This window comes from Duganella sp. S19_KUP01_CR8, from assembly GCF_036688705.1.
GTDB lineage: Bacteria > Pseudomonadota > Gammaproteobacteria > Burkholderiales > Burkholderiaceae_D > Rugamonas.
Map to the genome: position 1 here is coordinate 1 of NZ_JAQQPR010000029.1, position 56,558 is coordinate 56,558.

Consider the following 56,558-nt stretch of genomic DNA (forward strand, 5'->3'; position numbering starts at 1 on the left):
ATTTGAGCATGAGCTCGGCTGAGGGAGCCGAGCTCATGCTCAAATGGGGGACCTGACCCCGGGTTGGCGGCTACCAGCTTGGCGGGGAGAAGCCCAGTTCGCTGGCGGGCCGGGTCCATGCCATCGGTGCGCCGTCGATCGCTACCGGCGGCTGGTAGCGCTGCGCTGCGCCCCACGCGGTCTGCTCCAGCGCCGGCGCCAGGTCCGCGTCGCTTGCAGCCGCCGGCGGCTGTGCGTCAGACGCCTCCAGCGGCGACAGATCCGTCAGCAGCAAGGCGGTGCGCGCCAGCGACAGGCGCGCCTGCGTCGCACTCCCTTCTGCCAGACGATTCAGCAAGCCTCGCACCACCGCAGCCGCCGCCAGATAGCCGGTCGCATGATCCAGCGCCTGCACCGGCAAGGGCACCGGCTTGCCAGCATCCCGCCAGTGCATGCCGCGCTGGGCGATGCCCGTGCTCATCTGCACCAGGCTGTCGAAGCCGCGCCGCCCGCTCAACGGCCCGGACCAGCCGTACGCATCCAACGCCACATCGACCAGTCCAGGATTCAGCTGCCGGCGCACCTGCTCGCCGTATCCCAGCCCCTCCAGCGCATCGGAACGATAGCCGTGCACCAGCACGTCCGCCTCCGCAAGCAACTGCTCGAACACCGCCCGGTCCGGCGCCAGCCGCAGGTCCAGCCGCGCGCAGCGCTTGCCCAGGGTCACTTCAGGTATCACGCCCGGCTCGTTCCAGCCTGGCGGGTCGATGCGTAGCACGTCCGCGCCGTAGCCGGCCAGGAAGCGTGTCGCCACCGGCCCGGCCAGCACCCGCGTCAAATCCAGCACCTTCAGTCCCGCCAAAGGCCGCGACGGCGTCGGCGCCCAGCCCGCGTTGAAGCTGCCTGCCCGCGTCGCCAACGCGATCAAGGGCTCGGCAGCCACCGCCCGCCCCTGCTCGTGCTCCGCCCATTCCGCACTGGAGCGCATCATGGCTGCACAACCGCCCTGCGCCACCACTGCCGCTTCGAGCTCGGCGCCGCGCCAGCCGGCCACCGCCCGCGCCACGGCATCGCGCTCGACCGGCGTCTTCAGCACCGCCAGCGCCGCGGCGCGGTGGTGCGGCGCGTTGGTGTGCAGGCGTATCCAGCCGTCGGCGGTCGGATAATCGCCGGCCACCGGATCCCAAAGCGGCGGCAACTTCCAGCCCACCGGATGCAAGGACCAGCTGAACCACAGCGACGCCAACCGCCGATCGACCACCACCTCGGCCGGCCGCCCGCCCTGCGCCGCGATCAGTTGCCGCACCGCCAGCGCGGCCGCGCCCACCGACGCCGCCGCCAGCTCCGTCACCGCATAGCACGATGGCAGCTCGCCCTCACCGGTGAACGTCACGCACTCCCGCGCCGACAACGACAGCACGGACGAAATAGCTTCCAACATTTTAGACATGAGCGCTCCAGGAATTGATATGCTGTCCCAGCTTAGGACCGCCCACGGAGGGCGTCAATCTTGACTTGAAGTGTCAACATAGGAAACCGAGATGGTTTGGATGACAGCGGCAGAAGCGCTGAACGTACTGCAGGTCCGCCCGCAAACGCTGTACGCCAACGTCAGCAGGGGCAAGATACGCGCCAAGTCTGACGAGGCCGATCCGCGCCGCAGCCTCTACCACCGCGACGACATCCTGCGCATGGCCAGGCGCAGCAATGGCCGCCGCAAGATCGAAGCGGTCTCCGCGCAGGCGATGCAGTGGGGCGACCCGGTGCTGCCGTCCGCCATTTCCACCGCCGCCGGCGGCCACCTGCTCTACCGCGGCCACGACGCCGTCACGCTGTCCGAAACCGCCACGCTGGAAGAGATCGCCGACTTGCTATGGGAGGCCGAACCCGGCCAGGTGCTGGCGGCCAGCACGTCGCCCGCATGCACGCAGCCAGCGATCGCGCCGCCGGCCGGCGCACTGGGTGCAGGCCTGCTGGCCCTGGCGCTGCGCAGCGCCAGCGACGCGCCTTCGATGGACCGCTCCGCCGCCGACCTGCGCGCCGAAGCCGCCAGCATCCTGGCCACGCTCACTGAAGCGATGATCGGTCCCGCACCCGCCGGCCGCGCCACCGCCCGCACCGATGCCGATGACACCGCCGACACCGACACCTGCGCCACTGCCGCCGCCGCCAGCGCACCGCCCGCCACGCCCGCCACCATCAGTCGCCGCCTCTCCCTCGCCTGGCAACGCCCGGCATCCGAAGATCTGCTGCGCCGCGCGCTGGTGCTGATGGCCGACCACGAACTGAACGCCTCCACCTTCGCCACCCGCGTCGCCATCTCGACCGGCGCCTCGCTGGCGGCAGGCGTGCTGGCCGGCTTCACCACGTTGACCGGCCCGCTGCACGGCGGCGCCTCGGCCGAATTCGCGCTACTGGCCGCCGCCGCCCGCGAACACGGCGCCGAGGCAGCCGTCGCCACCTGGCGCGCCAGCGGCCGCGCGCTACCCGGCTTCGGCCACATGCTCTACGCACAAGGCGACCCGCGCGCCCGCGCCCTGATGAAATTATTACCGGAATTGCAGCCGCACACAGACCTCGCCGCCGCGGCCGAAGCACAGGCGGGGGAATTGCCGAACATTGATTTTGCGCTGACCTTGCTGGCCGCCGCCCACGGGCTGCCGGATGACGCGCCGTTCATCCTGTTTGCGCTGGGCCGCTGCGTCGGCTGGCTGGCGCATGCACTCGAACAAGTGCAGGCCAGACGCCCGATACGCCCCAGGGCCCGCTACGTCGGGCCTAGCGCAGGAACTTGTTGATGGCGCTGGCGTTGGCCGCATCCAGGTTGAGGAACTGGTAGCCGATCTTGAAATGATCGCCGCTGAAAATGCAATAACTCACCTTGGAACGGCAGGTCAGGATCTGCGGCTTACCATCGAGGAACAGCTCGAACGTCACCTGCCCCATATGCCCCACGGCCAATTTGTGCTCGAAGGTTATCGACAAACCATTGGCGCTGATATCGATCGTGCGTCCCGGCTGCGGCGGCATGCCGTCCATCACCGCCACTACCTTGGAGCGCAGAATCTTGCGCGCGACTGACCTTTGATCAACTAACACTATCTATCCTTTGTACGGTTACCAATTATTCAGTATTAACGATTACAACACGTAACAATACAACGTTATTGGATTTCGCGCAGCTTATTGAAGGCATCGTCGATGCGATCGACCGCGATGATGGTCATGCCCTCGATCGGCTGCTTGGGTGCATTGGCGGTCGGTATCATCGCCATCGAAAAGCCCAGCTTGGCCGCCTCACGCAGACGCTCCTGCCCGCGCGGCGCCGGCCGGATCTCGCCCGCCAGGCCGACCTCGCCGAACACCACGAAGCCACGCGGCAACGGTTTGCTGCGCATCGAAGAATTAATCGCCAACAGCACCGCCAAATCGGCCGCCGGCTCGGTGATCTTGACGCCACCCACCGCGTTGATGAACACGTCCTGGTCGAAGGCGGCGATGCCCGCGTGGCGGTGCAGCACAGCCAGCAGCATCGCCAGCCTATTCTGCTCCAACCCGACCGACAGGCGGCGCGCGTTAGGCAGGTGGCTGGCGTCCACCAGCGCCTGGATTTCCACCAGCAAGGGACGCGTGCCCTCCTGCGTCACCATCACGCAGGAACCCGGCACCTGGTTGTCGTGCTGGGACAGGAACAGCGCCGACGGATTCGACACGCCCTTCAAGCCCTTCTCCGTCATCGCGAACACGCCCAGTTCGTTGACCGCGCCGAAACGATTCTTGATGGCCCGCACCAGGCGGAAGCTGGAATGGTTGTCGCCCTCGAAATACAGCACCGTATCGACGATGTGCTCCAGCACGCGCGGCCCGGCCAGCGCGCCTTCCTTGGTCACGTGGCCGACCAGGATGATGGTGATGCCGGTCTGCTTGGCCACGCGGGTCAGCTGGGCCGCGCATTCGCGCACCTGCGCCACCGAACCCGGCGCCGAACTAAGTGCGTCCGAATACACGGTCTGGATCGAATCGATCACCGCCACTTCCGGCTTCAGGTCGGCCAAGGTGCCGAGGATTTTCTCCAGCTGGATCTCCGCCTGCAGTTTCAGATCGCGGGCGTCGATGTTCAGGCGCTTGGCGCGCAGCGCGATCTGCGCGCCGGACTCCTCGCCGCTGACATACAGGACTTTTTTCAGATGCGACACATTGGCCAGCGCCTGCAACAGCAAGGTCGACTTGCCGATACCGGGATCGCCGCCGATCAGCACCACGCCGCCCGCCACCAGGCCGCCGCCCAGCACGCGGTCGAACTCCTCGATGCCGGTGCCGAAGCGCGGCACATCGATGGCGTCGATATCGGCCAGCGACAGCACCGGCGCGGTCTGCGCCAGCGACATGTGCTGCGGCTGCGAGTAACGGTTGTTGCCGCCCGCCTCGACGACGGTCTCCACCATCGTGTTCCACTGCTGGCAGGACGGGCACTGGCCGGTCCACTTGGTGGCCGTGCCACCGCAATCGCTACAGGTGTAGTTGGTTTTCGCCTTGGCCATCCGTTCAGCCTTCCACAACCGGCACGCGCTGCGCCAGTGCGCACATCAGCTCATAGCCGATGGTGCCGGCCGCCGTCGCCACGTCGTCGATCGGCATGCCGCGTCCCCACAGCGTGACCTTGCTGCCGACGCCCGCCGACGGCAGGCCCGTCAGGTCGACGGTCAGCATGTCCATCGACACCCGGCCCACCAGCGTGGTCGGCACGCCATCGACCAGCACCGGCGTACCCATCGGCGCGCTGCGCGGATAGCCGTCCGCATAGCCGCAGGCCACCACGCCGATGCGCATCGGGCCCTCGGCCTGGTAGCGGCTGCCGTAGCCGACCACGTCGCCGGCCACGATGTGCTGCACGCCGATGATCTCGCTACTCAGCGTCATCGTCGGCTCCAGGCCGAACGATTCCGCCGTGGCGCCGCCCGGCGAGCCGCCGTACAGCATGATGCCCGGACGTATCCAGTCGTTGCGCAGGGTTTGCTGGTGCATCAGCACCCCCGCCGAATTCGACAGGCTGCGCGCCCCCGCCAGCCCGGCCGTGCCCTGCTCGAAGCGGCGCACCTGCTCGGCGATCGGCAGCAGCGGATGCTCGGCGTCGTCGGCGTTGGCGAAGTGGGTGATCATGGTGATGCTGCCGACGCAGGAAATCGCGCTCAGGCGCGCATGCGCGGCGGCGTAGGCGTCCGGCATGAAGCCGAGCCGGTTCATTCCGCTGTTCATTTTCAGATGCAGATCAAATTTGATGCCGCGCGCCGTCAACTCCGCTTGCGCCGCCTCCAGCCACGCCAGTTGCTCGACACAATGCACGGCGGCCTGCAGGTTGTAGCCGGCCATGGTGTGCAGATCGGCCGGATCGAAGAAACCCTCCAACAAGAGGATGGGCTTTTTCCAGCCCAGCTCGCGCAGGCGCACGGCGTAGTCGACCTCCACCAGCGCCAGGCCGTCGGCCTCGGCGAAGCCGCGCATCGCCCGCTCCAGGCCGTGGCCGTAGCCGTTCGCCTTGAGCACCCCCCAGGCCTTGGCGCCGGGAGCATTCGCCTTGGCGCGGGCCAGGTTGTGCTTCATGGATTCAACGTGGATGGTTGCGAGGATCGGCCTAGGCATATGCAATTTGAGCGGAATATGGGAAGGCCGTATTTTACCGTGTAGCCAGATAACTGCACGGCTCAATTCTTGGGGATACGATCAAAGCATGGTATAAAGCAAGCCAGATAAGTTTTCAGGCACCCCAGAATGAATCGTGGTTTCTATACCATTATGGCAGCGCAATTTTTTTCGTCACTGGCGGATAATGCGCTGCTCTTTGTTGCGATCGACCTGCTGGTAACAATGAAGTCCCCAGCGTGGATCACACCATTGCTGAAGCTCTCATTTACGCTCTTTTACGTGCTGTTGGCGGCGTTTGTCGGCGCCTTCGCCGATTCGATGCCCAAGGGCAAGGTCATGTTCATCTCCAACCTGATCAAGGTTGGCGGATGCCTGCTGATATTCGCCCACGTCCATCCTTTATTAGCCTATGCGCTGGTCGGTTTTGGCGCCGCCGTGTATTCGCCGGCCAAATACGGCATCCTCACCGAATTACTTCCCGCAGAGAAACTCGTGGCAGCAAATGGCTGGGTCGAAGGCCTGACCGTGATGTCGATTATTTTCGGCACCGTCATGGGCGGCAAGCTGGTCGGCGGCCAGGTGTCGTCCTTCCTGCTGGGCTTTGACTTCCCGATGGTCGACACCGGCATCGACACCCCGCCCGAGGCGGCGCTGTGCGTGGTGGTGTTCATCTATATGCTGGCGGCGCTGTTCAACACCCGCATCCCGGACACCGGCTGCGTCTACGGCCACCAGGAACGCAATCCGATCAAGCTGATCACCGACTTCGCCAACTGCTACGGCCTGCTGTGGAAAGACAAGCTGGGGCAGATCTCGCTGGCCGTCACCACGCTGTTCTGGGGCGCCGCGCAGACCTTGCAATTCATCGTGCTGGAGTGGGCCAACCGCACCCTCAAGCTGACCTACGAACAATCGACCAGCCTGGTCGGCGTGGTCGCCATCGGCGTCGCGCTGGGCGCGGTGCTGTCGGCGCGCTTCATCTCGCTGCGCAAATCGCTGAACGTGATCCCGATGGGCATCGCCATGGGCGTCATCGTCATCAGCATGGTGATGGTGAAATCGGTGGCGCTGGCCTATCCGCTGCTGATCCTGGTCGGCCTGCTGGGCGGTTTCTTCCTGGTGCCGATGAACGCGCTGCTGCAACACCGCGGCCACGTGCTGATGAGCGCGGGCCACTCGATCGCGGTGCAGAACTTCAACGAAAACCTGTCCATCCTGACCATGCTGGCGGTGTACTCGCTGATGCTGCGCGGCCACCTGAACCTGGACGTCATCATCGTGCTGTTCGGCCTGTTCCTGGCTGGCACCATGTACTTCATCATGCGCAAGCATGCGGCCAACCAGCGCGAGTTCGATTCGGTCGCGCTGATCGGCGAGCTGAAACACTGACCTCCGCTTAAGAAGGCGTTTCAAAATGAGCGTGGCTAGGCGCGGCGACGAAGACAGTGCGCCTGCACGGCAAGGAGCTGCAACGACGCCACGGTCATTTTGAAACGCCTTCTAAGCCGGCAGCGCCCCGGCTTGGCGGAGCTGCGCGGCTTGCGCGCGCCAATCGTCGGGCACCACGAAGCCCCGGCGCCGCTCCACCAGCCATTCCCCCTGCTGCTCCAGCACCGCCACCATCACCGGCGCGGCCACCTGCGCCATGTGCTCGTGCAGCGCGGCCAGCAGTTCATCCTTGCTCATCGCGGTCGACTCCAGCGGCATCTTCAACGGCGCCAGCCAGTGCAGGCGCGGCATGATGGCGTAGCGCTCCCCTTGCAATGCGGCGGCCTGTTGCAGCGTGATCCAGAAGCCGTTGCAATGCGGCTGGGAGATGCCCGCCATCGGCTCCGCGCCCTCACCGCCCGGATAGAACAGCCAACCCTTGACCAGCGCCTGCGCCCGCGCCACCGGTTGCGGCAGCAAGGGCTGGGCCGCCGGATGGCTGGCCAGCGATAGTTGCTTGTCGAAGATCTTGCGCATCTTGGCGCCCAACGTGTCGGCCAGGTTGGGGCCGATCAGGCCGTTGAAATCGGCGCCGGCCTCGCTCGCATCGAGCAGGTAGAACTTGGTGGCGAATTCCAGGTGGACCAGATCGTCTCCGTCGCGCAGCAAAAAGTCGAATTCGCCGACGGTGTCGTTGCGGCTGGCGCGCACCTGCAGGCCGTGCGCGACCAGTTTGCCGTGTTCGGCGAAATAGAAGGCCATCAGCTTTTCCGCGTACAGGCCGAGGCGTGAGTAGTGACGGCTGCCCAGCGCGGCTTCCAGCGGTATCGGATCCTGCTCCAGCGCGGCCAGCCAGTCGGCCGTTTCCGGCGACATTGCGCCCAGCGTGGCGATGCGGCCGTGCCAGTGCGGCGAGGCCGGGTCCAGCAGATCGGGGGCGTCGAGCAGCCAGGCCAGCGCGCGCACGTGCGGCCGGGTCAGGTGCCCCCAGCGCTGCTCGAAGCGGGCTTGATAACTGTCCGCCGGCGTGGTTCCGGCGAGCGTCCCGCTGGCAATCGCAGGGGGCGGGCTCGCCGGGGCGGCGGCTGGCAGGCTAGTCACGGGCGGCCTTGGCGAGACACAGGTCGCCCCAGGCCTTGGCCTTGTCTTCCGGCTTGCGCAGCAGGTCGTCCGGGTGATAGGTGGCCACCACCGGCAGCTGGGCGGCGCCGTAGCGCATCACCTGGCCGCGCGCGGCCGGGCCCATCATCAGGCCCTTGGCGGCGTACTGGCCGAAGGTCATGGCCATGGTCGCGCCGGTCAGCGCCAGCTCGCGCTCCAGGAATGGACGGCAGGCCAGTAGTTCCTCACCACTTGGCGCACGGTCCGCGCCATCGGGGCCGGATGGGCGGCATTTGACCAGGTTGGTCACGTAGACATCCGCCTCAGGTTTCAGGGAGATGGCTTTCAGCATATTGTCCAGCAACTGCCCGGCCTCGCCGGCGATCGCCTGGTTTTCCTTCTCGTCCAGGCGCGACGGCGCGGCTGCGATGGCGATCCAGCTGGCGTCGGCGGCGCCACGGCCGTTGACGGCGTTGCGGCGCGTATCGCACAACGTGCAGCGGGTGCAGGTGGAAACGGCGGTCTTCAACGCGGCCCAGTCCATCGCGGCGATGGCGGCATCGCTGACCGGCTCGGCGCGGGCCGGTACCGGCGCCTCGTCGAACCAGGCGTTTGAGTCTTCGTCGGCCATGGCAAGCGGTTCTTCTGCGGTCGGCGGCTCGGGCGCGAACGATGGCGCGGGCGTCGGCGCAGCCGCAACCACGGGCATTGGCACCGGGATAGGCATCGGCGCAGGCGTCGGCATGACGACGGGCTCTGGCGACGGCGGCTGCGCTGGCGGCATTTCAGCCGCCACCGCTACCGGCTCCAGGGCCAGCTCATCCTCAACGGCCGCCTCCTGGCCGGCTGGGGGATTGCGCAACTTCCATTGCACGCCCACGCCCATTTCATCGAGGAACACGGTACTCCGGGCTATCGTCTGACTCATACACTGAACCGCATAACGATTGCGTCCTCGCGTTGCCGATTGGCGGCCGGGTAATAGCCCTTGCGCCGACCGATATGTTGAAATCCGTAGCGCTCATAAATCTCCAGCGCCCGCGTGTTCGATGGCCGTACCTCCAGCAGCACCGACTCCATGCCCAGCCCGCGCGCGCACGCCACGGCCTGGTTCAGTAGGAACCGTCCAAGGCCCTGCCCCTGCCGCTCCGCCGACACCGCCACGTTCAGCAAATGCGCTTCGTCGACGATATTCATCAGCAGGAAATAGCCCAGCAAATCTCCATGCTGGTCGCGCAACACCCACGCCTCATAGTTGCTGTTGAGGGAATCGACGAAATTGGCCATGCTCCAGGGATGCGGATAAACGCTCTCCTCCAGCGCCACCACATCGAGCAAATCGGCTTGCTGCATCGGCTCATAGTTCAGCCGCGCCAGGTCCCACATCTGCTTCATGCGCCACCTTCAGCGGCTTTGGCGGCCGCCATGTCGCGCCGTTCGGCCTGGGTGTAGGCGATCTTGTTACGCAAATACAGCGGCTGCGCCTCGGCCGCCGTCACGGTCGCGCCGGCGGCAAAAGCGATCGCCGCCAGTTGCGCGACCTGCTCCGCATGCGGCATCACCTCGGCAAAGCCGCCGCCGGCAAACGCCTCGGCATAGGCCGACAAGCCGTTGCCGCAGGCGACAGGCGCGCCCTGCGGCTGCACGCCCTCGGGTGCCGACAGCGCGGGCGGCAGCACCGCCTCGGGCGCCGCGCCGTCCGCAAAGCGGTACTGCGCCCAGTACACCTCGCCCATGCGCGCATCCAGCACCGCCAGCACGTCGCCGGCGCCATGCTGCTGATGACAGGCCAGCGCCATCGCGTCCAGCGTCACCACCGGCACCACCGGCAGGTTGCCGCCGAAAGCCAGGCCCTGGGCGATGCCGCAAGCGGTGCGCACGCCGGTGAACGAACCGGGGCCGGAGCCGAAGGCGATGGCGTCGCAGTCTTTCAAGGCGATAGCGGCTTCGGCCAGCAGCTCCTGTATCATCGGCAGCACCGATTGCGAATGGGTGCGCACGCCCGAGGACACGCGGCTGATGACGGTCTCGCCGCGCAGCAGCGCGACCGAGGCCAGTTCGGAAGAGGTTTCAATGGCAAGAATAATAGGCATGCCGTATTTTAACCTGCCGCGCTGGCAGGCGCGACCCCGCGAGGGGATGTAGAATACGCCCCTTAGGCGCAGAGGCCGCCGTTAGCCGACGAATACCATGCACAGTCTGACCCTGAATTCCGAGAATCGCGCAGAGATCGCCGCCGCCCTGGCCGGCGACCGCTGGATCGTGGCCTGCCTGTGCGCGGCCTGGTGCGGCACTTGCGAGTCCTACCGCGCCACGTTCGAGGAGCTGGCCGGACGCCATCCGGACAAGTTTTTCGTCTGGATCGACATCGAAGACCACGCCGACGTGGTGGGTGACCTCGACGTGGAGAACTTCCCCACCCTGCTGATCCAGCATCACGAACTGGTGGCCTTCTTCGGCACCATGCTGCCGGACGCCGCGCTGGCGCACCGCCTGGTGCTGGCCAAGTCAGCGCTCAGCGACGCCGAGCTGGCCGAACTGGCCGTCAGCAGCGAAGAGCGCCGCCGCTGGCAAGCCGACTGCAACCTGCGCACGCTGATGCGCAACGCGCAGGCCTGAGCGCCGGCGCCGTCAAACGCTGTCGGAAGCCACTGGCAGCGCCTCGGACTTCCAGCGCAGCATGCCACCGGCCAGATTGGCGACCTGCGTGAATCCGGCCTTGGTCAGCAGCACGCTGGCCTGGGCCGAACGCACGCCTGAGCGGCATACCGCCACCACTGGCCGCGCACGATCAAATTCGTCCACGCGGTCCATCAGCTGCGACAACGGCACCAGCCGCGCGCCTTGCAGATGCCCCAACTCGTCGATGAATTCCGGCGCCTCGCGCACATCGACGATCTGCGCCTCGGCCAGATGTTCCAGCAGCACCATCGGTTCGATCTCCCACACGCCGCTGAAGCGCAAGGTCAGCGGCGCCCAGGTCGGCGCATCGGGCGCGGGCAGGTTCCCCTCAGGCTGGCCGCAGCGCATATTGGCCGGCACCGCGATCGCAATCAGCTTGGGATGCGGCAGGTGCAGGTTGTTCATATGCCCGGCGAAGTCGCCCTCGTCCACGTCGCCGCCCAGGCGCGGATTGAAGCGGCGCTCCTCGGCCACGCTGGTCACGGTAATGCCGCGATAGTCGTGGGCGGGATACAGCAAGCAGGTCTCGGGCAGCGACAGGATCTGCTCGCGCACCGAGGCAAACAACTGCTGCGGACTGCCCTGCTGGAAATCGGTGCGGCCGCAGCCGCGTATCAGCAAGCTGTCGCCGGTGAAGGCCATGCTCTCGTCGTCCAGCACAAAGGTCAGGCAGCCGTTGGTGTGGCCGGGCGTGGCCCGCACCGTCAGATGGCGGCTACCGAAATCGATACGGTCGCCATGCCGCAGCGGACGGTCGGCCAGCTCGGCGCCCGCCGCTTCCGCCAGCGCGATGCGGCTGCCGCAGCTTTGATGCAGGCGCCAGGCGGCCGTCACGTGGTCCGCATGGACGTGCGTATCCAGCGTCGCCAGCAGGCGCAGACCCAGCTCCTTCAACAACGCCAGGTCGCGCGGCGCCTGCTCGTAGACCGGATCGATCAGCAACGCCTCGCCGCCGTCGCCCAGCAGATAGGTGTAAGTGGAAGAAGTCGGATCGAAAAGCTGGCGGAAAATCATGATGGCTACATTCTAAAATATCAAACAAGCCTAAGCTTAGTCTGCTTGCCCGGTGCTGCGCAAGTGGTGCGGGTCAACCTGCTTGCCAGGAATCCGGTTGCAGCTCCTTGATTCGTTGCTCGGTGTGTTTCGTCATGCAATCGTGATAGCTTTCAGCGCCGCCAGTGCCCCCTGATAAAGGCTCTGCCTGGCCGCGCAGTCGGCGTCGCGAAACTCCACCCATTTTCGTTGCGACACAACGAGCAGCTTCTTCATGGCCGCGCCGTTGTCGTAGGACGCCAGCTGTTTGAGTACGGTTTGATACGCCGCATTCAGTTGCAGATCCTTCTTTTCAAATTTCTGCAAGGCGCACAGATTCACCTCGGGCGTGCCGCGCGGGGTGTCACATGGATCGTGGCCTTGGGCAAACGCGCAGGCAGGGAGCAAAGCGCCAAGAGCAGCTATTAAAATACGACGCATCAACGGCCTCCTGTTTAACTGCCACCCAGTGCGGCAGGATGCAGGAGGATAGCATTTCGCGTCGTCAGAAGGTGCGCGGATTGTCACACCACTTCAATGCCGGCGCGCTTCAATTCTCTAGCAAGAAACGGGTAGCCGGCCACCCGCCTCATCCCTATGCTGAAGCCTCTCTATCACTTCAGCAAAAGGAAAATTCCATGCATCAGCTATCAGGAAAAGTGGCGATCGTCACCGGCGCAAGTTCAGGCATTGGATACGAGACGGCCAGGTTATTTGCGCGTGAAGGTGCCAGGGTGGTCGTGACTGCGCGCCGCCAGGCCGAACTCAACGCGCTGGTCGCAGACATCGAACGGGATGGCGGCGAGGCGATCGCCGTCGCCGGAGACATCCGGGACGAGCAGCTCGCGCGCGCACTGGTGGAAACGGCGGTCGGCCGCTTCGGTGGACTCGATATCGCCTTCAACAACGCCGGCACAACGGGCGACGCCGCGCCAGTGTCCGACACTTCCATCGACTCCTGGCAGGCCACGCTCGACATCAACCTGACCAGCGCCTTCCTCGGCGCGAAATATCAGTTGCCGGCCATGATCAAACGCGGCGGAGGCTCCATCATCTTTACCTCGACCGTCGTCGGCAGCACGATCGGCTTCCCTGGCATGGGCGCGTATGCCGCCAGCAAGGCCGGCTTGATCGGCCTGATGCAGGTCATCGCCGTCGAGTATGGAGCCCACGGCATACGCGCCAACGCGCTGCTACCCGGCGGCACCGACACGCCGATGGGCCGCGCCACCGCCAACACGCCCGAAGCACGCGCCTTCGTCGAAGGCCTGCACGCGCTCAAACGCTTGGCACTGCCGGAGGAGATCGCCCGCTCGGCGCTCTACCTGGCCTCCGACGCATCGAGCTTCACCACGGGATCGAACCTGAGGGTGGATGGCGGCTCGTCTGTCAACCGGACGTGAGTTGCACCGCCGAGTGATTACGTCAACACTCCTCATGTGTATGCATTTAGGTTAGAGTGTTGCAACCACCAATTGAATCCGCAGCCAAAAGCAGACGCACAGAAAGGCGCAACATGCATAAGAAGTTCTCTTTCATGACTACCGCTTTTCGAATCCTTGCTGCTGGAGCGATTGGTGGTGTGGCATATCTGATTGTTTGTTCTGCATTACGATCAACTGGCGGCCCAACACTTGGCCGTTTAGATGATTACGAAAATTATTTTGCTATCGGCACGGCCGTGGTTATCACGGTTGTGGTGTTCTGGAGGCTTACGAAAGGGGCATGGAGCAAAGAGCAACTGGGCGATTTGCTAAATATCGACGACTCCGCTTACTAACAGCGAAGCTGTTTCGGACTATTTGTGTGCATACGGATTTTCGTGGAGCGGCAACTCATACGTGACGTGTCAACTCAAATCCGAGCCCCACGCTTCAGCAGTGGCCTGATTGCCAGCTAGGATATCTGCACAGCCGAGTGATTGCGCGGCGTGGCGTCTTCGTGAAACAGGTCAGCCAGGTACTCGCACAGCTCATGCTCCGCAAGCTCGCCCGGCACGACGAAATCCGCAGGGCGGCGCTTGCCTTCGGCGCCGAAGTAGAACGCCCGCCACGCACCCTGCCCGCCGCTGACGGCGATCAGCCGGCCGAACACTTTGAAGCGCAGCTCCTTCACAGCGTCAGCGGCAGGCTGCGCAGGCGCTTGCCGGTCAGTTTGAACACCGCGTTGGCCACCGCCGGCGCAATCGGCGGCGTGGCCGGTTCGCCCATGCCTTCGGGATGCTCGGCGCTCGGCATGATGATGGTCTCCACCTCGGGCGCCTGGTTCATGCGTACCACCGGATAGTCATGGAAGTTGGTCTGTTCGACCTTGCCGTCCTTGATCGTCACCGCGCCAAACAGGGCAGCCGACAGCCCGAACACCACCGCCGATTCCACCTGCTGCGCGATGATATTGGGATTGACGGCGATGCCGCAATCGACCGCGCACACCACCCGGTGCACGCGAATCTCCGCGCCCTCGACCGACACCTCCGCCACCTGCGCGACGATGGTGCCGAACGACTGGTGCAGCGCCACGCCATGCGCGCGCCCCGCCGGCGCGACGCCGGCCTTGGCCACCGCCGCATCCAGCACCGCCAGATGGCGCGGATGCCGCTTCAGCAAGCCGCGCCGGAACGCCACGCTGTCCTTGCCCGCCGCATGCGCCAGTTCGTCGATAAAGCTCTCTTTGAAAAACGCGTTGTGCGAATGCCCGACCGAACGCCAATACCCCAGCGGCACCGGACTATCGACGATCACATGGCGGACACGCTGGTTGGCGAACTCGTACTGCATATCGAACTCGCCTTCGGCCGTGGTCTTGTCCGGCCCAGCGGCCGGCAAGCCCAGGTTACGCTTGAAGAATTGGTGCGACACCGAACCGCTGGCCGACTTGTTGTCGTAGCCCAGCACATTGCCCGCCGCATCCAGGCTGGCGCTGAAGCGCGCCAGCGCCGCCGGGCGATACACGTCGTGCGTGGTATCGTCCTCGCGCGACCAGATCATCTGCACCGGCAAGCCGCGCGTCTCCTTGGCCAGCGCCACCACCTGCGCCACCATGTCCACGTCCAGCCGCCGTCCGAAGCCGCCGCCCAGCAGGGTCACCACCAGCACCACTTTGTCCGCCGGGACGCCGGCCACCTTCGCCGCCGTCTCCACCGCAAAACCGGGCGACTGCGTCGGCGCCCACAGGTACACAAAGCCGTCCTTGACCTGCGCCGTGCAGTTGACCGGCTCCATCGCCGCATGCGCCAGATAGGGCGCGCGATATTCCGCCGCCAGGGTTTTGGCGACGCCGGCAACCTTGCCCTCCACCGCGTCCATGTCGCCATCCTTGTAGTAGGCATGGCCCGATTCCGCATCCAGCCTGGCCGCGAACTCCGCGTAGATGGCGGCGCTCGACATACTGCCCCGCTCGTCGGTGGACCACTGCACCGGCAAGGCCAGCGCGGCCTGCCTGGCCTGCCACCAGGTCTTGGCCACCACCGCCACGCCGGCGCCGGCGCCGGTCCTGGCCGGCAGCGCGCTGGAAAAGTCGACCACCCGCATCACGCCCGGCATCTTCATCACCGCATCCGCGTTGACGCTGGCGACCGTGCCGCCGATCACCGGCGACATGCGCACCGCCGCATACACCATGCCCTCGGGACGCACGTCGAGGCCGAACACCGCCGTGCCGTTCACCTTGGACGGCGTGTCGCGGCGCGGCTGGGCGCGGCCGATCAGCTTGAAATCCTTGGGCGACTTCAGGCGAATCTCGCCCGGCGACGCGGTGGCGGCGGCAACCGCCAGCGCGCCATAGGCCAGGCGCCGGCCGTCGGCATGGATGACGGCGCCGTCTTCGGTGCGGCAGTCCTGCACGCGCGCATTCCACTGCTTGGCGGCGGCGGCGACCAGCATCGCGCGCGCGGCGGCTCCGGCTTCGCGCATCGGCTGCCACGCATCCTTGACGCTGGAGGAGCCGCCGGTGATGACCAGCCCCAGCTCGCGCGCCACCTTGCCGACGGTCCAGCTGACCACCGCTTTCAGGTCGCCGTTGTCGTCCGGGTGGAACGGCAGGCCATCCTTGAGCATCGCGATATTGCCGTAGATTTTATCGGCCGGCGCCTGCACCAGCCGTACCGCCGACAGCGGCACGTCCATCTCTTCCGCGACCAGCATCGGCAAGGCGGTATGCACGCCCTGCCCCATCTCGCTGCGCGCCATGGCCACACTGACGGTGCCGTCGGGCGCCACGGCGACCCAGCCATTGAGCGCGATCGAAGCGCCCAGCTGCATCGGATGCGAAGCGTGCAGGCGCTGCCTCGGCGGCAGCACTCCCCAGCCCACCACCAGCGCGCCGACCGCGGCCACGCCGCCTAAAATAAAACGCCTGCGGGTTTTTTTTAACGATGGCACTGGGGTGTCCCTTGTTTATGGTTGATGCCAGCGTGTCAGCAAGTCCTGCGCTGCCACCGGCTTGCTGTAGAAGTAGCCCTGCGCCAGACGGCAGCCGTGGCGCAGCAGGAAGGCCGCCTGTTCCTCGGTCTCCACGCCCTCCGCGATCACCGACAGGTTCATGCTCTTGCCCAGCTGGATAATCGCGATGGCGATCGCCTCGTCGTTGACGTCGGTCGAGATGTCCTTGATGAAGGAACGGTCGATCTTCAAGGTCTGCACCGGCAGCTGCTTCAGGTAGGCCAGCGACGAATAGCCGGTGCCGAAATCGTCGATCGCCAGGCCCACGCCGATCGAATGCAGGTCGTTGATGAAGACCATGGCGTCGCCGGTGTTCATGATCACAGACTCCGTCACCTCCAGCTGCAGGCGGTCCGGCGCCAGCCCGGTTTCGTGCAGGATGTCGGCCACCATGTTGACGATGCTGCCGCGCTCGAACTGCTTGGCCGACAGGTTGACCGCCATCTTCGGCACGTGCAGGCCGGCCTCCTGCCAGCGCATCATCTGGCGGCAGGCCTCTTCCAGCACCCACTTGCCCAGCTGGTTGATGAAGCCCGTATCCTCGGCCAGCGGGATGAAGCGGATCGGCGGGATCAGGCCCAGTTCCGGATGGTTCCAGCGCACCAGCGCCTCCACCCCGATCAGGCGGCCGGTATCGATTTCCACCTGCGGCTGATAGTTGAGGAAGATCTCGTCCTTCTCGATCGAGCGGCGCAGGAAGGTCTCCAGCCGCAGGCGCTCGACGCCCTCGCCCGTCATCGACGGCGTGTAGAAGCTGTAGCCGTTGCGGCCGCGCGCCTTGGCCTGGTACATCGCCACGTCGGCATTCCGTATCAGCATGTTCAGGTCGACCGCGTCCTCCGGGAACACGCTGATGCCGACGCTGCAGGTGACGAACAGCTCGTGGCCGGCCACCATGAACGGCTGCTCGAACATCTGCACCAGCTTCTCGGCGACCTGGCTGGCGCCGAACTGGTTCTCGATATTCTCCAGCAGCACGATAAATTCGTCGCCGCCCAGGCGCGCCAGCGTATCGCCCTCGCGCAGGCGCTCGTGCAGGGCCTTGGCGACCTGCTTGAGCAGCTCGTCGCCGATGTGGTGGCCCAGCGTGTCGTTGACGTTCTTGAAGCGATCCAGGTCGATGAACAGCAGCGCCAGCTGCTCGCCGTCGCGCGCGGCGCGCAGCAGGGCGTGCTGCAGGCGGTCGTGGAACAGCAGGCGGTTCGGCAGCGCGGTCAGCGGATCGTGGTGCGCCAGGTGGTCCAGCTTTTCCTGCGATTCCTTGGCCTTGGTGATGTCGCTGAACACGCCGACGTAGTGCGTGGCCTCGCCACGGGTGTCGCGCACCGCGCTCACCGTCAGCCATTCCAGATACAGCTCGCCGTTCTTGCGCCGGTTCCAGATCTCGCCGCGCCAGAAGCCTTTTTCCACCTGCTCCTGCCACATGGCGTCATAGAATTCCGCGTCGTGGCGGCCGGAGCGTGTCAGCGTGTGGTCGTGGCCCAGCGCCTCCTGCTCGGTGTAGCCGGTGATCTGCGTGAAGGCCGGATTGACCGCGACGATGGTGCCTTGGGCGTCGAGCACCACCACGCCGTCGGCGATGTGCTCGATCACGGTGGCGGACAGGCGCAGCTTCTCTTCCGCTTCCTTGCGCGCGGTGATGTCGGCATACACCCAGATGCTGCCCTCGTTGGCGCGCTTGTTGTCCAGCGCGTAGCCGCTGACCATGCACCAGAACAGGCTGCCGTCCTTGCGGCGGTAGTGGCGCTCTTCGTTGAAGTAGTCGCCTTCCGACAGCGACGGATACTGGCGCGCGCCGGCCGATTCGAAATCGAAGGAGTTGGGGAACACGATGGCGGTCGAGGCGCCGGTCATGGCGCCAGGCTCGTAGCCGAACAGCTCCTCGCAGCGGCGGTTGACCGAGACGATCTGGCGGTTACGCACGAACATCACGCCGAACATCACATTGTCCAGGATCGCGCTCTGCTCGGCCAGCAGCGCCTCGATGCGCATCTCGTTGTGCTTGCGCTGGCTGATGTCGGAGATGATGCCGTCCACCCAGGGCGCGTTGCCGTCGCCGTCGTGCGGCTGCGGCTGGCCGTTCTCGGCCACCCAGCGCTCGGTGCCGGCGGCGTCCAGGATGCGGTATTCGACCTCGTAGGGCTGGGCCCCGCGGATCGCCTCGGACACCGCGCGGCGCTGCTTCTTGCGGTCTTCCGGCGCGATCAGGTTGGTCCACGAATGGGTGGTGCTGCGCATGAACTGCGCGGCCGAGTAGCCGGAGATCTCCTCGATGGCGTCGGAGACGAAATCGATCGGGCCGTCGGGACGGAAGCGGAACACCGCGCCCGGCACCTGCGTGACGATGGTGCGGAAGCGCTCCTCGCGCTGGCCGATGTCCTCGAACAGGCGCTTGATCGCCACCCGCATCTGCTCCAACTGGCCGGCCAGGCGGCCCAGCTCGTCGTTGCCGACCAGGTCCAGCCGGGTTTCGAAATCGCCGTGCGACAGGCGGTCGGAGAAGCGCATCAGCTTGCGCAGCGGCTTGATCAGGCGGGAATTGAGGAACAGCACGATCAGCAGCAGCGACACCATCAGCTGCCCGGCCAGCACAAACACATAGGACAGCTGCTTCTCGCGCAGCTCCTGCTGGCTGCGGGCGTCGTCCATCTCGACCGTGATGCGGCCGATGCGCTCGCCGCGCACCAGGATCTCGCGCTCGGCGCGGAACACATTGCCGGTCGCCCGGCGCGGCGAATGCACGCTCATGAACTGGGTGTCGGCCTGGCCGACCACCTCCACCTGCAGCACCGACTGGTCGCGCATCACCGATTCGACCAGCGAATGGGCCGACTCGGCATTCATGTTCCACAGCGATTCCTGCATGCCCAGCGCCAGGATGTCGGCGTTGCGCTGCAGCGAATCCTTCAGCGTGGCGCGCGCCGACTGCTGCTCGTGCACGCCGATCAGCAGATAGCTGCCGATGATGGCAGGGATCACCAGGCCGCCAAACACCACCAGCAACAGCGCACCATAGATCGATAGACCGTACAGGGCGCTGAGCCGGGTACGCATCCGCTGGTAGAGGGTGCCCGTGGTGCTAGTCATGCACCGGTACGTTGTAGTGATAAGTTTGCATCATCTGTTTAAAATTGGTTAGTCGCGCAAACTTTAAGCTTACTAACTGGAATTATGCACGGAAATGCATCGAAAAGTCATGGGCCAAGCAAAAAACCCACAGGCAGGCTATCATCGCGGCTCAATTCAACAGAGGGCCTTGCCATGACCACTTTCTCCATGTATTCCGCCTCCATTCCCGTGTTCAAGCAAATTCTGAACAGCCTGCTGGTCATCCTCGACAAGGCTGAAACCCACGCCGCCGAGAAAAAGATCGAGCCTAACGCGCTGCTGCAGTTCCGCCTGTTCCCGGACATGCTGCCATTCACCCGCCAGATCCAGATCGCCTGCGACTTCTCGAAAGGCGCCGCAGCCCGCCTGGGCGGCCTGGAAGTGCCGTCGTACGAAGACACCGAAACCAGCTTCGCCGAACTGAAAGAGCGCATCGTCAAGACCCTGGCCTACATCGACAGCGTGCCGGCCAGCGCCATCGAAGGCAGCGAGACCCGCGAAATCACCACCGGCAGCGGCGAGAAGACCAAGCACTTCACCGGCCAGAGCTATCTGTTCCACTACGCGCTGCCGCACTTCTTCTTCCACGCCACCACGGCTTACGACATCCTGCGCCACAACGGCCTGGACATCGGCAAGAAGAACTTCATCGGCACTTATTAATACCCACCCCGGGCCACACCGGGGTCAGACCCCGTACGGGGTCTGACCCCATGCTTGCGGGGTTTACGTATTCCGGCGCGGGTAGCCCTGCGCCAGGATGCGCTGCCACACCAGCTCCTTCTGCTCGGCGTTCATCGACACCCAGTGCGCCACCTCGACCACCGACCTGCCGCAACCGCGGCAGATCTCGTCGAAGGTGGTCGAGCACACCGCCACGCAGGGCGTATCCGGCCGTACCGGCAGGTCGGCCATCATTTCACCTGCATCAGCTTGTCCCAGCCGTCATGGCCCAGGGCGCGCAGCGTCTCGATGTTCTTCTCGAAGATGTCGCCCGCTTCCGGGAAAGCCTCGACCGCGCGTTCCACGCTGTCCTCGCGCAGCAGGTGCAGCGTCGGGTACGGCGCGCGGTTGGTGTAATTCTCGATATCGTTCTTGTGGGTGTCGGCGAATTGGTAGTCCGGATGGAAGCTGGCCACCTGCAGGATGCCGTCCAGCTCCAGGTCTTCCAGCGCGGCGTCGGCCACGTCCAGGAACTCGTTGTAGTCTTCGAAGTCGGCCAGCACGTTCGGGTGGATGATCATGGTCGTGTCGACCTTTTCCGGCGAAGTCTCGGCCAGGTGTTCCAGCTCGTCTATCAGCGTTGCCAGCAATTCTTCCGGCGTGGCGGCCTCGCAGACCACGTAGCGGATCTGCTTTTTCACATGCACGGCCTTGGCAAACGGACACAGGTTCAGGCCGATCACGGCCTTCTCCATCCAGTTGACGGTCTCGGCGATGACGGCGTCGTGATCGATGGCGGGCTTACTCATAGTTCAATTCCTTGGTGACTGCTCAAAAGCAGAATTGTACGCACTCTTGGCGCGAACTCATACTTCAGCCATTTTGCAGCGATCTCCGGCTTATTTACATAGAATTATTGCTTAAAAGAATTAGTCATCGACCTGACATATTTCTTGACTCGCAAACCCGACCTTCGTACACTCCACGTTTATTCATAGTCCGCTCGATGTTGTTCGTCGATAACAATGGAAAACTATGCAAGCACGTATTTCTAAATCCGCCGCCTTGGCGACCCTGCTGGCCCTGATGGCGCCGACGATCAGCCAGGCCTACGATGAAGCCCCGGGCCTGCCGCCGGCGGCGTCCCTGCCGCTGTCCGCCCTGCCCAACGCCCTTCCCAAGTCGTCCGCTCCCCTCGATGTCTCCTCCCTGAAAGCCAACAAGCCGGCCAAAGCAGCCGAGGATGATGCTTTCCGCGAAAAAGACGTCTGGGGCCGCATCCGCAGCGGCTACGCCATTCCGGACATCAGCAACGAGCTGGTGGCCAAGCACGTCAACTGGTATGCCGCCCGTCCCGACTACATCGGTCGCACCACGGCGCGCGCCTCGCGCTACCTGTTCCACGTCGTCACCGAGCTGGAAAAGCGCGGCATGCCGACCGAACTGGCGCTGCTGCCCTTCATCGAATCCGCGTTCAACCCGCAAGCCCTGTCCAGCGCCAACGCCGCCGGCATGTGGCAGTTCGTGCCGGGCACCGGCCGCGACTACAACCTCAAGCAGGACGCCTTCAAGGACGAGCGCCGCGGCGTGTTGGCCTCGACCGACGCCGCACTGAGCTACCTGCAGCGGCTGTACGACATGTTCGGCGACTGGCAACTGGCGCTGGCCGCCTACAACTGGGGCGAAGGCTCGGTGCAGAAGGCCATCAAGCGCAACCAGGCCGCCGGCAAGCCGACCGACTTCGAAAGCCTGGCCGAGCTGATGCCGGCCGAAACCCGCAACTACGTGCCCAAGCTGCAGGCGGTGAAGAACATCATCGCCAATCCGGCCCAGTACGGCCTGAACCTGCCGGCCATCGACAACACGCCCTACTTCACCGCCGTCGACAAGACCAGCGACATCGACCTGACCATCGCCGCCCACCTGGCCGAGCTGTCGGTCGACGAGTTCAAGGCGCTGAACCCGCAGTTCAAGCGTCCGGTCATCACCGGCGACGAGCAGACCAAGATCCTGCTGCCCAAGGAAAACGCCGACAAGTTCCACCTTAACCTGGCGCAATGGGGCAAGGACCTGTCGACCTGGACCACGCACAAGATCACCACCGCCCGCGAAAGCATCGGCACGCTGGCCTCGCGCTTCCACACCACGCCGGAAGTGATACGCCAGGCCAACAACATCCCGCAGAAAAGCCTGTTGAAAGCCGGCTCCACCATCCTGGTGCCGAAGATTTCGACCTCGGCCAGCGTCGACATCTCGCCTGAAGTGGAACGCAACGCCACCGTCGCCTTCGAAGCCGAGCGCGAGCGCACCACCAGCAAGGCCGGCTACAAACTGGCCAAGGGCGGCAAGACCGCCAAGTCCAGCCCGGTGGCGCTGGTCAAGGCGCGCGTCTCGCGTGACGCCGTCAAGGGCAAACACCACAAAAACCGCGATTAAGCGAGGCCCGGCCCCGGTTTGAGCGCATGCCGCCGGGGCTGCGGCTGCGATCAAAGGTTGCAGTCGCGGCCTACTCGCCCTACAATCTTGGTCTTGCAGCGGCCGGCAACGCGCCTCTCACACACACACAACCCCACTGACGTCGCCAGCCAGCCCACCAGGGCAAGCCACGGCGCGCAGTTGCAATCGGAGTCACTATGGCGTTCTTGCAAGGCAAAAAAATCCTCATCACTGGTTTGCTGTCGAACCGTTCCATCGCTTACGGTATCGCCAAGGCCTGCCATCGCGAAGGCGCCGAACTGGCGTTCACCTACGTCGGCGAACGCTTCAAGGACCGCATCACCGAATTCGCCGCCGAATTCGACAGCAAGCTGGTCTACGACTGCGACGTCGGCAGCGACGAGCAGATCGCCGCCCTGTTCGCCGACCTGGGCCAGAGCTGGTCGCAGCTGGACGGCCTGGTGCACGCGATCGGCTTCGCGCCGCGCGAAGCGATCGCCGGCGAGTTCCTGGACGGCCTGACCCGCGAGAACTTCCGCATCGCCCACGACATCTCGGCCTACAGCTTCCCGGCCATGGCCAAGGCCGCGCTGCCGCTGCTGAAGGAAGGCTCGTCGCTGCTGACCTTGTCGTACCTGGGTGCGGTGCGCGCCATCCCTTACTACAACACCATGGGCCTGGCCAAGGCATCGCTGGAAGCGTCGGTACGCTACCTGGCGGAAAACCTGGGCAAGCTGGGCATCCGCGCCAACGGCATCTCGGCCGGCCCGATCAAGACCCTGGCCGCGTCCGGCATCAAGGACTTCGGCAAGCTGCTGGGCTTTGCCTCGTCGCACGCGCCGCTGCGCCGCAACGTCACCATCGAAGAAGTGGGCAACACCGCCGCCTTCATGCTGTCCGACCTGGCATCCGGCATCACCGGCGAGATCACCTACGTCGACGGCGGCTTCTCGCACGTCATGGGCCTGAACGCGGAAGACTACACCTAAGCCGCGTCCCACTACCCCCAAGCAAAACGCCCTGCATGCAGGGCGTTTTTCATTCGGGGGTCCAAATGTCAAACTTGACCCCCGTGATTTTCAGCTGCGGCGGCGACGCAGCCAGGCGGCCATGCCCAGCAGGCCGGCGCCCAGCATCAGCGCCGACGATGGCTCCGGTACCGCAGCCGTTACGCTGACATTGTCCAGGCCGATGTACCACACGGCCTGGCCGCCGGCGAACGAGACGTCGGTGGTCGCGCTGCTGGCCACGAAGGACATCGTCACATGGTCCCAGGAGCTGGGCAGGTTGGAGGTCGAGGTCCAGACCTGCTGGCCCACCACATTGCCGGCCGTGACGAACAGGCTGTCGTTGCTGCCGAAGTTGTAGTTGCTCGAATTGCCGATGTCGAAGCTCAGCGTATAGGACGCGCCCGCCGTGGTGGCGATGGTCTGCTTGACGCCGCCGCCGGTGGCGCTCTGGTCGTGCCAGCCGGTCAGGTCGAGGAAGTTATTGCCCTGCGACGCGTTGATCGAATACGGATTGCCCAGGCCGATCCAGGCGATGTCATTGCCGCCGATGACGGTCCAGCCAGCCAACGTAGCGCCGTCGCCGCTCAGCAGCTGCTGCGCCCCAGGATCGCTGTGGTTGACGACGATGGCGCCGGCTTCAAAGCTGCCGTTGGTGATCAGCTCGGCCGCACCAGCGTGCGCGGTCAGCGCCAGCGCAGCGGCCAGCAAGGTCGATTTCAGTTTCATGATTTTCCCCTGAGATGATTGGTTACGTTGCGGCCCGCAACTGCCAGGCGACTTCCAACCTGAACAGTATAAATTGCAATTTACACATCATCAAGTGTTGCATGCGAATTGTGCAGCCGCACGCACACTGTCATTTTGCAAGCCGGGCGCGACTAATTCGACCAGTCATACACACTCACGGCAAATCCTTCAGGCCGGCGGCGATCTTGTCGCAATCGGCCATCGCCGGCGCTTCTTGCATGGACAGGCCCAGCTTGCCCGTATGCCAGGCTTGCATCGCCTTTTGCTCCTCGTCCACCAGCCTGCTCATGACGGCCGCATCGGCGCGGCTGGTGCGCGCCAGCATCAGCGTGGCGCCCTGGTTCAGGCCCGCCTGACGCGCGCCGCTCCAGGCCTGCAAGGCATCCTGATAGGTCTTGGCGTGTTCGGTGTAGCGGCTGGCGCACATGCCGGTGACCAGCTTCAGGGCGTCCCGCCGTATCATCTGCCGCAAGGCGCCCTGCTCGGCGGCACTGAGCGGCGCTGACGGCGTTTCCGGCGCGGCGGCGGCCGGCTCGACGGCCACACGGTTGGCGGGCGGATCGGCGATCACCTCGTCGACCTTGGCCAGGAAAGCCTGCACGCCCGCCGGCCGGCCACTCACATCGCCCAGCAGCTTGCCCTTGTTGAACACATACTGCATCGGCACGCCATACACCGGCATCAGCTTGCCGAAATCGGGGATCTGGCGCCACGGCGACCACTGCACGCGCACGTAGGCCAGCGCCGGCCGGTGTGGCGCGGCGGCGGCCTGGTCGAAAATCTTGTCGGCGCCCTTGCAGTAGCCGCAGCCCGGATCGGGCGAGGTCAGCTGCACCACCACATACTCATGGCCGGCGACGTACGCCGCCAGTTGATCCGGCTTCAACTCCTCCACCGGCGCCGCCGCAGCCTGCGCCGCCGCGCACATGAGCGCCATCCATCCCCATCGAATTTGCATCATCCGCTCCACTCAAATACACAAAGTTATCACGAAAGTAACTGCGGCACTGCACAATAGACTGGGATTGACCTATACAGACCAGGGTAACTGCTGTATAGTGTCGCCTGTGCGCTGCAGTGAGCGCGCTGCAACAAGAGCAGCGCCGATTGATCAGCCAGGTATTACTAGCAGCTTCGCAAGCCTTAGCGCATCACCCTGATGTCGCTATTAAAGCCCTCCCGCCTTTGGTGTCGCACCTGACACCGTCCCGGCGCAAAGCTTTTGTGCCGAAATTTCTTTCGATTTTGATTGAGTCATTTCGTTTTGGTAGGCGTAGCTATTTCGCGTTCGGCTTTTGCACGAACGCCGGTTTTTTACGAAAGAACAGCATGACATTTGAAGCACTTGGTCTCAACACGTCCCTCATTAAAGCCCTGACCGACGCCGGCTACACCGCGCCGACTCCAGTACAGCAGCAGGCTATCCCTGCCGCTATCGCAGGCAAGGACTTGTTGGTTTCCTCGCAAACCGGTTCCGGCAAGACTGCAGCGTTCATGCTGCCGTCGCTGCACCGTTTGTCCGAGATCGACCCGGCAGCTGCCGGCAAGACTCCGAATCAAGAAATGCAAGCCGCCCGTGCCCGTGGCGAGCGCCCACGTTTTAAAGCTGCACAGCCAAAAATGCTGGTGTTGACCCCAACCCGCGAACTGGCCCTGCAAGTCACCTCCAATACCGACAAGTACAGCGTCAACCTGCGTCGTCTGAAAGCCGTGTCGATCCTGGGCGGTATGCCTTACCCAAAACAGATGCAACTGCTGGCCAAGAATCCTGAGATTCTGGTGGCAACCCCAGGCCGTCTGATCGACCACATGGAATCGGGCAAGATCGACTTCTCGCAACTGGAAATCCTGGTGCTGGACGAAGCCGACCGTATGCTGGACATGGGCTTCATCGACGACATCGAAAAAATCGTCGAAGCGACTCCATCGACCCGCCAGACCATGCTGTTCTCGGCCACGCTGGACGGCGTCGTCGGCAACATGGCGCGCCGCATCACCAAGGATCCGCAAGTGATCCAGATCCTGAGCGCCGCCAACAAGCACGAAAACATCACCCAGCGCGTTCACTTCGTCGACGACCTGTCGCACAAGAATCGCCTGCTGGACCACCTGCTGCGCGACGACTCGCTGGACCAGGCCGTGGTCTTCACCGCCACCAAGCGTGACGCCGACACCATCGCCGACCGTCTGAACATCGCCGGTTTCTCGGCCGCCGCACTGCATGGCGACATGCACCAGGGCGCCCGTAACCGCACACTGGACAGCCTGCGCCGCGGCCAGGTCAAGATCCTGATCGCCACCGACGTTGCCGCTCGCGGTATCGACGTGCCGACCATCACCCACGTGTTCAACTACGACCTGCCGAAGTTCCCGGAAGACTACGTCCACCGCATCGGCCGTACCGGCCGTGCTGGCCGCAATGGCCTGGCGATCTCGCTGGTGAACCACGCTGAAGGCATGAACGTCAAGCGTATCGAACGCTTCACCAAGCAGCTGATTCCGGTCAACGTCATCGAAGGCTACGAGCCTAAGAAGACTGCTTCGGCAGCCCGTTCGTCCCCGCGTCCAGGCGGCTGGAAACCAGGCGACAACCGTGGCGGCGCCAAGCCATCCGGCCAGCGCACCTTCAGCAAGCCAGGTGCACCGCGCAAAGAAGGCAGCACCACCGGCGGCGGCTACAAGGGCAGCAACCCACGCAGCACCGACGGCGCACGCCGCAGCTACGGCGACCGTTAATCGGTAGTCCGCTGAATTAAAAAGCCCCCGTTGGCCTGATCGCGATCAGTGCCAACGGGGGCTTTTTGCATTGGGCTTATCGCTGGCGCTGTGCCAGTTCGGCGACGACTTGTTCAAGCTTCGTCGTTCCCGCCCATTCGACCACGTTCGGATCGCTCTTGATGTCGATATGCGGGCCATTGAGGCCACAGGTCATTTCGGTGAAGCCAGCCAGGGCAGCCCTTGAGAAATCGGCGTCCGCCAGCGCGTTGGGCCACTCTGCTTCCGGCAGGACCGCCACCTCGACAGGCTTGCGGAGCGCGGCTGAAATAATGGCGGCGACATCACTTGGGGCGTAGTCCTGCGGCCCCGAGAGCGTGACGACGCGGTTCTCCATCCTTTCTTCCTGCAGCAACGCTGCTGCGGCGCCGCCGACATCGACAGTCGCCACCATCGGGATGGCGCGCTGTGATGGCGCCAGGAACGTCGGCAGCGTGCCGCTGCGCATCGCATACCCGACCAGCGGCGCCCAGTTCTCCATGAAATAAGCCGCGCGCAGGAAGGTAGTGGGTACGCCGGTTTCGCCCAGGCGCTGTTCGAACATGCGGTTCATCCCTATCCATCCGGTTCCGCTTTCACGGTCGGCGCCCACCGAGGACAGCGCCACCAGTCTTGGCACATCCGCCGCCAGCGCAGCGCGCGCCGTGATATCGGCAATCAACCCTGCCCTCTCGAACAGGTCTTCGCGGTGGTAGTGCTGCGGACTGACGACATAGGCACCCTGGACCTGACTGAGCGCCTTGGTCATCGAGGCCAGGTCGGTCAGGTCGGCCACGGCAACTTCTGCGCCGCGTTCGGCCCATGGCCGGCCTTGGGCCGGATCGCGCACCACAACGCGCACCGGCTGGCCGGAGCACAACAGCGCATCGGCGGCGGCGGCGCCGGTACGGCCGGTCACGCCGAACACAAGGTAAGGAAGGGGGAAGGAAGCAGTCATACGGAAATCTCCTATTCAGATGAACCCGAATGGTGCATGATGGCTCGACATTCACCAATGACATGGAAGTCATAGCCAATATGCACCAAGTGGATTTATCGACGCTCGACCTCAACCTGTTAAAACTGTTCGAAGCGCTGGTTCGGGAGCGTAGCGTCACCCAGGCGGGCCTGCGCCTGGGACTGAGCCAACCGGCCGCCAGCCGCGCGCTGGCGCGGCTGCGCACGATGCTGGGTGACCGCCTGGTGGTGCGCGGCAAGCTCGGCCTGGAACTGACGCCGCGCGGCGAAGCGCTGGCAGGTCCCGTGACCAAGTTGCTGGACGATGCCAGGGGCATCATCTCGCCTGCCGTCTTCGATCCCGCCTCGGCAACGGGACGCATCACGATCGCCGCTCACGATCATTTGAGCCTGATGGTCCTTGCTGGGTTGATGGCCCGCTTCGAACGCCACGCGCCCGCGCTCAGTCTGCACATCGCCCAGCCTGTCGGGGACAACGTGCGGCTGATCGAGCAAGGGGGCGCAGATCTGGCATTGGGCATATTCAAGGCGCTGCCCGGCAGTTTCCATCGGCGCGGCCTATACGCCGATAATCTGGTGTGCGTGGCGCGCTCCGATCATCCCGGTCTGGCGGACGGACTCAGTCTGAAGCGTTATGTGGGCCTACGTCACATTGCCGTGACCATTTCCGGCGTGGGCGAGAGCGCGGTCGACGTGGCGCTGTCGGCACTGGGGCTCACCCGCCACGTCGCGCTGCGGGTTCCCCACTTTCTTGCGGGTGCGATGCTGGTGGCGGACAGCGACATGATACTCACGCTGCCTGGCCGTCTGGCGCGCCTGCTGGCGAAAACGCTGCCGCTAGCGCTGCTGGATCTGCCGCTACAAGTGGAGCCCCTGTCGCCAGCCATGATCTGGCACGAACGCTTCCACCGCGACCCTGCCCATGTCTGGGTCAGGCAACAGCTGGTCGACGTCGTCGCGTCGTTCAACACGGTCGCGTAACTGCACGCTCCCTACTTCCTGGCCGTGATCCGCAAGATCCGGCGGAAGGTGGGGCATTCCATGTGGCTGGCGGCCTTGCACACGGCCGCATGCCGCAGGCCGTCGCGCATGGTGGTGAGTTTCTTGATGGTGCGGTCCAGCTCGTCCGCCTTGGCGGTCAGCAGGTGGCGGTCGATGCGCAGGTCGCCGTCGGCGCCGAACATGCCAGCGATCTCGTCGAGCGTAAAGCCGGAGGCGCGCCCCAGCGCGATCAGCGCCAGGCGCTCCACCACGCCCGCGTCGAACAGGCGGCGCAAGCCGCGCCTGCCGATCGGGGCGATCAATCCCTTTTCCTCGTAAAATCGCAGCGTGGATGCCGGCATGCCCGATATCCGCGCCACTTCGGCTATGTCCAGACTCGCCATCGCTTGACCTCAAGTTGACTTGAAGTGGCACAGTAGCACTTTCACTTTTTGAAAACAAGCGAGAGGACAGATCATGGATGCATCACTATGGAACGGCGTGGCCGGTAACACCTGGGTCGCCGCGCAGGACATGCTCGACCGGATGTACCAGCCCATCGAGGACTTGATCGTCGATGCGATCCCCGCCGAAGCGCGCCGGGTACTGGACGTCGGCTGCGGCACCGGCAGCATCGTCCACGCCATCGCGCGCCGGCTCGGCCCGGACGGCCACTGCACCGGCATCGACGTCTCCGCGCCGATGCTGGCCGCCGCCGCAGCCAGGGGCCAGCAAGCCAACATCAGCTACATCCTCGACGACGCGCAACAGCACGTCTTCGATTCCGCCACCTTCGACGCCATCGTCTCCCGCTTCGGCCTGATGTTCTTCGACGATCCCGTGGCCGCCTTCGGCAACCTGCGGCAGGCGGCGCGCGATCAAGCCACCTTGCACGCCATCGTCTGGCGCAGTCCCGAGGAAAATCCCTTCATGACCGCCGCCGAACGCAGCGCGGCCCACCTGCTGCCCAACCTGCCACGCCGCCAATCCGACGAGCCCGGCCAGTTCGGCCTGGCCAACCGGCAGCGCCTGCACGGCATCCTCGAACAAAGCGGCTGGCGCGATATCGACATCCAGCCGCTGGACGTGGTGTGCAGCTTCCCCGAAAACCGGCTATACCAATACCTGACCCAGCTCGGTCCGGTCGGCCGCGCGCTGCAAACGGCGGACGAGCACACCCGCCAGCAAGTGGCGCAAGCCGTGCGCGCCGGTTTCGAGCCTTACGTGCATGGCGACCAGGTCCGTTTCACTGCGGCGCTGTGGAGCGTCAGCGCCAGCGCGGGCTGAGCACCACCTACGGCGGCACGCCGTGAGCGCGGACCGTCATTTCGGACCGCACGACATGCGGCGTTTTCCCAGTCCATCCCTGGAATGCCCTGGCAAAGGAATTGGCGTCCTCAAATCCCAGCAAGAAGGAAATCTCCGCGCTCGACATCGCCGTGTTGCGCAGGTAGTGATGTGCCAGCGAATCGCGCAAGGTGTCCAGCGTCTGCTGGAACGTCGTGCCCTCGTCTTGCAGCCTGCGTTGCAGCGTCCGGCTGCTGACCGCGAGTTTCCGGCACACCGCCTGCATGGAAACCTCGCCCGCCGGCAGGGCCTCAAGCAACGTGCCGCGCACCCGCTCGACCATGCCGGCCGTCCGCTCCAGATCGGCAAGCCGCTGACGCAACGACGGCTCGAAGAACAGCCACATCTTGTGGTTCTCGGTCAGGAAAGGACGCTCCATATCCTCGGCGGCAAACACCAGCGTCGCCAACGGCGCGTCGGTCACGGCAACGCCAAAGTAAGACTGGTAGCGCGCTCCATCCGTGTCGACGCCCGGCATGGCCGGCCAGCCTACCCGCAACGGTCGCACATGGCTGCGTGTCGCCAACCGCGCCAGTTGCACAAAGAACACCAGCTTGAACGCCAGGAACACACTGGGTGCCGGCATGGCGCGGTCCAGGAAATCGATGGAGACGGTGGCATGCAGCGCCGTGCGCTCGATCCGGATTGCCATCGGCGCGATCAGCTTCACATACTTGGCCAGCCGCCCAAGCGCGCTGCCCAGGTTGGCGCTGCACAGCGCGGCGAACAACTCCGGGTCGAACCAGTCGGAAGACATCACCTGGGCGATACGCAGGGGTGCCGGCAAGTCAGGATCCAACGACACAGCCTCCGCCTCGATAGCCGTCCACAGCTTGAAGAAATCTACCGAATCCAGCCGAACATTCTGGCGTGCGAACAAGTCTCCCGGCAACTGCGCGCGGCTCAACACCGGCAAGGTCGCCAGGCCGGCATCCTGCATCAGCAAGCGCCAGCCCGGCCATACCGCATAGTCCAACATCGCGCCGCGCCGGCCCGGCGGAGCAGCATTGTTTTTGATATCCATCGCCCCAGTCTATTACGCCGATCGCGCCACAGCAATAGCGGATCGCGCCAACCCGCGCCCCCTCATCTTGGCGCGTTTCGCAGTCAGGTTGGCGCCTTCCGCGAGTGACTATCCAACGCCACGCAGGCACAGTACAACCCATGCCACTTTTTGGGAAAACCATCGAAATGAATAAGACAATCTTAATCACGGGCGCATCGTCGGGTTTCGGACTGATGCTTGCTCATCACCTTCACCAGCAAGGCCACAAGGTAATCGGCACCAGCCGCGAACCAGAAAAGCACGCGGGCCAACTGCCGTTCAAATTGCTGCGACTGGATATCGATGACGAGCTATCCATCCAATCATTTGCCACGACCTTGTTTCAACACGTCAAACAGCTGGATGTTCTGGTCAACAACGCGGGCTATATGGTCACCGGTCTGGCGGAAGAAACGCCGCTCGAACTGGGCCGGCATCAGTTTGAAACCAACTTCTGGGGCACGGTGAAGGTCACGAACGCCCTGCTGCCCTACTTCCGGGCGCAAAAACAAGGGAAAATCATCACCGTCAGTTCCATCGTCGGCCTGATCGGACCGCCTAACCTGTCCTTCTACACCGCGTCCAAGCACGCGGTCCAAGGCTACTTCAAGTCACTGCGATTCGAGCTGAACCAGTTCAACATCAAGGTCAGCATGGTGGAGCCGGTTTGGTTCAAGACCAATCTTGGCCACAATGCTGTCTCCGCGGGCAAAGGCGGCATCGCCGACTACGACAGTTACCGCAGGCAGGCCAACGCCGCCACCCAAAAAGGTCTGGACGAAGCGCAGGCTCCCGACGCGGTGGTCCACACCATCACCCGGCTGATCGGCGCCAAGGAGCCCAGGTTCAGCAATCCAGTGGGGAAAATGACCGGCATGATACTTTTCCTGCAAAGCTATGCACCCAAGATGTTCGAAGGCTCGATCCTGAAAAGCGTGGCGACGGCATGAAGTACTACCTGTGCAAATTTATTCCACCGCGCGCGAACTTCCTGACGACGATGTCCGCCGATGAACAGCAATGGATGAAGCAACACGGCGCCTACTTGAACCAGCTTCTGGCCCAGGGCGTCATCGTGGCCCACGGCCCCGTGCTGGATCCGTCGGGCGCCTATGGCGTGGCGCTATATCAGATCGCCGACGAAGATGATATCGCCGCGCTGACAGCGACAGATCCCATCGTAAAGAATGGTGTCGGACACTACGAGCACCATCCGATGCCGCATCTGACATCAAAGTAAGGGGCTGCACTTTTGCGGCGCGCGCCTTTCCTGTATAACATGCCTTCAGGCCTTATCAGGAGTAGCAGTGCGTGCCTTTCCCCATCGTCACCTCGCCGCCGGCATCTGCCTGGCCGCCGCCGTCCACTGATGCGCAGCGGCGCAGACGGCGGCCGCGCTGCTGGACCAGGCCCGCAGCGCGGTCGGCGGCGACGCCTGGCTGGCCGTGCGGACGCAGCACACGGACTTCGTCCGCAGCTACGCCGATCACGACGAGGCCGGCAACAGCGATATCGATTATGCAAGCGGCCGCTACGCGCAGCGCATTCCCTCCTCCGCCATCGCCCGGCTGACGTCGCGCTCCGACGGCAGCAGCTTCTGGCGCCAGCGCCTGGGCCGGCTGGAAAAGCTGGAAGGCGCGGCCGCCGATCCGGCGCAGCACCTGGGCCGCCAGTCCTACGCCTGGTGGTTCGCGCGCGGCAAGGAGCAACAGTTGCAGCTGCTGGCGCCGCGCCACCACAACGGCATCGCCTACGACGTGGTGCACATCGTGCTGGCGGACGGCAGCGCCTTCGACTACTGGATCAACCCGGCCACGCACCGCGTCGAGCGCCGCCAGGAGCTGGTCGACGGCAGGACCCGCACCGTCGACTACCGCGACTTCCGCCGCGTCGGCAACGTCACCCTGCCCTACGAGGAACGCGAGCGCGACGCCGACGACAGCAAGGACCTGGAAGTGCTGCGCATCGCCGCCATCGTGCTGAACCGCCCCGCCGCGCAGATGGATTTCTCGCTGCCGCCGCCGGCAGCCATGCAAGGCTTTACCTCCACGCGGGCGGCGGTGACGGTGCCGTTCGAGCACTGCCACGGCCACATCTGCATCATGCTCAGCCTGAACGGACAAGGGCCGTTCCGCTTCGTGCTCGACACCGGCGCCCGCAACGTCATGAGCGACAAGCTCTACAAGCTGCTGCAACTGCCGGCCGAAGGGCGCGGCACCCTGTCCGGCGTGGGCGAGCATGCCGAGCGCGGCGCGCTGACCACGGTGCGGCAAATCGCCCTCGGCGGCCTGACGCTGGCGCACCAGCCCTTCTTCACCAGCCCCACGCTGGACGAGCTGCCGATCGACGGCGCCATCGGCTACGAATGGCTGTGGAGCACGCCCACCTTGATCGACTACGCCCAGCAGCAGCTGACCTTCTACGACCCGGCCACTTTTGTCTACCAGGGCGCCGGCAGCGCCATCCCCTTCTCCTTCCGCGACAAGACGCCGCAGATCGAAGGCGTGCTGGACGGCCTGCCCGGCCAGTTCACCATCGACACCGGCAGCGACGACACGCTCACCCTCGGCAAGTCCTTCGTCGACCGCTTCGGCCTGATCGACAAATACCAGGCCGGCGGAGAGTTGCGCGTCAGCCGCGGCATCGGCGGCCATGCACGCACGCTGGCCACGCGCGGCAAGCTGTTCGAAATCGGCGGCGTGCGCATCGCCAACCCGGCGCTGGAGCTGTCGCGCCAGCCGCAGGGCGCGCTCGGCGCCGACCTGGCCGGCAACATCAGCAACGGCATCCTGCAACAGTTCAGCGTGCTGTTCGACTACCAGCGCGGCAAGGTCTACATGACACCGAATAAAATAGTCGATTGATCATAAAAATTGCAAATCGCCACAATATGCTCAGTCGTGAGCCGTCTACAACGCCATGACACCACCGAATTCAACCACCGAACAGGATATCGCTGCCACCGTACTGCGGGAGCGGTCGCGTCTCGGGAGTTTTATCCGGCGCCGCGTCAGCGATCCCACCGATGCGGACGACATCCTGCAGGATGTCTTCTACGAATTCGTCCAGGCCTACCGCCTGCCGGAGCCGATCGAGCAAGTCAGCGCCTGGCTGTTCCGGGTGGCGCGCAACCGCATCATCGACCGCTTCCGCAAGAAGAAGGAAGTACGGCTCGACGACATGGCCGGCGAGGATGGCGAAGACTGCCGCCTCGACCTGCTGCTGCCGTCGGCCGACGGCAGTCCGGAAGACGCCTACGCGCGCTCCGTGCTGCTGGAGGAACTGCAAACGGCGCTGGAAGAATTGCCGGCCAACCAGCGCGAAGTGTTCATCGCGCACGAACTGGACGGCGCCAGCTTCAAAGAAATGGCCGCGCAAAGCGGCTTGTCCATCAACACCCTGTTGGCCCGCAAGCGCTACGCCGTCCTGTATCTGCGCACGCGCTTGCAAACCCTGTACGACAACGAATGAAATGAAAGAAAGGAGTGACTGAAATGAAAAGGAAACTGCTGTTCCTGCCGCTGATCCTCGTGGGGGTGGCCGCGCTGGCCTGGGTGGTGATGATGTTATGGAACTGGGTCATGCCCGGCGTGTTCGCCGGCAGCCTGCAACTCGACTACTGGCGCGCGCTCGGCCTGCTGGTACTATGCCGCATCCTGTTCGGCGGCTTCCGCGGACGCCACGGCGGCCACGGCCACTACGGCCGCGAACGCTGGCAGCGCTGGCAGGCGATGACGCCCGAAGAGCGCGCCCAATTCCACAAAGACCGCGGCGCCTACTGCCGCCCCAACAAAGAATCAATCCATGACTAAACCCGCACCGGCTAAACCCGTAGCTACGCCGTTCACCGGCTATCAGAAAACCGTGGTGGCGATGCTGGCCTTCCTGCAGTTCGCCGTCATCCTCGATTTCATGCTGATGTCGCCGCTCGGCGCGGTGATCATGCCGGCCCTGAACATCAGCCCCCGGCAGTTCGGCCTGGTGGTGTCGGCCTATGCCTTCAGCGCCGGCGCGTCCGGCCTGCTGACGGCCGGTTTCGCCGACCGCTTCGACCGCAAGAAGCTGCTGCTGTTCTTCTACAGCGGCTTCATCCTCGGCACCCTGTGGTGCGGCCTGGCGCAAAGCTATGAATCGCTGCTGGCCGCGCGCATCGTCACCGGCCTGTTCGGCGGCGTGATCGGCTCCATCGTGCTGGCCATCGCCAGCGACCTGTTCCTGCCGCAACAGCGCGGCCGCGTCATGGGCTTCATCCAGACCGCGTTTGCCGCCAGCCAGGTGCTGGGCATCCCGGCCGGCATCTATCTGTCGAGCCACTGGAACTGGCACATCCCCTTCGTCGCCATGGCCGCCTTCGGCCTGGCCGGCGGCCTGCTGGTGGCGTGGCAGCTGCAACCGGTCAACGCCCACCTCGGCAAGCCGCAGGAGCACAGCGCCTGGATGCACCTGTTCCACACCGTCACCGAGCGGCGCTACCTGCTGGCCTTCGCCACCACCGCGCTGCTGACCACCGGCGGCTTCATGCTGATGCCGTTCAGCAGCGCCTACATCGTCAACAACCTGGGCATCGACCTGTTCCACCTGCCGACGGTCTACCTGGTCACCGGCCTGTGCACCATCTTCATCGGCCCGATGATCGGCAAGCTGGCGGACGCGGTCGGCAAGTTCCGCGTGTTCATGTTCGGCACCACGGTGACCATCACCATGGTGCTGATCTATACCCACCTGGGCCCGACCTCGCTGCCCGTGTTCATCGTCATCAACACCGTGCTGTTCATCGGCATCTTCTCGCGGATGATACCGTTCCAGGCCATGATGGCGGGCGTGCCGGCGCAGACCCAGCGCGGCTCGTTCAACGCCATCAGCGCCTCGATCCAGCAACTGTCGGGCGGGGTGGCGTCGGTGCTGGCCGGCCATATCGTCACCCAGGCCGCGTCCGGCAAGCTGGAACATTTCGATGTGGTGGGTTTCGTCGTGGTCGGCACCTCGCTGATCGGCCTGGCCTTGCTGTGGCGGTTGAACCGCAACACGACGGCGGCGGCCATGCCGCAGGCCGCCGCCATGACAAAATAGCCCCAAATCTTAAAATACCTCAACATAGTTGCCACACAGAACTATTTTGAGCATATAATTGCGCTGAGACATCATCCCAACCAACCTGGAACCATTCGAAAGGGAATCAGCGCATGAACGCAAGGAATATGGACGCAGCCTGCTTACGCGCACTGCGCCGTCGCGGCCACTCGGACGCGAGCATCACCGCCATGAGTCCGGAAGAGGCATTTTGTGAATACTGTGCGTATCACGGCATCATGAACCTGCTGCCGACGACCTTGCAGATGCTGGACCGATTGCGCGGCGAACCGCAGCCGCAATAAAAACCACACCCCGGTCACAGACGGCCCGGTCGATTATTCGGCCGGGCCGTTTCGCATTCAGCACTATGCCGATTTCGATATCAAAGGCCTCGATAACCTCATTGAACGGCTATGACTCCGCCCCGTATAATTTTTTCATAATTACAACGGAGACGCCATGAACGCGCCAAATCCAAACTGGTTCCTGCGCGCGCGGCTAAAGACCCGCCAGCTGCTGCTGCTGATCGCGCTGGACGACGAAGGCACGCTGATGCGCGCCGCCGAAGTGCTGTGCATGACCCAGCCGGCCGCCTCCAAGCAGCTCAAGGAACTCGAGGACATGCTCGGCATCGCGCTGTTCGAACGCCTGCCGCGCGGCATGGAACCCACCATCTACGGCGAAAGCATGATACGCCACGCCCGCATGGCGCTCACCAGCCTGGCGCGCGCGCATGAGGACATCGTCGCGCTCAGGGCCGGCCTGGCCGGCCAGGTCGACGTCGGCAGCATCATGACGCCGGCCATGCGGCTGCTGCCCTGCGCCATCACACGCGTGAAAAAACTGGCGCCGCTGCTGCGCATCGGCGTGCAGGTCGAATCGAGCATGGTGCTGCTCGAACGCCTACAACGCGGCAACTTCGATTTCCTGCTGGCGCGCATGACCGGCCTGTCCGACAACGCCGACCTGCAATACGAGGAACTGGCGGCCGAACCGGTGGTGGTGGTGGCGCGCATCAGCCACCCGCTGGCCGCGCGCGAGCGGCTCTCGCTGCACGAGCTGGCGTCGGCGCCGTGGATCATGCCGCCGCGCGGCAGCATCCTGCGTCAGCGCTTCGACCAGCAGTTCCACAACGCCGGCCTGGAGCCGCCGGGCGACGTGGTCGACACCAGCGAGATCGTGCTGATCACCAGCATGCTGCAAATGAGCGACGCGCTGAACGTGATGTCGGCCGACGTCGCGCTGCGCTACCAGGAACTGGGCCTGCTGACGGTGCTGCCGATCGAACTGGCCTGCCAGATGGACCCCTACGGCATCATCCGCCGGCGCGACCGCCTACTGTCGCCGGGCGCCGAGCTGCTGCTGCAGGCGATACGCCGCCAGGCCTCGACCAGCCTTGCCGTATTCGATATGGCAAACGCATAAAAGGTGAATGGACTGCTATGGCCTCGCGCCCTTAGCATGCCAAAAACACCTATATGGAGACTGCCTTGAAACTCTTATCCTTTGCGCGCCGCCTCGGCGCACTGTTCCTGATCGCGCCGCTGGCCAGCCAGGCCGCCAACCTGCTGGAACTGAATTCGCCCGACCGCCAACTGCGCGTCACCATCGACACCGGCGAGCAGCTGACGCTGGCGATCAGCCACCGCGACACCCAGCTGGTGCTGCCCACCACCATCGGCCTGAAGCTGAGCGGCATCGGCACCCTGGGCGACCATCCGCGCCTGACCAAGCAACAGCGCACCAGCATCGATACCACGGTGCGCCCCGTGGTGGCGCAGAAATCGCGCCAGGTGCGCGACCACTACAACGCCCTGCGGCTGGACTTCGCCGGCGGCTACACGCTGGAGGTGCGCGCCTACGACGAAGGCATTGCCTACCGCTTCCGCACCGAGCTGCCCGGCCAGGTGACGGTGGAGGACGAACTGGCGGGCGTCCATGTGCGGCCGCAGGACACGCTGTACTGGCCGCAGGAAAAGTCCATGCAGTCGCATAACGAGCACTATTACCAGCCGCTGGCCATCGGCGAGGCGGCGGGCAAACTGGTTGGCGTGCCGGCGCTGGTGCGCAGCGGCGGCGCGCATCTGGTGCTGACCGAATCCGGCCTGCGCGACTACCCCGGCATGTACCTGCACGGCGAGGCGGACGGCCTGCGCGCCGTCTTCCCGAAAGTGGCGCTGGCCGACACCGCGCGCGACGACCGCAACGTGCCGGTGACGCAGGAAGCGCCCTACATCGCGCGCACCGCCGGCACCCGCGCCTACCCATGGCGCATCCTGGGCATCGCCGCCGACGCCGGCGGCCTGCTGCTGAACCAGATGCCCTACCTGCTGGCCGATGCCCAGGAGCTGAAGCAAACCGACTGGATCAAGCCGGGCAAGGTGGCGTGGGACTGGTACAACGGCAACCACCTGTACAACGTGCCGTTCAAGGCCGGCATCGACACGCGCACCTATCGCCACTACATCGACTTCGCGGCGGAGAACGGCCTCGAATACATCATCATGGACGAAGGCTGGTATGAGCTGGGCGACCTGCTGGCGGTCAAGCCGGCCATCGACATGCCGACGCTGATGGCGCATGCGAAGGAACGCGGTGTCGGCATCATCCTGTGGGTGTCGTGGAAAACGCTGGATACCCAGATGACGGCGGCCTTAGACCAATTTGCACGCTGGGGCGCGGCCGGCATCAAGGTCGACTTCATGCAGCGCGCCGACCAGTGGATGGTCAACTACTACGAACGCGTGGCGCGTGAAGCGGCGGCGCGCAAGCTGCTGGTGGACTTCCACGGCAGCTTCAAGCCCAGCGGCCTGCAGCGCACCTGGCCGAACGTGCTCACCTTCGAAGGCGTGAAGGGACTGGAAAACGACAAGTGGACCGACAAGCAGACCCCGGAGCACGACGTCACCGTGCCCTTCATCCGCATGTTCGCCGGACCGATGGACTACACCCCCGGCGCCATGAGCAACGCCCACCGCAAGGACTTCGTGGCCAGCTTCGATCGCCCCATGAGCCAGGGCACGCGCGCGCACCAGCTGGCGATGTACGTGATCTATGAAAGCCCTTTGCAGATGCTGGCCGACAGCCCGTCGCAATACCGCGCCAATCCTTCGTCGCTGGCCTTCATCCGCCAGGTGCCGGTGGAGTGGGATGAAAGCCGCGTGCTGCACGCGGACCTGGGCCGCTACGTGGCCATGGCGCGCCGCCACGGCGACACCTGGTACGTGGGCGCCATGACCGGCGCCGACGGCCGCGAACTGGCGCTCGACCTGTCCTTCCTGGGCGAAGGCGGCTACCAGATGAGCAGCATGGAAGACGGCCCGAACGCGGCGATCTTCGCCACCGACGTGCAGGCCGGCAGCGCCAGCGTGACCCGCGCCAGCCGCCTCACCATGCGCCTGGCGCCAGGCGGCGGCTGGGCCGCCACCATCCGCCCAGCCAAGACTGCGCAATAGACACCCCGTCATTCCCGCGCAGGCGGGAATCCATAGGTCGCATGATTGGAGGCGGTGCATGGATTCCCGCTTTCGCGGGAATGACGGAATCTCGGATTCCCATAAGGAGAACAACATGCAGAAAACACTACGCGCGCTGGCCACGACGCTGTTGACGGCCAGCCTCGCGCAAGCCGCGCCGCCAACCTTCACGCCGCGCTGGCAGATCGACGGCAACGCGATCCGCTGGCAAGTCGGCGACACCCATCGCGACCAGCTGGAAATGAGCGGCCGCCAGGTATCGGCGGTGATCGACTACGGCAGCCAGGCCGACGGCACGCTGCTGCTGACACGCACCGTGGTGTGGCCGATGCTGCGCACCATCCCGGACGACACGCACGCCAGCCTGATACGCAAGTTCGGCCCCGAGGCCACGCCCGCCATCATGATCGACGGCGTGCAGGCCGCCGCCGAGCGTCTGCAACAGGTGCGCTTCGACGGCCGCCTCGGCCTGCAATCCCAGCTGGCGCCTGGCCTGCTTCTGACCCGCATGCTGACGCCGTCGCCGGACGAGCCGGCGCTGGTGGAGCGGCTGGAGCTGGTCAACAACGGCAAGACCGCGCGCCGCTACAGCTTCGCCGCACTGGACTACAGCGAGACCACGCCCGCCGACCGCGGCACGCACGGCGCCTACGTGATCGCCGTGCAATCGCCGAGGCGCGAAGGTACGCTGGCGCCGGGCGCGCGCGTGCGCGTGGACGTGATCATCAGCGGCCGCCTGGAAAACGAGATGGTGTACGTGGACGGCGACGAAGCCTTGCAGGCACGCGCCCGCAAGGTGGCGCAGTGGCGCGGTGATCTGGTGCTCGAAACGCCGGACCCGGTGCTCGACGCCATGTTCGCCTTCTCCAAAGTGCGCGCCGCCGAAAGCGTGTTCGCCACGCGCGGCGGCCTGCTGCATGGACCGGGCGGCACCCGCTACTACGCCGCCGTCTGGGCCAACGACCAGGCGGAATACGTCAATCCCTTCTTCCCCTACCTGGGCGACCGCGCCGCCGTGCAGAGCGCGCTCACCAGCTTCGGCCTGTTCGCGCGCTACATGAATCCGGACTACAAGCCGCTGCCCTCCTCCATCATCGCCGAGGGTCGCGGCTACTGGAACGGCGCCGGCGACCGTGGCGACTGCGCCATGATTTCCTACGGCGCCAGCCAGTTCGCGCTGGCGCAGGGCGACGCCGGCGCCGCGCGCCAGCTGCTGCCGTTGATCGACTGGTGCCTGGAATTCACCCGCCGCCAGCGCGACGCCGAAGGCATCGTCCATTCCGACAGCGACGAACTGGAAGGCCGCTTCCCGGCCGGCAAAGCCAACCTGTCGACCAACGTGCTGGCCTACGGTGGCCTGACCGGCGCCGCGCGCTTGAACGCGGCGCTGGGCGACCAGCCGCGCGCAGCCGCGCTCCAGCAGGAGGCGCAGAAGCAGCGCGCAGCCATCGAACACTACTTCGGCGCCAGCATGGGCGGTTACGACACCTACCGCTACTACGCCGGCAACGACAAGCTGCGCGCGTGGATCGCGCTGCCGCTGGCGTTCGGCATCACGGAGCGCCAGCGCGGCACCATCGACGCGCTGTTGTCGCCGCAGCTGTGGTCTGAAAACGGCGTGCTGACCGAAGCCGGCGACAAGACCTTCTGGGACCGCGCCACGCTGTACACGCTGCGCGGCCTGCTGAAGGCGGGTGAACTGGAACGCAGCATGCCCTACCTGCGCTACTACTCCGGCCGCCGCCTGCTGGGCGAGCACGTGCCGTATGCGGTGGAGGCCTGGCCGGAAGGCCAGCAACGCCACCTGTCGGCGGAAAGCGGCCTGTATGCGCGCGTGATGACGGAAGGCCTGTTCGGCATCGAGCCTACCGGTTTGCGCAGCTTCAGTTTCGCGCCGCGCCTGCCCAAGGGTTGGCCGCGCATGGCCTTGCGGCGCATACGCGCGTTCGGCGCCGGCGACCAGGGCGAAGGTCTCGACCTGGTCACCACGCGCCTGCGGCCAGGCCAGCAAACGCAGCGCGTGCTGGTGCGTTTGAACGGCAAGACCGTGCTGGATATAGCCTGGGACGGCAAGGCGCCGTTGCAGGTGACGCTGCCCGATTCGCTCCCCAATTGATGCATATCGTTTTCAGCAATGGTAGTGGTTAAACATTCATTAGATTGCAATCCCCGCCTTGCCTAGTATGTCTCCATCGGCTGCCTGCGGCAGCCGATCATCATAATAACGATCAGGAGACATCATGAAGAAAACCACCCACCGTGCCCGGATGACACTCGTCGCCCACGCTCTCGCATTGGCATTCGGCGGCGCCCTTTTATCAGGCGGATTGGTCGCACCAGCCTACGCACAATCGAACGCCACCGGCACCATCTTCGGCCAGATAGCCAATGCCAAGGGCGCCAGCGTGGTGCTGGAGAACACGGCCACCGGCGCGCGCCGCACCGTCTATCCCGACGCCAGCGGACGCTATCAGGCCACCTCCATGCAGCCCGGAATTTACAAGGTCATGCTGATGCGAGGCGACGAGATCGAACGCACGCTGGAAGTGGAAGTCTTGATCGGCCAAGGTGTCGAAGCCTCGTTCGACGCCGTGCAAGCGATCACCGTGTCGAGCCGTCGCCGTAGCATCGACGTCAGCAACACCAACAACGGCGCCGTGTTCACCGCGCGCGAACTGGCGGCGCTGCCGGTGGCGCAAAGCCTGTCGGGCATCATCCAGCTGGCGCCCGGCACCTCGCGCGGCAATCCGCGCATCGGCGGCGATAGCTTCGGCGGCGCCGGCGTGTCGGAGAACTCGTACTACATCAACGGCTTCCCGGTCACCAATGTGTACAAGCAGATCGGCTCGACCACACTACCCTTCTTCGCCATCGCGCAGGCGCAGATCCTGCAAGGCGGCTACGGCGCCGAATTCGGCCGCTCCACCGGCGGCGTGGTCAACATCACCACCAAGAGCGGCACCAACCACTGGGACGCCGGCGCGGTGCTGCAGTACACGCCCAACTGGCTGCGCGCAAAACCGGAGGACACCTACTATCCGCAGACCGGCGCCAACCCGTCCACCGACGGCAAGCTGCTGACCTACCGCGGCGCCAACAACGCCACCGACGTTTTCGGCAGCGTCTATGTCGGCGGGCCGCTGATCAAGGACAAGCTGTTCGTGTTCGCCAACCTGGAACAGGACCGCTTCAGCACCGGCTACATCAGCAAGGACTCCGATTCGACCAACAAGACCAACGGCTGGACCGAGCGCCAGACCCGCACGCCGCGCTACCTGCTCAAGCTGGACTACAACATCAACGACGACCATCGTCTTGAATTCACCCAGATCCACGACGAGAACAAGAAGACCCAGCAGAACTACGGCTTCAGCTACGCCACACTACAGCGCAACAATACGCGCGCCGACGGCGTGACGGGCGACGGCGCCATCACCAACGACTCGATCCTGAAATACACCGGCTACCTGACCGACCGCCTGACCGTGACCGCGCTGGCCGGCCGCTTCAAATCGACCTATCCGCAAAGCGTGGAAGGCTATGTGCCGGGCGTGTACCAGATCAACGCCCCGGTGCGCGCGCAGGTGCCGGGGCTGACCTACAACAATCCGCAGACCATAGGCGGCACCATCCAGGTGGCCAACGCGGAAGACAAGCAATCCACGCTGCGCCTGGACGTCGAGTACAAGCTGGGCGACCACGCGCTGCGCGCCGGCATCGACCGCAACGACGTTTCGTCGATCAACGGTTCCTCGCTGGCCGGTGGCGGCAGCTGGAATTACTTCCGCGCGGCCGATCCGAATTCGACGGTGCCGGGTGGCCGCTCGCCTGCATCCGGCGGCGGCTACGGCGCGCAGGGCTACTATGTGAACGAATACCACCAGAGCGATGCGGCCTCGCCGCAGACCGACCAGAGCGCGCAGTACCTGCAGGATCGCTGGCAGATCACCAACACGCTGCTGCTGGACCTGGGACTGCGCAACGAACAGTTCACCAACAAGAACAGCTTCGGCGTGCCGTATGCCGAGCAGCGCCACATGCTGGCGCCGCGCCTGGGCGCATCATGGGACGTACGCGGCGACAGCAGCATGAAGCTGTTCGCCAACGCCGGCCGCTATCACCTGCAGATTCCGACCAGCGTGGCGTTGCGCCTGGCCGGCAATCCGGTACACATCGACCACTACTTCACCTACACCGGCGTCGATCCCAAGACCGGCGTGCCGACCGGCCTGACCGAAATCAGCCCGCAGGTCTCGGGCGGCAACGAGTGGGGCCAGGCCAAGGATCCGCACCAGGTGGCGGCCAGCAGCCTGGGCGCCACCTACCAGGATGAACTGGCGCTGGGCATCGAAGCCGCACTGACGCCCACCTATACCGCCGGCGCCAAGTTCACCTACCGCACGCTGCGCAACACCATCGAAGACTGGTGCGACCAGCGTCCGGTGGATGCCTGGGCCAAGCGCAACAAGGTCGACGCCAGCAAGTACCTCATGCCCTGCCTGCTGATCAATCCGGGCCGCGACAATACGCTGGAGCTGGACCTGCGCCGCGACGGCAAGCTGGTGACCATCCCGCTGACGGCCGACGACATCGGCCTGCCGAAAGTGCAGCGCATCTACACCGCGTTGGACTTCTTCATCGAGCATCCGTTGCGCGACGGCTGGTACGGCAAGGTCAACTACACCTTGTCGCGCAGCCGGGGCAATATGGAAGGCCAGGTGGCGTCCGACATCGGCCAGGCCGACCTGGCGGCCACCACCGCCTTCGACTATCCGGAGCTGATGACCGGCGCCAACGGCCTGCTGCCCAACAACCACACGCAAGTGCTGAAGGCGTATGGCTACTATGAGCTGACCCCGGAATGGCGCGTAGGCGGCAACCTCAACATCGCCACCGGCGCGCCGAAGTCCTGCATCGGCAACCTGCCCAAGGCGCTGGACGTCAACAACAACCCGGCCGGCTGGTACGGCTCCGCCACCTTCTATTGCGACGAGAAGCTGGCGCCGCGCGGCACCGCCGGCACGCTGCCGACCGACGTGCGACTGGCGCTGAACGTGACCTACATGCCGCGTTGGCTCAAGGGCCTGAGCATGAAGGCGGATGTCTTCAACCTGCTGAACAAGCAGACCGACCTGGCCACGCAACCGGGCTACAACTCGGGCCCTGGGTCGATCAGTTCGTACTACAACCAGGTGCTGGGACGCGCGCCAGAACGCCAGGTACGCTTCACGGCGGAATACAACCACCGGTTCTGATCGAGCAAAAAAAAACCACCCGCACCGAACGCGATCTTGAGCGCGTTCAGGCAGGTGGTTTTCTCTTTATTCGGATGGATTAACGATAGAAGGCTTCGACTTTGCCCTTCAGCTTGATCAGCATCGGGTTACCGAAACGGTCCAGGCTCTTGCCGGCCGGGACCTTGATCCAGCCTTCGCTGATGCAGTACTCATCGACGTCCAGGCGTTCTTTATCGTTAAAACGGATGCCCACATCGTGTTCAAACACGGCGGCAACGTGGAATTTGCTGCGCGGGTCGATCGACAGGCGATCGGGCAGCGGAGGGAGTTGAGTAGTATCGTTCATCCCGCCATTATATCAGCTGGTTTTGAAGATCAGCTGCGCAACCCGCTGCAATTTCGGATACACCATCGGCACCGTCAGCATGGTGCTACCTATCGCCATCAGCAACAGCGCGGTGAAGGTCTCGCTGGTGATGATCTGCTTGTCGAGCAAAATGTTGACAAAAATGATCATGATCAGCGCCTTGGTCTGCAACAGCCAGCCGATGATGGACGCCTCGCCCGGCCCCCATTTGAGGATCTTGCCGGCGATGTGGATGCCGGCCAGCTTGCCGCTGACCGAGGCGATCAGCATCACCGCCGCGACGATGAACACCGCCGAGCCGCCCACCGCCCAGTTGGTGCGCAGACCGGTGCTGAGGAAAAATACCGGCATGATCGCCATCAGCACGTTGGCGCGCATGAAATCCATCTTCTCCTGGTTGAACCAGTCCGCATCCATCACCGCGCCGGCCAGGAAGGCGCCGACCATGAAGTGCAGGCCGGCCCAGTCGGCGGCGAACGCGCATGCGGCCAGCCAGATGAAGGAGATGTACCAGCGGTCGCGCTCTTCGAGGCGCACCATCATCATGCGGAACAGCTTGGTCGCCACGGCAAACACCACCAGGAAGCCCAGCTGGCGGCCGACCCGGTCCCAGTCCAGCAGGATCACCGCCAGCACACCCCAGATGGCGATATCGTCCAGGCTGGCGTAGCGCAGGATGCGCTGGCCGATCGGCTGGCGCAGGATCTCCAGCTTTTCCATCAGCAGGATCAGGATGGGCAGCGCGGTCACCGCGCACGCCATGCCGATGCCCAGCACGAACTGCCAGCTCTGCGCTTTCGGGCCCATCCAGCCGGCGTAGCCGACCAGCCCCAGCGCGGCGGCGCAGCCGAACACCAGCGGCGTGCCCAGCGCCAGGCCGGCGGTGATGGTGCTTTCGCGGCGGTGCTCCCAGGCCTTTTTCAGGTCCAGCTCGATGCCGGCGATCATCACGAAGATCATCACCGCCCACCAGGCGATGCCGTTCAGCGACTGCACCACCTGCGGGTTGAAGACGAAACTGTAGTACTCCGGATAGGCGCGCCCCATGATGCCCGGCCCCAGCAGGATGCCGGTGATGATCTGCACCACCACCAGCGGCGCGTAGTAGTCGGTGTTGCCGAAGCGCCAGATCAGGTACGGCACGCTGAAAATGATCAGCATGGCGATCAGGAATATCTCAGTGGTTCCCATGTGCATATAAGTCTCCGCTATTTCTTGTGTATTAAGCAGCAGCCATTCTAGTCGCGATCTGTAACAAAATTACAGATATTTTCGTATTGCGACAGGAGGTGTTTATGTTCTGTCGCTTAATAAACAAAAAAGTACTTGCGTACGCAAGCATTTGCGATATACTTGCCTACTCAAGCATTTATCAAGAATTATTTAACAACAGGAGTTCGCATGAGCGAGATCAACAACGACACCCCGGCCGACGTCAGTCCAAGCTTGGAATTTGCACTGCGGCTGGCGCGGGCACAGGCCGCGCTGGTGCGCCGGCTCGACCAGGTGCTGGGCGGCTACCACGGCATCAGCTTCGGCGACTTCATGTTGCTGCACTACCTGAACCGCGCCCCCGGCGGCCGCCTGCGCCGGGTCGACCTGGCCGAGCGCCAAGGCCTGACCGCGTCCGGCGTCACCCGCACCCTGCTGCCGCTGGAGAAAATCGGCCTGGTCGAACGCCAGCAGGATCCGCGCGACGCCCGCGTGGCCTACGCCGCCATCACCGACACCGGCCGAGAACTGCTGAACAACGCCGTCGTGGTGGCGGAGCAGATCAGCAAGGACCTGCTGCGCAACTGCCCCACCGCGCATTTCGATGAGCTGAGCACCGCGCTTGGCCTGATCGCCGGCATGAACGCCACCAACTCCTGACAGGGATAGAAAAGAGAGCCATCATGGACGATCCAAAAAAACTGCAACGCGCGGCATTGAAGCGCGACCCGAACTTCAAGTGGCTGCTGCGCGGCGGCGTGATCTCCATGCTGGGCGACCAGCTGACCATGATCGCCCTGCCCTGGCTGGTGCTCAAGCTCACCGGCGACACACTGGCGCTGGGCTTCGTCATCGCGCTGATGAGCATTCCGCGCGCCGTCTTCATCCTGATCGGCGGCGCCGTGGTGGACCGCTACTCACCCAAGCGCGTCCTCATGCTGAGCAAGTACGCCAACGCCGTGCTGCTTGGCCTATTGACCTTGCTGGTGCTGCACAACCAGCCGACGCTGACCTTCGCGCTGAGCGAGTCGCTGTCGCTGACCATCGACCTGAACGCGCACCTGACGCTGATGATCATCTACGTGCTGGCCTTCTGTATCGGCCTGGCGCAGGCTTTCGGCATCCCGTCCGGCACCTCGATCATGCCGCAGGCGATCGCCGCCGAGCATCTGCAGGCGGCCAACGGCGTGCTGATGGGATTGCGCCAGGTGTCGATGCTGATCGGCCCCCTGATGGCGGCCGGCCTGCTGGCAATGTCCGGCGACAGCGGCGGCGTGGTGGCCGATGCGCGCGGCCTGGCGTTTGCCTTCGGCTTCGACTGCGTCAGCTTCTTGGTCTCGGCGTGGACCCTGTCCAAGGTCGGCCAGCTGAAGGCGCCGGCGCAGGCGGAAGCGCCGCAATCGGTGCTGCGCTCCGTCGGCGCCGGCCTGATGATGGTGTGGAACGACGTGCCGCTGCGCCTGTGCTTCATCTACTGGGGCACGGTATCGCTGTTCATCGGCGGCTCGATGCAGGTGGCGATCCCGGTGCTGGCCAGCGAGAAGCTGCACGGCGCCTCCGCCCTCGGCATCCTGATGGGCGCCAACGGCGCCGGCATGCTGTTCGGGATGGCCGGCGCCGCGGTGCTGGGCGCGCGCCTGCGCTTCGCCAGCTTCGGCACCGTGCTGCTGGTGGCGGACGCCATCGCCGGTTTCCTGGTGATGCCGCTCGGCGCCGTGCAAGCCCCGTGGCAGGCGTGCGCGCTGATGCTGACGCTCGGCCTGCTGTCCGGCTACATGCAGATCAACGTCTTCACCTGGATCCAGCGCCGCGTGCCGCCGCACATGATGGGCCGCGCCATGAGCATCTTCATGTTCATCTTCATGGGACTGGCGCCGTTGTCGGCCGCCGTCACCGGCTGGGTGCTGACGATGATCTCGCTGTCGCAATTGTTCCTCGGCGGTGGCATCATACTGGTGGTGTTCGCGACACTGGCGTATCTGCTCACGCCTATCCGCAGCATCAGCAGCGACAATCCCGCTAACACCCCGCAACCGCAGTAAAAGGAAACGTGCATGGAAACCAAATGGCTGGAAGACTTCATCTCGCTGGTCGAGACCAATAATTTCAGCCGCTCGGCGGCGCTGCGGCACGTGACGCAGCCCGCCTTCTCCCGCCGCATCCAGTCGCTGGAAAACTGGCTGGGCACGGACCTGATCGACCGTACTTCCTATCCGACCCGATTGACGCCGGCCGGCATCGTGTTCTACGAGCAGGCGCTGGAGATGCTGGCGCAGATCAACGGCGCGCGCGACATGCTGCGCTCCAAGCGCGCCGCCGCGCAAACCAGCATCGACCTGGCGGTGCCACACACGCTGTCGCTGACTTTCGTGCCGAAATGGCTGACCGCATTGGAGCAGGACTTCGCGCCGATCAGCAGCCGCCTGATGGCGCTCAACGTGCACGACGCCGTGATGCAACTGGTCGAAGGCGGCTGCGACCTGCTGCTGTGCTACCACCATCCGCGCCAGCCGGTGCAGCTCGACCCGGGCCGCTACGACATGCTGGTGATGGGCCGCGAATCGCTGTGCGCCTACGCCCGCTGCGACAAGAACAAGGCGCCGGAATTCACGCTGCCCGGCACCAAGAAGGAGCCGCTGCCGTTTTTGTCGTACACGAATAACGCCTATCTGGGCCGCATGGTGGAACTGATCCTGACCGACGCCAAGACCCCGCTGCACCTGGACCCGCACTACGAAACCGACATGGCCGAGGGCCTGAAGATGATGGCGCTGGAAGGCCGCGGCGTGGCCTTCCTGCCCGAATCGGCGGTCACGCGGGAGCTCAAGCAAAAGCAGCTGGCGCGCGCCGACGGCGGCGCCTCGGAGTGGGAGATCGAAATGGAAATCCGCCTGTACCGCGAGCGCCCGTCGGCGCACCGGCGCGGCAAGGCTATCGTCGAACGGCTGTGGGAATTCCTCGAACAGCAGCAAAAAGATAGCGGCCGCAAACGCCGTATTCCAGCCTCAGAACGATAGCCACGTCATTCCCGCGAAGGCGGGAATCCATGCTGAGTATGGATTCTCGCCTTCGCGGAAACGACGGCGGCGCATAACTATGCATTTTTTGCATAGCCGAATGCGCATACAGCATTGGCCCGTTTTCAGTCTCCCATCCTATGATTCGCTCCACTTGAAGTGCGCCACGAGCGGCCTTCAGCCACGAATTCAAACGGAGACTTGAGCATGACCACTGTACAAGCACACGCACTGCCTTCCTACCTCAATCCAGAAGACCTGGGCCCTTGGGGCGTCTACCTGCAGCAGATCGACCGCGTCACCCCGCACCTGGGCAGCCTGTCGCGCTGGGTCGAAACCCTGAAGCGTCCGAAGCGCATCCTGACCGTCGACGTGCCGATCGAGCGCGATGATGGCTCGATCGCCCACTACGAAGGCTACCGCGTCCAGCACAATATGTCGCGTGGTCCAGGCAAAGGCGGCGTGCGCTTCCACCAGGACGTGACCCTGTCCGAAGTGATGGCCCTGTCGGCATGGATGACCGTGAAAAACGCGGCAGTGAACGTGCCATACGGCGGCGCCAAAGGCGGCATCCGCGTCGATCCGAAAACCCTGTCCCGTGGCGAACTGCAGCGCCTGACCCGCCGCTACACCAGCGAAATCTCGCTGATCATCGGACCAAACAAGGACATCCCGGCACCGGACGTCAACACCAACGAACAGGTGATGGCATGGATGATGGACTCCTACGCCATGATCGAAGGTAACCTGTCGACCGGCGTCGTCACCGGCAAGCCTATCTCGCTGGGCGGCTCGCTGGGCCGCCGCGAAGCGACCGGCCGTGGCGTGTTCGTGGTGGGCCGCGAAGCCGCCGCCAAGCGCGGTGTGGCGATCGAAGGCGCTCGTGTGGCGATCCAGGGTTTCGGTAACGTCGGCGGCGTGGCAGCGACCATGTTCGCGGAAGCCGGCTCCAAGATCATCGCCGTGCAGGATCACACCGGCACCGTCGTCAATCAAGGCGGCCTGGATGTGGCACGTCTGCACCTGCACGTCGCCGAATGCGGCAGCGTGACCGGTTTCGCTGGCGCCGAAGCCTTCCTGGACCGCGACGCGTTCTGGGGCATCGAGTCGGACATCCTGATTCCGGCCGCGCTGGAACAGCAGATCACCGCCGCCAACGCGCCGACGATCCGCACCAAGATCATCCTGGAAGGCGCCAACGGCCCGACCACTCCGGAAGCGGACGACATCCTGACCGACAAGGACGTGCTGATCGTGCCGGACGTGCTGGCCAACGCCGGCGGCGTGACCGTGTCGTACTTTGAATGGGTACAGGATTTCTCCAGCTTCTTCTGGAGCGAGGACGAAATCAATGCCCGCCTGACCCGCATCATGCAGGACGCCTTCAACGCCGTATGGTCGGTGTCGCAGGAGAAGAAGGTCACGCTGCGCACCGCCACCTTCATCCTGGCGTGCACCCGCGTGCTGCAGGCCCGCGAAGTACGCGGCCTGTATCCATGATGTACTGATCCCCAGCAGTTTGCGCCTGTACCAGCTTCGGCTAGTGCAGGCGTTTTTCGCATTCAGAGCCAATAAAATAACGAGGACACCCATGAGCACCATCGAACAAAAAGCGCTGGCCTACCACCGCGCCGGCAGCGCCGGCAAGATCGCCATCGAAGTGACCAAGAGCGTCGCCACCCAGGAAGACCTGGCGCTGGCGTATTCGCCGGGCGTGGCCGCGCCGTGCGTGGAAATCCAGCGCGATCCGGCCAAGGCCTACGAGTACACGGCCAAGGGCAACCTGGTCGGCGTGATCACCAACGGCACCGCGGTGCTCGGCCTCGGCAACATCGGCGCGCTGGCCGGCAAGCCTGTGATGGAAGGCAAAGTGGTGCTGTTCAAAAAATTCGCCGGCATCGACGCCTTCGACATCGAGATCGACGAAACCGATCCCGATAAGCTGATCGACATCGTCGCCGCGCTGCACCCGACCTTCGGCGGCATCAACCTGGAAGACATCAAGGCGCCGGAATGCTTCTACATCGAGCGCAAGCTGCGCGAGCGTCTGTCGATCCCGGTGTTCCATGACGATCAGCACGGCACCGCCATCGTGGTCGGCGCCGGCATGCTGAACGCGATCGAGATGACCGGCCGCGATATCGCCACCGTGAAGATCGTCTGCTCCGGCGCCGGCGCGGCAGCCATCGCCTGCCTGGAACTGCTGGTGGACCTGGGCGCGGAACGTCGCAATATCTTCGTCTGCGACAGCAAGGGAATGCTGACCACCGCCCGCAATCTGGACGGCGAAAAAGCCGCCTGGGCGCAGGACACCAGCGCCAGCAAGCTGTCCGACGTAATGGACGGCGCGGATGTATTCCTCGGCGTGTCCGGTCCCGGCGTGCTGTCGCCGCTGGACATCGAGCGCATGAAACCGCAGCCTATCGTCTTCACGCTGGCCAATCCGGAGCCTGAGCTGCGTCCGGAACTGGTGCGCGAAGTGGCGCCGGACGCCATCATCGCCACCGGCCGTTCGGACTATCCGAACCAGATCAACAACGCGCTGTGCTTCCCTTACCTGTTCCGCGCGGCGCTGGACTGCGGCGCCTCGACCATCAACCAGGAAATGAAGCGCGCCTGCGTGGTGGCGCTGGCCGACATGGCGCGCAGCGACGCCCGCTTCGGCAAGGATTATGTGGTGCCGGGCCTGCTGGATCCGCGTTTGCTGAGCGGCGTCACGCCGAAGATCGCCACCGCGGCCTGGCGCAGCGGCGTCGCCCGCAAGGAGCTGATCGAGATGGAATACGCCGACGACCTGCGCGACCTGGCGGAATCGCTGATCTAAACGCCGCTCAATTGCGGGTCACGCGTACCGCCTCCAGGTGGTTCTCATCGCCGAACAGCAGCGTGGCGTGATCCGCAAACAGCATTTGCCGCATCACCGGATAGCTGCCCAGCACCGAGCCTGTGCCGGTCATCTTGATGCGGAAGATCAGTTCCTTTTGCGACGACAGGGCCGCCGTGCCGACGCCGTAGTCGGCCAGCACCATCACATCACCCACCGGATCGCCGGGGCTGTAGGCGCCGACCGCCACATCGGCCAGCAGCAGGCTGCCCTTGTACACGCGCGCATCCACTTCGGCCATCCGCCCGTTGCCCGGCCAGTGGCTGGACAAGGTTTCCTTGCCAAGGTCGATGCGGTCGGCGGGCAGCACCGCGACGCCGTTCTTGTCGATCGCCACGCCCATCACGCCACCGGGGCTGGTCAACGTAGCCTTGCCGTTCCATAGCACACCCAGTTTGCCGTTGGTATCGAGGACGATCGGATATGGCTGCGCGCCGCTGGTACCCAGCGAACGCAGGACCGGCGCACCCAGTCCTTTCGGCCACATGGCCACCATCGCGCCGCCGCCCTCCAGCCATGCAGCCAGCACCGCGCTGCCCGACGCCGCGATATGCGGATGCACCGCCTGCGTCGAAATCTGCAGCGGAGGCGTCAACTGCCGGCCGTTGAAATCGAACTTGCACAGCTTGAGTATGTACTGCGTCTTCTCGGTGATCGGCAGCAGCGAGAAGGTGGTGGCCAGCCAGAATCCGTTGCCGTCCACTGCACCGCTGCTTTCAGCCGATGCCAGCTCGGTGGTGGATGTGGCGGCGACGGCCGGATACAGTTCCAGCGGCTCGCCGACCAGCTTAGCCTGCGCGTCGAAGTGCAGCAGCCTGGTGCCGGGTCCCGACTGCACCATGACGAAACCATCCGGCGAAGCCAGCATCTGCCACTCGCCGGTATAGCCGGCGGCCAAAGTGAAGCCGTAGTCGGTGCTGGAAACCAGCGTGCCGTTCTGGTCCAGCACACTCAACCGCGTGCGCGGGTGGACCTTGTTGCCGTTGACGGTGATGCTGGAATCGGAGAAGGAGCGCACCACGATATGATCGCCGACGACCATCGCATCGCCCATGCCGGCCAACGCCGCGCCGCCTGGCAATTTGACCGCCTGCGCCACGCCGGCAATGGCAATGGTGCCGGTGGTGTCCGGCGTGGTGCCGATGACGGTGGTGGCGGCGGTGGTGTCCGCGGTGGGACTGGAAGAACCTGAGCCGCCGCCGCAGGCGTTCAACGCGGCGGCCAGCGCCAACAAGGCCAGGTGGCGGGGGAAGGCTGGAAAACTCATACTGGCTCGCAGTGCACGGTTTGAAAGCGAAAAGTATATAGAAAAACAACCCCTTCCCTTTACCATCCACGCCACAACGGCATGGCCCCGCGAGCCAGCGGGATGACCCGGCAAGCCTTTATTTTCTAATGACTTCGCCGCCCTTCATGACGAAGGTCACCTTGGTCAGTTCCGTCGCGTTTTCCGACGGATCGCCCTTGACGGCGATGATGTCGGCGAACTTGCCGGCGGCGAGCGAACCGACGCGGTCCTTCCAGCCCAGCAGGTCGGCCGCGTTGATGGTGGCCGCCTGGATCGCCTGCATCGACGTCATGCCGTACTTGATCATGTAGGCGAACTGTTTGGCGTTGTCGCCGTGCGGATAGACGCCGGAGTCGCTGCCGAACGCCATCTTGGCGCCGCCGTTGAAGGCCTTGCGGAAGTTGTCGCGCTGGAGCTGGCCGATCACCTTTTCCTTGGCGATCGATTCCGGCAGCATGCCGGCCTTCTCGCCTTCCTGCAGGATGAAGTCGTCGTTGTAGATGTCCATCACCAGGTAGGTGCCCTTCTCGCGCGCCAGCTTGATGCCCTCGTCGTCGATCAGGCTTGCGTGCTCGATCGAATCGACACCGGCCAGGATCGCATCGCGGATGCTGCTGGTGCCGTGCGCGTGCGCGGCCACCTTGCGGCCCAGTTTATGCGCCTCGCCGACGATGGCCTGCATCTCTTCCAGCGTGTACTGCTGCGCGCCCGGCTCGTCGCCCTTGGACAGTACGCCGCCCGATGCACAGATCTTGATCACGTCGGCGCCGTACTTGGCCATCTCGCGCACCTTGGCGCGCGCCTCCCACGGGCCGTCGGCCACGCCGCGGCCGGTGAACTTCATATCCGGCGGCAGCAGATTCTCGTCGCAATGGCCGCCCTGGATGCCGATGGCGTAACCGGCGGTGCGCATGCGCGGGCCGACGAAATCGCCGTCGTTGATGGCGTCGCGCAGGGCCACGTCGCCGAAGCCGCCGGCGCCGACGTTGCGCACGGTGGTGAAGCCCGCCTCCAGCGTCTTGCGCGCGGCGCGCACGCCGTACAGCGCCGCGCGGGTGTCGGACACGCCCAGCGCGTTATAGCCGCCCAGGTAAGGGTCGCCGGTCAAATGGGTATGCATGTCGATCAGGCCTGGCAGCACCGTCTGCGACGACAGGTCGATCAGCTGCGCGCCGGCGGGCACCTTGGCCGACGCGCTCGGGCCGACCGAGGTAATGCGCTCGCCGGTGATGATGATGGTCTGGTCCTTGAGCACCGTGCCGGCGACCACGTCGACCAGCTTACCGGCGCGTATCGCCACCACTTTGGCGCCGTCGGCAAACGACGGCGCGGCCGCGCCCAGGGTGCCAAGGACGGTGGCGGAAATCAGGAGATGCTTGAGTTTCATTGGGTGCGCCTTTTTCTTCGAAAAGAAAAGAATAGCAGAGCGCACGCAAAAAAGCCTTCTTATTGTTGAACTATCCCGGCCAGGCGCAGGTGCGGAATCCGGCATAGAAATCGTCGCGCTCGGGCAGGAAGAAATTGCGGAATTTGATCGAGTCGAAACGCAGCGGCGTCGCGAACGAGGCGCCGCGCAAGGTCTGGTGCGTAGTGAACCACGGCTCGGAATATTCGCGATAAAGGTCGGCCTTGAAGCCGGGGTAAGGCTCGAACGGCGACGCCGTCCACTCCCACAGCTGGCCCCAGCGGAACGCCGGATGGCCCGACAAGGCAGCGTACTCCCACTCCGTCTCGGTCGGCAGGCGGCGTCCGGCCCAGGCGCAGTAAGCCTGCGCTTCATACAGGTTCACATGGCGCACCGGTTCGGCGCCGGCCAGCGTGGTTGGCTGGCCGAAGCGCACGGTGCGCCATTGGGCGCCGTCGCGCTGCCAATAACGCGGCGCCGAACGCTCCTGGCGCATCAGCCAGTCGGCGCCGGCGCTGCTCCAGAACTGGCGGTTGTCGTAACCGCCGTCGGCGACGAAATCGGCATACTGCGCATTGGTCACCAGGGTGCTGTCGATGGTGAACGCCGCCACGCGGAAGCTGTGCGCCTCGCGCTCGTTGTCGAACACGAAGCCCTGCCCTTCGGCGCTGCCCAATTGGATGGTCCCGCCGGGGAAGCCGATCTCCGACGGCGCGAACAGCGGCTGCTCGTTGTGCGCAGCCTGCGCCGGCGCGGCCAGGCCCAGGGTCTGCAAGGTGTAGAGCAGCGCTTCGCCGTGCATGTCCTCGTGCGCCAGCGCCAGCCGGTAGGGATACAACGCCGCGTCGTCATTCGGTTCGCGCGACAGCTTGTCGAGCACGCGGTCCAGCACTTCGCGGCAGTAGGTCTTCAACGCGCCGGTGCTGGGCAGGTCCAGCGTCCAGCGGGCGCGGTGCGGCACCGTCGCCGAATCGAACCAGTCGTCGCCTTTGCTCAGCAGGCAGTTGCCGTGGGCGTCGGCCGGATGGCTGGAGGCGGCTTCGCGCAGGATGAACCATTCGGCGAACCAGGCGATGTGGCCCAGCTCCCACAAGGGCGGATTGACGATGCGCAGCTGCGGCACCCGCGCCGGCGAGTCCATGCCGGCGGCGGCGAAGCAGTCGAACAGCGACAGCGTATAATCCCGCGCATGCCGCAGCGCCAGCGCCAACTGCTGTGGCGTCGCG

53 protein-coding genes (1 of these 53 running past the window's edge) are annotated in these 56,558 nt (G+C 64.6%); 27 read left to right on the forward strand and 26 right to left on the reverse strand.

Annotation, left to right across the window (positions count from 1 at the left end; all coding sequences use genetic code 11):
- Positions 1–70: 70 nt before the first annotated feature.
- Positions 71–1,420 carry a CoA transferase gene (locus V6M89_RS24275; RefSeq protein WP_332855686.1) on the reverse strand — a complete coding sequence of 450 codons (1,350 nt, stop codon included), beginning with the start codon at positions 1,418–1,420 and terminating at the stop codon, positions 71–73.
- A gap of 100 nt (positions 1,421–1,520) precedes the next feature.
- Here V6M89_RS24275 and V6M89_RS24280 point away from each other — a divergent pair, with 100 nt between their 5' ends.
- The gene (locus V6M89_RS24280; protein ID WP_332855608.1) at positions 1,521–2,777 is read left to right on the forward strand and encodes a citrate synthase; all 1,257 of its coding nucleotides are present in this window, start codon (positions 1,521–1,523) and stop codon (positions 2,775–2,777) included.
- Here V6M89_RS24280 and V6M89_RS24285 read toward each other — a convergent pair.
- The 3 genes from V6M89_RS24285 to alr form a co-directional block, all read right to left on the reverse strand.
- Positions 2,758–3,078 carry a PilZ domain-containing protein gene (locus tag V6M89_RS24285; RefSeq protein WP_332855609.1) on the reverse strand — a complete coding sequence of 107 codons (321 nt, stop codon included), beginning with the start codon at positions 3,076–3,078 and terminating at the stop codon, positions 2,758–2,760. The two genes, V6M89_RS24280 and V6M89_RS24285, sit on opposite strands and share 20 nt — an antisense overlap.
- A gap of 65 nt (positions 3,079–3,143) precedes the next feature.
- Positions 3,144–4,520 carry a DNA repair protein RadA gene (radA, locus tag V6M89_RS24290; protein ID WP_332855610.1) on the reverse strand — a complete coding sequence of 459 codons (1,377 nt, stop codon included), beginning with the start codon at positions 4,518–4,520 and terminating at the stop codon, positions 3,144–3,146.
- A 4-nt stretch (positions 4,521–4,524) separates the two neighbouring features.
- On the reverse strand, positions 4,525–5,619 hold the full coding sequence (gene alr / locus V6M89_RS24295; RefSeq protein WP_332855611.1) for an alanine racemase: 1,095 nt from the start codon (positions 5,617–5,619) through the stop codon (positions 4,525–4,527).
- Between the two features lie 129 nt (positions 5,620–5,748).
- On the opposite strand from alr, the gene lplT reads away from it, so the two are divergent.
- Positions 5,749–7,011, forward strand: coding sequence for a lysophospholipid transporter LplT (lplT, locus tag V6M89_RS24300; RefSeq protein WP_332855612.1), 1,263 nt, complete (start codon positions 5,749–5,751; stop codon positions 7,009–7,011).
- Between the two features lie 111 nt (positions 7,012–7,122).
- On the opposite strand, the gene V6M89_RS24305 is transcribed toward lplT, so the two are convergent.
- Genes V6M89_RS24305 through tsaB form a run of 4 tightly spaced genes read right to left on the reverse strand, consistent with a single transcriptional unit; the run spans position 7,123 to position 10,244 of the window.
- Entirely contained in the window at positions 7,123–8,151 is a 1,029-nt protein-coding gene (locus V6M89_RS24305; protein WP_442881996.1) for a DUF1853 family protein, read from the reverse strand.
- Positions 8,144–9,079 carry a uracil-DNA glycosylase gene (locus V6M89_RS24310; RefSeq protein ID WP_332855613.1) on the reverse strand — a complete coding sequence of 312 codons (936 nt, stop codon included), beginning with the start codon at positions 9,077–9,079 and terminating at the stop codon, positions 8,144–8,146. Before V6M89_RS24310 ends, V6M89_RS24305 begins: the two co-directional genes overlap by 8 nt.
- The gene (gene rimI / locus V6M89_RS24315; protein WP_332855614.1) at positions 9,076–9,546 is read right to left on the reverse strand and encodes a ribosomal protein S18-alanine N-acetyltransferase; all 471 of its coding nucleotides are present in this window, start codon (positions 9,544–9,546) and stop codon (positions 9,076–9,078) included. The genes V6M89_RS24310 and rimI overlap by 4 nt, the downstream gene beginning before the upstream one ends.
- Positions 9,543–10,244: a tRNA (adenosine(37)-N6)-threonylcarbamoyltransferase complex dimerization subunit type 1 TsaB gene (gene tsaB, locus V6M89_RS24320; RefSeq protein WP_332855615.1), complete on the reverse strand. Its 702-nt coding sequence runs from the start codon at positions 10,242–10,244 to the stop codon at positions 9,543–9,545. Before tsaB ends, rimI begins: the two co-directional genes overlap by 4 nt.
- 97 nt (positions 10,245–10,341) lie before the next feature.
- Between tsaB and V6M89_RS24325 the strand changes: the two genes are divergently transcribed.
- Positions 10,342–10,770 (forward strand): thioredoxin family protein, encoded by a 429-nt coding sequence (locus tag V6M89_RS24325; RefSeq protein ID WP_332855616.1) that lies wholly within the window; start codon positions 10,342–10,344, stop codon positions 10,768–10,770.
- Between the two features lie 12 nt (positions 10,771–10,782).
- Here V6M89_RS24325 and V6M89_RS24330 read toward each other — a convergent pair whose 3' ends face one another.
- The gene (locus V6M89_RS24330) at positions 10,783–11,847 is read right to left on the reverse strand and encodes an MBL fold metallo-hydrolase (protein WP_332855617.1); all 1,065 of its coding nucleotides are present in this window, start codon (positions 11,845–11,847) and stop codon (positions 10,783–10,785) included.
- Positions 11,848–11,979: 132 nt separating this feature from the next.
- A complete protein-coding gene (locus V6M89_RS24335) occupies positions 11,980–12,306 on the reverse strand; it encodes a lysozyme inhibitor LprI family protein (RefSeq protein ID WP_332855618.1) in 327 nt (108 codons plus the stop codon).
- Between the two features lie 197 nt (positions 12,307–12,503).
- Here V6M89_RS24335 and V6M89_RS24340 point away from each other — a divergent pair, with 197 nt between their 5' ends.
- Positions 12,504–13,268: an SDR family oxidoreductase gene (locus V6M89_RS24340; protein WP_332855619.1), complete on the forward strand. Its 765-nt coding sequence runs from the start codon at positions 12,504–12,506 to the stop codon at positions 13,266–13,268.
- 113 nt (positions 13,269–13,381) lie between these two features.
- Positions 13,382–13,645, forward strand: coding sequence for a hypothetical protein (locus V6M89_RS24345; RefSeq protein WP_332855620.1), 264 nt, complete (start codon positions 13,382–13,384; stop codon positions 13,643–13,645).
- 116 nt (positions 13,646–13,761) lie between these two features.
- Here the strand turns inward: V6M89_RS24345 and V6M89_RS24350 are convergent, their stop codons facing one another.
- Genes V6M89_RS24350 through V6M89_RS24360 form a run of 3 tightly spaced genes read right to left on the reverse strand, consistent with a single transcriptional unit; the run spans position 13,762 to position 19,391 of the window.
- Positions 13,762–13,980 (reverse strand): DUF7661 family protein, encoded by a 219-nt coding sequence (locus V6M89_RS24350; protein ID WP_332855621.1) that lies wholly within the window; start codon positions 13,978–13,980, stop codon positions 13,762–13,764.
- Positions 13,977–16,199: a xanthine dehydrogenase family protein molybdopterin-binding subunit gene (locus tag V6M89_RS24355; RefSeq protein WP_332855688.1), complete on the reverse strand. Its 2,223-nt coding sequence runs from the start codon at positions 16,197–16,199 to the stop codon at positions 13,977–13,979. The genes V6M89_RS24350 and V6M89_RS24355 overlap by 4 nt, the downstream gene beginning before the upstream one ends.
- 60 nt (positions 16,200–16,259) lie before the next feature.
- A complete protein-coding gene (locus V6M89_RS24360; protein WP_332855622.1) occupies positions 16,260–19,391 on the reverse strand; it encodes an EAL domain-containing protein in 3,132 nt (1,043 codons plus the stop codon).
- A gap of 174 nt (positions 19,392–19,565) precedes the next feature.
- Here V6M89_RS24360 and V6M89_RS24365 point away from each other — a divergent pair, with 174 nt between their 5' ends.
- On the forward strand, positions 19,566–20,075 hold the full coding sequence (locus V6M89_RS24365) for a DUF1993 domain-containing protein (protein WP_020706036.1): 510 nt from the start codon (positions 19,566–19,568) through the stop codon (positions 20,073–20,075).
- Between the two features lie 63 nt (positions 20,076–20,138).
- Here the strand turns inward: V6M89_RS24365 and V6M89_RS24370 are convergent, their stop codons facing one another.
- Positions 20,139–20,327, reverse strand: coding sequence for a DUF1289 domain-containing protein (locus tag V6M89_RS24370; protein WP_116989744.1), 189 nt, complete (start codon positions 20,325–20,327; stop codon positions 20,139–20,141).
- Positions 20,327–20,884 carry a DUF1415 domain-containing protein gene (locus V6M89_RS24375; protein ID WP_332855623.1) on the reverse strand — a complete coding sequence of 186 codons (558 nt, stop codon included), beginning with the start codon at positions 20,882–20,884 and terminating at the stop codon, positions 20,327–20,329. Before V6M89_RS24375 ends, V6M89_RS24370 begins: the two co-directional genes overlap by 1 nt.
- Before the next feature lie 226 nt (positions 20,885–21,110).
- Between V6M89_RS24375 and V6M89_RS24380 the strand changes: the two genes are divergently transcribed.
- Both V6M89_RS24380 and fabI read left to right on the forward strand, forming a co-directional pair.
- The gene (locus tag V6M89_RS24380) at positions 21,111–22,511 is read left to right on the forward strand and encodes a transglycosylase SLT domain-containing protein (RefSeq protein WP_332855624.1); all 1,401 of its coding nucleotides are present in this window, start codon (positions 21,111–21,113) and stop codon (positions 22,509–22,511) included.
- 197 nt (positions 22,512–22,708) lie between these two features.
- On the forward strand, positions 22,709–23,500 hold the full coding sequence (gene fabI, locus V6M89_RS24385) for an enoyl-ACP reductase FabI (protein ID WP_332855625.1): 792 nt from the start codon (positions 22,709–22,711) through the stop codon (positions 23,498–23,500).
- Between the two features lie 90 nt (positions 23,501–23,590).
- On the opposite strand, the gene V6M89_RS24390 is transcribed toward fabI, so the two are convergent.
- Positions 23,591–24,247, reverse strand: a complete 657-nt coding sequence (locus V6M89_RS24390) for a DUF642 domain-containing protein (RefSeq protein WP_332855626.1) — start codon at positions 24,245–24,247, stop codon at positions 23,591–23,593.
- Positions 24,248–24,422: 175 nt separating this feature from the next.
- Positions 24,423–25,229, reverse strand: a complete 807-nt coding sequence (locus V6M89_RS24395) for a thioredoxin family protein (RefSeq protein ID WP_332855627.1) — start codon at positions 25,227–25,229, stop codon at positions 24,423–24,425.
- Positions 25,230–25,597: 368 nt separating this feature from the next.
- Here V6M89_RS24395 and V6M89_RS24400 point away from each other — a divergent pair, with 368 nt between their 5' ends.
- Positions 25,598–27,004, forward strand: coding sequence for a DEAD/DEAH box helicase (locus V6M89_RS24400; RefSeq protein WP_332855628.1), 1,407 nt, complete (start codon positions 25,598–25,600; stop codon positions 27,002–27,004).
- A 76-nt stretch (positions 27,005–27,080) separates the two neighbouring features.
- On the opposite strand, the gene V6M89_RS24405 is transcribed toward V6M89_RS24400, so the two are convergent.
- Positions 27,081–27,980, reverse strand: a complete 900-nt coding sequence (locus tag V6M89_RS24405; RefSeq protein ID WP_332855629.1) for an NmrA family NAD(P)-binding protein — start codon at positions 27,978–27,980, stop codon at positions 27,081–27,083.
- Positions 27,981–28,009: 29 nt separating this feature from the next.
- Between V6M89_RS24405 and V6M89_RS24410 the strand changes: the two genes are divergently transcribed.
- Entirely contained in the window at positions 28,010–28,981 is a 972-nt protein-coding gene (locus V6M89_RS24410) for a LysR family transcriptional regulator (protein WP_332855630.1), read from the forward strand.
- 11 nt (positions 28,982–28,992) lie between these two features.
- On the opposite strand, the gene V6M89_RS24415 is transcribed toward V6M89_RS24410, so the two are convergent.
- A complete protein-coding gene (locus V6M89_RS24415; protein WP_332855631.1) occupies positions 28,993–29,385 on the reverse strand; it encodes a helix-turn-helix domain-containing protein in 393 nt (130 codons plus the stop codon).
- Between the two features lie 73 nt (positions 29,386–29,458).
- Between V6M89_RS24415 and V6M89_RS24420 the strand changes: the two genes are divergently transcribed.
- A complete protein-coding gene (locus V6M89_RS24420; RefSeq protein ID WP_332855632.1) occupies positions 29,459–30,268 on the forward strand; it encodes a class I SAM-dependent methyltransferase in 810 nt (269 codons plus the stop codon).
- A gap of 7 nt (positions 30,269–30,275) precedes the next feature.
- Here the strand turns inward: V6M89_RS24420 and V6M89_RS24425 are convergent, their stop codons facing one another.
- On the reverse strand, positions 30,276–31,352 hold the full coding sequence (locus V6M89_RS24425; protein WP_332855633.1) for a helix-turn-helix domain-containing protein: 1,077 nt from the start codon (positions 31,350–31,352) through the stop codon (positions 30,276–30,278).
- Between the two features lie 167 nt (positions 31,353–31,519).
- Between V6M89_RS24425 and V6M89_RS24430 the strand changes: the two genes are divergently transcribed.
- On the forward strand, positions 31,520–32,323 hold the full coding sequence (locus V6M89_RS24430) for an SDR family NAD(P)-dependent oxidoreductase (protein WP_332855634.1): 804 nt from the start codon (positions 31,520–31,522) through the stop codon (positions 32,321–32,323).
- Positions 32,320–32,613, forward strand: a complete 294-nt coding sequence (locus tag V6M89_RS24435; protein ID WP_332855635.1) for a YciI family protein — start codon at positions 32,320–32,322, stop codon at positions 32,611–32,613. Before V6M89_RS24430 ends, V6M89_RS24435 begins: the two co-directional genes overlap by 4 nt.
- A 55-nt stretch (positions 32,614–32,668) precedes the next feature.
- Here the strand turns inward: V6M89_RS24435 and V6M89_RS24440 are convergent, their stop codons facing one another.
- The gene (locus V6M89_RS24440) at positions 32,669–32,833 is read right to left on the reverse strand and encodes a hypothetical protein (protein WP_332855636.1); all 165 of its coding nucleotides are present in this window, start codon (positions 32,831–32,833) and stop codon (positions 32,669–32,671) included.
- On the opposite strand from V6M89_RS24440, the gene V6M89_RS24445 reads away from it, so the two are divergent.
- The 9 genes from V6M89_RS24445 to V6M89_RS24485 all read left to right on the forward strand — a co-directional run bounded on the left by V6M89_RS24445 (position 32,819) and on the right by V6M89_RS24485 (position 45,177).
- Positions 32,819–34,237 carry a pepsin/retropepsin-like aspartic protease family protein gene (locus tag V6M89_RS24445; RefSeq protein WP_332855637.1) on the forward strand — a complete coding sequence of 473 codons (1,419 nt, stop codon included), beginning with the start codon at positions 32,819–32,821 and terminating at the stop codon, positions 34,235–34,237. The two genes, V6M89_RS24440 and V6M89_RS24445, sit on opposite strands and share 15 nt — an antisense overlap.
- A gap of 55 nt (positions 34,238–34,292) precedes the next feature.
- Positions 34,293–34,844 carry an RNA polymerase sigma factor gene (locus V6M89_RS24450; protein ID WP_332855638.1) on the forward strand — a complete coding sequence of 184 codons (552 nt, stop codon included), beginning with the start codon at positions 34,293–34,295 and terminating at the stop codon, positions 34,842–34,844.
- 23 nt (positions 34,845–34,867) lie between these two features.
- Positions 34,868–35,185, forward strand: a complete 318-nt coding sequence (locus V6M89_RS24455; protein WP_332855639.1) for a hypothetical protein — start codon at positions 34,868–34,870, stop codon at positions 35,183–35,185.
- Entirely contained in the window at positions 35,178–36,443 is a 1,266-nt protein-coding gene (locus tag V6M89_RS24460; RefSeq protein ID WP_332855640.1) for an MFS transporter, read from the forward strand. The genes V6M89_RS24455 and V6M89_RS24460 overlap by 8 nt, the downstream gene beginning before the upstream one ends.
- A gap of 113 nt (positions 36,444–36,556) precedes the next feature.
- Entirely contained in the window at positions 36,557–36,748 is a 192-nt protein-coding gene (locus tag V6M89_RS24465) for a hypothetical protein (RefSeq protein ID WP_332855641.1), read from the forward strand.
- Between the two features lie 157 nt (positions 36,749–36,905).
- On the forward strand, positions 36,906–37,871 hold the full coding sequence (locus V6M89_RS24470) for a LysR family transcriptional regulator (protein WP_332855642.1): 966 nt from the start codon (positions 36,906–36,908) through the stop codon (positions 37,869–37,871).
- A gap of 65 nt (positions 37,872–37,936) precedes the next feature.
- Positions 37,937–39,901, forward strand: a complete 1,965-nt coding sequence (locus V6M89_RS24475; RefSeq protein WP_332855643.1) for a glycoside hydrolase family 97 protein — start codon at positions 37,937–37,939, stop codon at positions 39,899–39,901.
- A gap of 115 nt (positions 39,902–40,016) precedes the next feature.
- Positions 40,017–42,038, forward strand: coding sequence for a hypothetical protein (locus V6M89_RS24480; protein WP_332855644.1), 2,022 nt, complete (start codon positions 40,017–40,019; stop codon positions 42,036–42,038).
- Between the two features lie 124 nt (positions 42,039–42,162).
- Positions 42,163–45,177: a TonB-dependent receptor gene (locus V6M89_RS24485; protein ID WP_332855645.1), complete on the forward strand. Its 3,015-nt coding sequence runs from the start codon at positions 42,163–42,165 to the stop codon at positions 45,175–45,177.
- Between the two features lie 79 nt (positions 45,178–45,256).
- On the opposite strand, the gene V6M89_RS24490 is transcribed toward V6M89_RS24485, so the two are convergent.
- Positions 45,257–45,505 (reverse strand): DUF3297 family protein, encoded by a 249-nt coding sequence (locus V6M89_RS24490; protein WP_026335271.1) that lies wholly within the window; start codon positions 45,503–45,505, stop codon positions 45,257–45,259.
- Positions 45,506–45,517: 12 nt separating this feature from the next.
- Complete coding sequence (locus V6M89_RS24495; protein WP_332855646.1) at positions 45,518–46,723, reverse strand: cation:proton antiporter; 1,206 nt, start codon at positions 46,721–46,723, stop codon at positions 45,518–45,520.
- 204 nt (positions 46,724–46,927) lie between these two features.
- Between V6M89_RS24495 and V6M89_RS24500 the strand changes: the two genes are divergently transcribed.
- From V6M89_RS24500 to V6M89_RS24520, 5 genes are all read left to right on the forward strand, one after another.
- Entirely contained in the window at positions 46,928–47,398 is a 471-nt protein-coding gene (locus V6M89_RS24500) for a MarR family winged helix-turn-helix transcriptional regulator (RefSeq protein ID WP_332855647.1), read from the forward strand.
- 23 nt (positions 47,399–47,421) lie between these two features.
- The gene (locus V6M89_RS24505; protein ID WP_332855648.1) at positions 47,422–48,780 is read left to right on the forward strand and encodes an MFS transporter; all 1,359 of its coding nucleotides are present in this window, start codon (positions 47,422–47,424) and stop codon (positions 48,778–48,780) included.
- 12 nt (positions 48,781–48,792) lie between these two features.
- Positions 48,793–49,755 (forward strand): LysR substrate-binding domain-containing protein, encoded by a 963-nt coding sequence (locus V6M89_RS24510; RefSeq protein ID WP_332855649.1) that lies wholly within the window; start codon positions 48,793–48,795, stop codon positions 49,753–49,755.
- A gap of 207 nt (positions 49,756–49,962) precedes the next feature.
- Positions 49,963–51,255, forward strand: a complete 1,293-nt coding sequence (locus V6M89_RS24515; RefSeq protein ID WP_332855650.1) for a Glu/Leu/Phe/Val family dehydrogenase — start codon at positions 49,963–49,965, stop codon at positions 51,253–51,255.
- A gap of 91 nt (positions 51,256–51,346) precedes the next feature.
- The gene (locus V6M89_RS24520) at positions 51,347–52,579 is read left to right on the forward strand and encodes a malic enzyme-like NAD(P)-binding protein (RefSeq protein ID WP_442881997.1); all 1,233 of its coding nucleotides are present in this window, start codon (positions 51,347–51,349) and stop codon (positions 52,577–52,579) included.
- 7 nt (positions 52,580–52,586) lie between these two features.
- Here the strand turns inward: V6M89_RS24520 and V6M89_RS24525 are convergent, their stop codons facing one another.
- From V6M89_RS24525 to senA, 3 genes are all read right to left on the reverse strand, one after another.
- On the reverse strand, positions 52,587–53,906 hold the full coding sequence (locus V6M89_RS24525; protein ID WP_332855651.1) for a hypothetical protein: 1,320 nt from the start codon (positions 53,904–53,906) through the stop codon (positions 52,587–52,589).
- A 118-nt stretch (positions 53,907–54,024) separates the two neighbouring features.
- Positions 54,025–55,314, reverse strand: a complete 1,290-nt coding sequence (locus V6M89_RS24530; RefSeq protein WP_332855652.1) for a Xaa-Pro dipeptidase — start codon at positions 55,312–55,314, stop codon at positions 54,025–54,027.
- Between the two features lie 70 nt (positions 55,315–55,384).
- Positions 55,385–56,558: the 3' portion of a selenoneine synthase SenA gene (gene senA, locus V6M89_RS24535; protein WP_332855653.1), read on the reverse strand. Its footprint extends 29 nt past the window's final position; 1,174 of the gene's 1,203 nt are visible here — the last part of the coding sequence; its start codon lies beyond the right edge, outside the window; the stop codon is at positions 55,385–55,387.

Excerpts from the sequence above, each read along its gene's own strand:
- V6M89_RS24365 (WP_020706036.1), top strand. The coding sequence starts at position 19,566 with ATGACCACTTTCTCCATGTATTCCGCCTCCATTCCCGTGTTCAAGCAA.
- V6M89_RS24395 (WP_332855627.1), bottom strand. The coding sequence starts at position 25,229 with ATGATGCAAATTCGATGGGGATGGATGGCGCTCATGTGCGCGGCGGCG.
- V6M89_RS24450 (WP_332855638.1), top strand. The coding sequence starts at position 34,293 with ATGACACCACCGAATTCAACCACCGAACAGGATATCGCTGCCACCGTA.
- V6M89_RS24345 (WP_332855620.1), top strand. The coding sequence starts at position 13,382 with ATGCATAAGAAGTTCTCTTTCATGACTACCGCTTTTCGAATCCTTGCT.
- radA (WP_332855610.1), bottom strand. The coding sequence starts at position 4,520 with ATGGCCAAGGCGAAAACCAACTACACCTGTAGCGATTGCGGTGGCACG.
- V6M89_RS24390 (WP_332855626.1), bottom strand. The coding sequence starts at position 24,247 with ATGAAACTGAAATCGACCTTGCTGGCCGCTGCGCTGGCGCTGACCGCG.
- V6M89_RS24375 (WP_332855623.1), bottom strand. The coding sequence starts at position 20,884 with ATGAGTAAGCCCGCCATCGATCACGACGCCGTCATCGCCGAGACCGTC.
- V6M89_RS24400 (WP_332855628.1), top strand. The coding sequence starts at position 25,598 with ATGACATTTGAAGCACTTGGTCTCAACACGTCCCTCATTAAAGCCCTG.
- V6M89_RS24465 (WP_332855641.1), top strand. The coding sequence starts at position 36,557 with ATGAACGCAAGGAATATGGACGCAGCCTGCTTACGCGCACTGCGCCGT.
- V6M89_RS24370 (WP_116989744.1), bottom strand. The coding sequence starts at position 20,327 with ATGGCCGACCTGCCGGTACGGCCGGATACGCCCTGCGTGGCGGTGTGC.
- V6M89_RS24325 (WP_332855616.1), top strand. The coding sequence starts at position 10,342 with ATGCACAGTCTGACCCTGAATTCCGAGAATCGCGCAGAGATCGCCGCC.
- V6M89_RS24280 (WP_332855608.1), top strand. The coding sequence starts at position 1,521 with ATGGTTTGGATGACAGCGGCAGAAGCGCTGAACGTACTGCAGGTCCGC.
- fabI (WP_332855625.1), top strand. The coding sequence starts at position 22,709 with ATGGCGTTCTTGCAAGGCAAAAAAATCCTCATCACTGGTTTGCTGTCG.
- V6M89_RS24485 (WP_332855645.1), top strand. The coding sequence starts at position 42,163 with ATGAAGAAAACCACCCACCGTGCCCGGATGACACTCGTCGCCCACGCT.
- V6M89_RS24415 (WP_332855631.1), bottom strand. The coding sequence starts at position 29,385 with ATGGCGAGTCTGGACATAGCCGAAGTGGCGCGGATATCGGGCATGCCG.
- V6M89_RS24455 (WP_332855639.1), top strand. The coding sequence starts at position 34,868 with ATGAAAAGGAAACTGCTGTTCCTGCCGCTGATCCTCGTGGGGGTGGCC.
- V6M89_RS24480 (WP_332855644.1), top strand. The coding sequence starts at position 40,017 with ATGCAGAAAACACTACGCGCGCTGGCCACGACGCTGTTGACGGCCAGC.
- V6M89_RS24460 (WP_332855640.1), top strand. The coding sequence starts at position 35,178 with ATGACTAAACCCGCACCGGCTAAACCCGTAGCTACGCCGTTCACCGGC.
- rimI (WP_332855614.1), bottom strand. The coding sequence starts at position 9,546 with ATGAAGCAGATGTGGGACCTGGCGCGGCTGAACTATGAGCCGATGCAG.
- V6M89_RS24520 (WP_442881997.1), top strand. The coding sequence starts at position 51,347 with ATGAGCACCATCGAACAAAAAGCGCTGGCCTACCACCGCGCCGGCAGC.
- V6M89_RS24530 (WP_332855652.1), bottom strand. The coding sequence starts at position 55,314 with ATGAAACTCAAGCATCTCCTGATTTCCGCCACCGTCCTTGGCACCCTG.
- V6M89_RS24405 (WP_332855629.1), bottom strand. The coding sequence starts at position 27,980 with ATGACTGCTTCCTTCCCCCTTCCTTACCTTGTGTTCGGCGTGACCGGC.
- V6M89_RS24410 (WP_332855630.1), top strand. The coding sequence starts at position 28,010 with ATGGTGCATGATGGCTCGACATTCACCAATGACATGGAAGTCATAGCC.
- V6M89_RS24510 (WP_332855649.1), top strand. The coding sequence starts at position 48,793 with ATGGAAACCAAATGGCTGGAAGACTTCATCTCGCTGGTCGAGACCAAT.
- V6M89_RS24500 (WP_332855647.1), top strand. The coding sequence starts at position 46,928 with ATGAGCGAGATCAACAACGACACCCCGGCCGACGTCAGTCCAAGCTTG.
- V6M89_RS24490 (WP_026335271.1), bottom strand. The coding sequence starts at position 45,505 with ATGAACGATACTACTCAACTCCCTCCGCTGCCCGATCGCCTGTCGATC.
- V6M89_RS24360 (WP_332855622.1), bottom strand. The coding sequence starts at position 19,391 with ATGACTAGCACCACGGGCACCCTCTACCAGCGGATGCGTACCCGGCTC.
- V6M89_RS24505 (WP_332855648.1), top strand. The coding sequence starts at position 47,422 with ATGGACGATCCAAAAAAACTGCAACGCGCGGCATTGAAGCGCGACCCG.
- V6M89_RS24335 (WP_332855618.1), bottom strand. The coding sequence starts at position 12,306 with ATGCGTCGTATTTTAATAGCTGCTCTTGGCGCTTTGCTCCCTGCCTGC.
- V6M89_RS24425 (WP_332855633.1), bottom strand. The coding sequence starts at position 31,352 with ATGGATATCAAAAACAATGCTGCTCCGCCGGGCCGGCGCGGCGCGATG.
- V6M89_RS24495 (WP_332855646.1), bottom strand. The coding sequence starts at position 46,723 with ATGCACATGGGAACCACTGAGATATTCCTGATCGCCATGCTGATCATT.
- V6M89_RS24515 (WP_332855650.1), top strand. The coding sequence starts at position 49,963 with ATGACCACTGTACAAGCACACGCACTGCCTTCCTACCTCAATCCAGAA.
- V6M89_RS24380 (WP_332855624.1), top strand. The coding sequence starts at position 21,111 with ATGCAAGCACGTATTTCTAAATCCGCCGCCTTGGCGACCCTGCTGGCC.
- lplT (WP_332855612.1), top strand. The coding sequence starts at position 5,749 with ATGAATCGTGGTTTCTATACCATTATGGCAGCGCAATTTTTTTCGTCA.
- V6M89_RS24340 (WP_332855619.1), top strand. The coding sequence starts at position 12,504 with ATGCATCAGCTATCAGGAAAAGTGGCGATCGTCACCGGCGCAAGTTCA.
- V6M89_RS24470 (WP_332855642.1), top strand. The coding sequence starts at position 36,906 with ATGAACGCGCCAAATCCAAACTGGTTCCTGCGCGCGCGGCTAAAGACC.
- V6M89_RS24275 (WP_332855686.1), bottom strand. The coding sequence starts at position 1,420 with ATGTTGGAAGCTATTTCGTCCGTGCTGTCGTTGTCGGCGCGGGAGTGC.
- tsaB (WP_332855615.1), bottom strand. The coding sequence starts at position 10,244 with ATGCCTATTATTCTTGCCATTGAAACCTCTTCCGAACTGGCCTCGGTC.
- V6M89_RS24330 (WP_332855617.1), bottom strand. The coding sequence starts at position 11,847 with ATGATTTTCCGCCAGCTTTTCGATCCGACTTCTTCCACTTACACCTAT.
- V6M89_RS24420 (WP_332855632.1), top strand. The coding sequence starts at position 29,459 with ATGGATGCATCACTATGGAACGGCGTGGCCGGTAACACCTGGGTCGCC.
- V6M89_RS24435 (WP_332855635.1), top strand. The coding sequence starts at position 32,320 with ATGAAGTACTACCTGTGCAAATTTATTCCACCGCGCGCGAACTTCCTG.
- V6M89_RS24430 (WP_332855634.1), top strand. The coding sequence starts at position 31,520 with ATGAATAAGACAATCTTAATCACGGGCGCATCGTCGGGTTTCGGACTG.
- V6M89_RS24525 (WP_332855651.1), bottom strand. The coding sequence starts at position 53,906 with ATGAGTTTTCCAGCCTTCCCCCGCCACCTGGCCTTGTTGGCGCTGGCC.
- alr (WP_332855611.1), bottom strand. The coding sequence starts at position 5,619 with ATGCCTAGGCCGATCCTCGCAACCATCCACGTTGAATCCATGAAGCAC.
- V6M89_RS24310 (WP_332855613.1), bottom strand. The coding sequence starts at position 9,079 with ATGAGTCAGACGATAGCCCGGAGTACCGTGTTCCTCGATGAAATGGGC.